The following is a 57,012-nucleotide window of genomic DNA, read 5'->3' on the forward strand; positions in this document are numbered from 1 at the left end:
TAAAGCCTTTTTTCCCATAAGATGAAGAGGTTTTACCCGGCAGACGGCCCGGAACCGGCACAGTCCCAGGACGTGGTTATCGTTGTGCTGATCCTGCTGGACAGATCGGCCCCGCCCGGTCCCCCCGGCGCTGGGGCAGGCTGCATTTGCGACACATGGGAAATCTGGACCATTCGTTCCTCATGCTCCATTCAGCACCTCACGGATCACCTGGGGATTGAGGCCGGATTTTGTAACAATACGCCTGACGCCCGCGGCACTGGCCTTGTCCCACATGAAAGGCGAAGGCCAGTCCGAAACAATGATGATCGGCATTTCGGCCAGGCTAGGCACCTTGGCCAATTCCAGGACGAAGTCGATACCCTTTCCATCCGGCAAGGAGTTGTCCATCAGGAGCAGGCTGATCGGTTCGCGACTGATGACCAACCTTGCTGCCTGCAAGCTGTCGACTGCCGTGATCACGGCATCGTTCATTGCAGCTTTGGCAGTGCGCAGCATCATCATGCGATCAAATTCGTCATCTTCGACGATCAGGCATTTTGGCCGCGAACCATTGGCTTGCGTACGGACCATATTCACTCATTCCATGTCTTCAAAGTTGAAAACTTCACTAAAGACGCTCCGAACACTCGGACATCCTCTGCAGTATCGCGCGACTTGGTGACTTAAGCCCTAACAAAACAGATTTAACGGGAAGGCTCGTGTGGCATCGCTCGCGCAATCATGACGAGCGTTCGGCTTGCCGCGGTGCAGGACGGGCCTGTTTCCCTGGTCAAAGTCGTGACCGGTGAACTAGGCAAAGCGATGTTTTGGGTCGCCTCCCCCTACCCTTTGGGAAAGACAAAACAGCGGTTGCGCGGCACGGTGAGCCAGAGGACGCGGCCCACTTCCGGAAGGAACACGTTCGGCACCGTCACCTTCAGGAGCGAGCCGTCGAAATCCATGCGGAACTCCACCAGGCTTTCGTGGCCAAGGAAACGCGCGCGTTCCACCACGCCGCGGGCCGGAACGCCATCGCTGGGGGTCGGCAGTGGCCCCTTGCCCGCACGATCGAAATCGATGCGCACGTGCTGGGGGCGAAAGACGATCTCTACGTCCGTACCATCGGGCACGCCGGGGGCGAGGAACTGGCCAAAGGGGGTCTTGGCCAGCGCGCCGTTGACCTGCGCGTTCAGCACGTTGACGTCGCTGAAGAACGCCACCGCCGCCTTGTCGACCGGGCGGGTATAGACGTTATAAGGCGCGCCCTGCTGCACGATCCGCCCGCCCCGCATCAGGGCAATTTCATCGGCCATGCGCATGGCTTCCTCGGGTTCATGGGTCACCAGCAGAACCGCCGTATCTTCTTCGCGCAAGAGCGTCAGGGTTTCGTCGCGGATGCCATCGCGCAGGCGGTTATCAAGTCCGGAGAACGGCTCATCCATCAGCATGATGCGCGGGCGCGGCGCCAGGGCGCGGGCCAGTGCGACGCGCTGCTGTTCGCCCCCTGACAGCTGATGCGGGAAATCGTCGATGTATTTGGACAGCGACACCTTGGCGAGCAGTTCCTCGACCCGCGCACGTTTCTGATCCCTGGAGCCCTTCAGGCCAAAGGCCACGTTGTCGGCAACGCTGAGATGCGGGAACAGGGCAAAGTCCTGGAACATCAGCCCGATCTCGCGCCGCTCGGGGGGCACGCGAAAGACCGTGTCGCAGATCAGCTTGCCATCCACGTAGATTTCGCCCTCGTCCTGCATCTCCACCCCTGCGATCATGCGCAGGGTGGTGGACTTGCCGCAGCCCGACGGCCCCAGAAGGCAGGTGACCTGCCCCGCCTGAATGGTGAGCGAGACATCGTCCACCACCGCGCGCCCGTCAAAGAACCGCCGGATGTTGCGGATTTCGAGCCGGGGAACCGGAAGGTTTGGCGGGGTGGATACGGCGGTCATGGGGCCTCTCACTGATGCCGATCAAAACAATCGGGATTGCCCGCAGATAGCAACCCCGAAAAGCGCACGCAAGGGCGCCGTCCCTGAACACTCAGCAGCAGGATGCAGCGGCTGTCCCCTCGTCGAAGGCATTGAAGGGCGAGGCACCGCCACAGCCTGCGAAGATCCCGTAGTGATTGGAGAAATCGCCGATGAAGTCGAAATGCGGCGCAAGGCGGGTGTCCTGCAGCATCATCCAGGTGTTGCCGCAGACCGGAAAGACCTTGCCGGTCTCGATCACGTGGTGATCGTCCAGCTTCAGCGCATGGGGGCTGTGGGGGATGGTGCCCTTGTAGATCACCGCCTGTCCGTAGTCCTCGCAATCGGGCTCCAGATCCGGCAGCTTGAACAGCCGGTAGGTGGCCGACAGGAACTTGAGCGGCGCGACGCGCGCCTCCAGCTTGGGGTTCTCGATGGTCAGGGGCCGCGCCGTTACCATGCGCGGGTCGTTGAACCCGGCCTCGCGGGCCAGGCGCAGGAAATCGTTCCAGTACAGCGCCCCGGACAGGCATTCGCCATACAGAACCTCGTCCTGCGCCATCGCCTCGGGCACGCGGCGGTCGGCGTAGACGTCCGAGAAATACATCTCACCGCCCTCCTTCAGCAGCCGATGCGCCCCGCGCAGCACCGCGCCCTTGTCGGTCGCAAGGTTGATCACGCAGTTGGAGACGATGACGTCAAAGGAGCCGGGTTCCAGATCCAGTTCGTCCAGTTTTTCGATATAGCCGTGATGGAATTCCACATTGCTGGCCCCATGACCAAAGGCCGCTGCGTGATAGTCGCGGTGGCGCTGTGCCACCTCCAGCTGGGCCGGGGTCATGTCAACGCCCACGACACGGCCCTTGTCCCCAACCATGGCCGAGAGCGCATAGACATCGCGCCCAGCGCCGCAGCCCAGATCCAGCACCGAAGCGCCTTCCAGCGCCTCGGGCGCGATCAGACCGCAGCCGTAATAGCGCGTCAGCACCTCGTCATGGATCCGGGACAGGATCTCTTTTACATGATCCGGCATGTCATCCGGCGTGCAGCAGGCATTGGTTTGCAGATCCTCGCTGCCCTGCAGGACCTCGCCATAGTAGTTCTGCACGCTTTCATGTTTCATCTCTGGTCCCTTCCCCGTGTTGGCGGCCCATGGGTATCGCGCCCCCCGGCCCCGGACAAGCGGCAGAGCGCCGCAGTGACGCAAGCGTGAAGGGCGCCCTACTGCATCAGCTCAAACGCTGCCTCGGCCCGCACGGATCCATTGACCATCACCTCGATCCGGTGCGCGCCGGGCACCAGCGTTAAGGTGGTGGCATCCCCCTTCATGCGGTGGCGTTTTGAAAGGGACAGCCGCCCGTTCTTCAGATGCGCCTGTTTCAGCTTGAACACCTTGGCGGAGGTCTTCCCGCCGGGGCGCTGGAACTGCAGGCGGTAGTCCACCAGAACCGGCTGGTCCACGGGGCCAGACAGATCGACAAAGAAGGACAGCGCATCCCCGATGGACACCGCTCCAGCATCAAGCGTGATCTCAGCCGAGACCGGGGCGTCCGGGTCATAGCCCAGAAGGCCCAGCGCCCCCGAATGGCCCGCCTTGACCAGCCCGCGGCAGGCGTGCCGGATGATCCAGTCCATTTCCTTTTGTGCCTGCTGTTGCCCATCGCGCCAGCGGTGCAGGGTTTCCACCACTAGATCCGGCTCTTTTCTGGCAATGTCATTCAGATGATTGGCAACCGAGCGCGTTACGAACCGCGCGCGGTCCCCATGCAGAAGGTCCAGAAGCGGCAAGGGCGCACGGATATCAAGGTCGATCCCCATTCCCCAGGGCAGGCGCGGCCGCGTACCCTCGCTGACCAGTCGGCGCACGTGATAGTGCTCATGCACCGCCCAGCCCTGCATCCGCTCCAATGTCAGATCCGGCCAGCGGTTCAGCATGGGCCGGATCGCATATTCCATGGAAAACCGCTGCGTGAGTGCCTCCAGCAGATCCAGCGTCAGATCGGGATCATCCTCCAGCCCCTTGGCGATGACGAATTCTCCCAAGGGGGCAAAGATGAAATCGCCGAAATCATCGTCGCTTTTGGCCGGATCCAGCGGCGGCGGCAGGGCGGCCTGCAGCACCGGCGCCAGCTGGGGCAAGGGGGCTGCATAGTGGCGCGCCAGCACCTCGGCGATCCAGTTGATGCGCTGTTTCAGTTCCAGTTCCGGCAGGCGCCCCATCACCTGCGCCTCGAACCTGCCCGCATCGAACCCCGGATCCACGGCAGCAAAAAGACCCGCCAGGTAGCGGGTCTTTTCCAGATTGAACAGCTGGTCCTTCAGGGAAAAACCGCTGGCCATTCCGTTACAGCGTCATGTTGGTGGCGCCGCCATCCAGCAGGATGTTCTGGCCGACGATGAAGCCGGCATGCTGCGAACACAGGAAGGCGCAGGCCGCGCCGAACTCCTGCCGCGTGCCATAGCGATGCGCCGGGATGGTCGCCTCGCGCTGCGCCTTTGCCTCTTCGATGGAAATGCCCTGCTGGCTGGCCACGCCGGTATCCAGCGAGACGGCGCGGTCGGTGGCATGGATGCCGGGCAGAAGGTTGTTGATGGTGACCCCCTTGCCCGCAACCTGCCGAGAGGTGCCGGCCACATAGCCGGTGAGGCCCGCGCGGGCCGAGTTGGACAGGCCCAGAACGGCAATGGGTGCCTTCACGGACTGCGAGGTGATGTTGACCACGCGGCCCCAGCCCTTGTCCATCATTCCGGGCAGCAGCGCCTTCATCAGCGCGATCGGTGCCAGCATGTTCGCATCCAGCGCCTTGATGAAATCGTCGCGCTCCCAGTCGGACCACATGCCGGGAGGCGGACCGCCAGCATTGGTCACCAGGATGTCGACACCGCCCGCAGCATCCAGCACCGCCTTCTGCCCCTCGGGCGTTGTGACATCGGCCGCCACGGTTTCAACCTCAACACCATAGGTGTCGCGGATGCCTTGAGCGGCGGCCAGCAGCGCCTCTTCGCCGCGGGCGTTCATCACCAGGTTCACACCTGCTTCGGCCAGCGCCTCGGCGCAGCCAAGACCCAAGCCCTTGCTGCTGGCACAGACCAATGCGCGCTTGCCTGCAATTCCAAGATCCATGTTCGTCCTCCATCGGGATTCTGCGTTTCCGGCCAGAGAGTGCACCTTCCGCGAGGGAATGACCAGACTCGGAAGAGTGGTCCGAATTTCTGCGCCTTCCGGCCCGTTTCATGCCATAATCGTCGGGTAGAACCTGTCCACTCAGCAGTGCGAAAGAACCATCACGTGACACAGGCGCGCTTCGCCACCAGATCCATTCCCGCCTTTCCGGCCGAAGCCTTCCGTGTGGACGTCGGTGCAAACATGGGCGACCCTTTGGGCGTGCTGGAGGATCTGGTTCTGGACGACATCTACAGTCTGGGCATAGGCACGCAATCCCGGCGCCTGTCGCTCAGCAGCGACAGCGATGGAACCTTCACCGTGGCACCGGATACCGAACTGGGCCATCCCGGCGCCATTCTGCACCTGGATTGCACTTTGACCCTGATGCCCGAGATCGGCACCAACGTGGATGCCCTGGTGCTGGTCGAGGTCGACGGCGAGGGGATGATCGCGGCCATCTACCTTGCCCCCCTTGCGCCGCTTATGCCGCAGGTCGGTTACACGCTGCTGAGCGCCGATCGCGATGGCGCCCGCGCCCGGCTGGCACAGATGGCCTCGGTCTCTTTCACGCGCGGCACACATATCACGCTTGGCAGTGGCGCCCAGAGGCCGATCGAGGATCTGCGTCCCGGAGACCGGATCCTGACCCGCGACGATGGCGTGCAGGAACTGCGCTGGATCGGCCAGACCACCAGCCGCGCCGTGGGCGCCATGGCCCCGATCCTGATCCGCAAGGGCACGCTCAACAATGCGCGCGACCTGCTGGTCAGCCCCGACCACCGGCTGATGGTCTATCAGCGCCACGATGCGCTGGGTGTCGGCACGCCCGAGCTGCTGATCCCCGCCCGCCACCTGGTGAACGGCGACAGCGTGGTGGTGCAGGACGGCGGATTCGTGGACTATTTCCAACTGCTGTTTGACCGCCATCACATCGTCTATGCCGAGGGGATCGCAGCCGAAAGCCTGTTCCTGGACCCTGTGACCGAACCCGCCCTGCCCCCCGAACTGCTGGAGCGCATTGCCGGGATCTCAAGCCCCCACCAGCGCCGCGACAGCCACGGGCTGGACGTGCCAAGGCCCCTTTTGGACCGCCCGGATCTGGTGGAACTGCTGAAACGGGCATCGCTGAGGTAGGTCTGTCAGGGGCGCAAGGCGCAAAAAAGCAAAGCAACCTGATGCCGCATTGCGAAGCAGAAGTTGAAACCTGTGCGGCCGCTCGGTCCGGGCGCGGCTTGACCCCATTTGCAGCAAAGTCAATCATCGCGGCGACTTATAGGAGGCGATGAAGCGTGAATGACATGGTGGTACAAGGCGGTCATATGCAAAGGCAAGCCGCAAGCAAGCGTATAGTTTCTGCGCAAGGGTCTGACTACCTTGGTTTCAACGTCTTCCCGGGCGGAACGATGCTTGTGACCTCGTCTATCGAGGTCGCTGAACCGACCGAGATCTGCTTTGCCCAGGATGAAAACGGCCAGCACATCTCTGCCCAGTATTTTCTGTCGGGCGAGGCCAGCATCATCATGGGGAATGGCCATGGGCAGCATTGGACGCAAGACGGAACATCCGTGATCCGCAGTGATACACCCGGTTTCCGGCTGATCGTGAAGCCGGGACAAGTCCTGCGCCATGTTTGCGTGGCGATGTATCGTCATGACCTGAAGGGCCGCCTGGATGAAACATCCTGCCCGCAGCTTGCGCGCTTGATGGCAGCTGATGAGACCGTCGACCTTGCTGTACCGGTTCCCACTGACATGCTGGTGCGCAGTACAGCGCAGCGGCTGTATCAGCTGCGCGCGGCGACCGGGCTCGGCAGCGTCAGGGCAGAAGGTCTGGCCATCAGCTTTCTGTCCGAGGTGTTGTTCGGCTATGGTCAATTGGCACTGGACGATGCAGACAGTAGCAGCGTTTTGCCGTGGCAGGCCCATAGGGTACGGCTGCTCAAGGCTGCCATCGATGCCGATCCGGGCCAGAGCTTTGCCGAAGGTGAAATGCTGGAGCGGTTCTCAATGGGCGATCAGATGGCGCGGCGGGTGTTTCAGGAGGTGTTCGGAACCACTCTTGCGGCATACACACGCACCGCGCGCCTGGCCAAAGCGCAGGCAGCACTGCGCGATGGCACCACTTCGGTCAAACAGATCGGCTTTGCCTGTGGCTATGCTCATATTGGCAACTTCACCCGGGCCTATAAGCAGCACTTTGGGGAAACCCCTTCGGACACGCGCGCACGCGCCGCGCAGGAGCGTTAGAAACCCAGGCCCTTGCGGTGGAAAGACTTATCATTTCAGGTAAAAATTTATCATAAAAGGCCAGAGCCCTAGCCAGAGCTTTGATCCGATTTCATAAACGCGGCGTCTGAGAACCCGGGGCGCGGGCCGTGCCCCCAAGATGCTGACATCAGGATGATCCGGGGGGGCACCCCTTCAGCGCAGACAACAGGCCGATTTGACACGACACCGGATGGGTCGTGGTTGGGTTGGTGTGGGTTCACGGGACTGATCCGGGCTGACATCGATGCGACCATGGCAGCTATCCGACAACGACGGATGAATTTGCGATGGCTGGATTTTTGATGCGGGCTCTCTTGACGGGTGGGCCTGATGGCGATGAGGCCAAAATGAATGCCAGCAAACGCAAAATCTATTTTGGCTACCTTGCCCTCATCTGTGCGCCCTTGTTGGCCTTTGTATCCCCCGCAGCGGCCCTTGATGCCCCATCGCGTATCGACCGGAGTTTAAACCTGAATTCCCAATGCCGGTTGTACGCCTTCGTCCAAAATCTGAATGGTGGGTTGGCGTCTGTACGCGTTGCATCGATTGGGAGTGGTTCTGTACCAACCCAAGCGGCAGGGGGGGCATCTTATTTCAATGGAGGTGTCAGCACCACTTTTTCGGCGATAACTGCTGCGAATCTGGAAACGTACTGCAGTCTTACGGATATCTCTAGCCTTGTTCAGCAAGGCGCTGCAGGAACCTATGCCGCACATGACTATATCGGGGTTTCCTTTGAAGCGACACATACCAGCGCCGGTGATCGCTATGCCTATCTCGCCGAAATCAGCGGGGTAACGGGAACAACCGTTACGGTCAGCCAGACCCTTGTCAATGCAGCACCAACGGTAACGCTCGGCAGCGCCAGCGGGCCAGACGGCAGCGGAAACTATACCGTGATCGCCACCTTGTCCGAAAGCAGCTCCGATTTCACAGCCTCCAGCCTGACGTTGACAAACGCCACCGCGACCGTGTCCGGCAGCGGCAGCAGTTACACCATCGTTTTAAGCCCCGTGGCGGATGGGGCAGTCACTGCGTCGGTCCCAAAAGGGGGCTTTTCCGACAGCGGAGGGCTTGAAAACTGGGTCGCCTCAAATGAAGTAGCATTCACAGCTGACAAAACGCCCCCCACCGTCAGCATCGGTGCATTCACCGGGCCGCTGAACGGAGCGCAGTCGGCCGCGATCACCCTGTCGGAGGCCAGCACGGACTTCACCCTCGGTGACCTCACCCTGACCAATGCCACCGCGACGCTCTCCGGCTCTGGCACCAGCTACACGGCGGTGCTAACGCCAGTGGCGGACGGGCCGGTGGCGCTGTCGGTGGCGGCGGGCACCTTCAGCGATGCGGCTGGAAATGTGAATGCGGTGGGGTCAAATGAGGTCAGCACCACATATGATGGCACGCCCCCCACCGTCAGCATCGGCGCCTTTTCCGGCCCGCTGAACGGAGCGCAGTCGGCAGAGATCACCCTGTCTGAGGCCAGCACCGATTTCACCCTCGCTGACCTCACCCTGACCAATGCCACCGCGACGCTCTCCGGCTCTGGCACCAGCTACACCGCAGAGCTGACGCCGGTGGCAGATGGACCGGTGGCGCTATCGGTGGCCGCAGGCACCTTCAGCGATGCGGCGGGAAATGTGAACGCGGTGGGGTCAAATGAGGTCACCACGACATACGATGGCACCGCGCCAGTAATACGCCCCATTGGCAATCTGACGTTGGAAGCGGACTCGACCGGAACCCGCCGCATTGGCTTCTCAACGATCGTCGATGACAATGTTGACAGCGGCATCAGCCCGGTCTTCACGCTCAGCGGCAGTGTAATCACCAGCCCATATGACTTTCCGATCGGGGCGAATCTGATCAAGATAAACGCGACGGACTCGGCTGGAAATCAGGCGATCGAGGAAGAGTTCACCCTCACCATTACGCCGGGCGTCGTGCCGATCAGCCCGGTCCTGACAGCGACCCTCATCAATGCGGACCGCTCCATGACGATTGAGGGAACGGCCGAGACAGACGGTACAGTGCGCGTTACATTTCCCGACGCAAGCGTGGAAACGGTCACAGCAACGGGCGGCACGTTTTCTGCAACGTCTGCCGCGAATATGACCGGTGGGACCGTTTCTGTCACCGTGGAAAACAGCCTGGGCCATGTGTCGGCGCCCTCAACGGTTGATCTGTTTCCGGATTATGATGCGCCCACGATCAGCATCGGCGCTTTCACCGGGCCGCTGAACGGAGCGCAGTCGGCCGCGATCACCCTGTCAGAGGCGAGCACGGACTTCACCCTCGCCGACCTCACCCTGACCAATGCCACCGCCACGCTCTCCGGCTCCGGCACCAGCTACACCGCCGTGCTGACGCCGGTTGCGGACGGGCCGGTTGCCCTGTCGGTGGCGGCGGGCACTTTCAGCGATGCGGCGGGGAACGTGAACGCCGCCGCATCGAACGAGGTCACCACCAGCCACGACGGCACCGCGCCCACGATCACCATCGGCGCTTTCACCGGGCCGCTGAACGGAGCGCAGTCGGCAGAGATCACGCTCTCCGAGGCCAGCACGGACTTCACCCTCGCCGACCTCACCCTGACCAATGCCACCGCCACGCTCTCCGGTTCCGGCACCAGCTACACCGCCGTGCTGACGCCAATCGCGGACGGGCCGGTTGCCCTGTCGGTGGCGGCGGGCACCTTCAGCGATGCGGCGGGGAACGTTAATGCGGCGGGATCGAATGAGGTCACCACCAGCCACGACGGCACCGCGCCCACGATCACCATCGGCGCGTTCACCGGGCCGCTGAACGGAGCGCAGTCGGCCGCGATCACCCTGTCTGAGGCCAGCACGGACTTCACCCTCGCCGACCTCACCCTGACCAATGCCACCGCCACGCTGTCCGGTTCCGGCACCAGCTACACCGCCGTGCTGACGCCGGTTGCGGACGGGCCGGTGGCGCTGTCGGTGGCGGCGGGCACCTTCAGCGATGCGGCCGGGAACGTGAACGCCGCCGCATCGAATGAGGTCACCACGACATATGACGCCACCGCGCCATCGGTCAGTATCTCATCATCCAGCACAACGGTTGCCGGAGCGGCTTCAATTGAGATTGCGATCACCTTTTCCGAAGATGTGATCGGTTTTGCCGCAAGCGACATTTCCATTGCCAATGGCACCGTCACGAATCTTTCAGGAAGCGGCGCGGACTATCACGCCACGGTCACGACAACCGGCAAAGGGGATACCGAGATATCGATTCCCGCTGCCATCGCAACTGATGCGGCAGGCAACGCCAACACGGCGTCGAACACCTTGTCCATTTCCAACGCTGTCGTTGAGGAAACGCAAAAGGTCATCGCGCAGTTCATTCAATCGCGGGCGACGCAGCTGATCGCCAGCCAGCCGAACCTCACCGGGTTTCTCTCCGGCAGCAACAGCGGTGCCCTGAACGTGGCCGTGACACGCAGCAGAGGTGATTTTGACTTCGCCAGCGCGCCTGACGCAGACAATGGCGTCTGGGCACGGTTGAACGGCTCCTGGACACAGGAGGGTTACAGAAAAACCCGCTATGCCTTCGGGGTCATCGGGAGCCACGTGGAATTGTCTCCCAATCTGCTGGTCGGCGGGATGATTGAATTCGACTTTCTGAGCCAGGAGGAAGGTGCCAGCCGCATCGACGGCCATGGCTGGCTGATCGGCCCTTATTTCGTGGCCCGCAGCCCGGCCCATCCTTTGTTCTTTGAAGGGATGCTGCTTTATGGACAGACGAAGAACGATATCTCGCCGTTCGGAACCTATTCTGACAGATTTGAGACGCAACGGCTGCTCGCACAGTTCAAGGTCACCGGAGAAATCGGCCAGGGTCGGACAACGTGGATGCCTTCTGTGCAGCTGTCCTACACAACCGACACTCAGAAGGCCTACATCGATGGGCTTGGCAACTTCATTCCAGAGCAGGGTTTTGAATTGCTCCAGGCCGAGCTTGGCCTCGATGTCCGCCACCAGGTCCGTCTGCCCAGAAGCAGCGGCGCATTGGAGTTGACCGGGGGCCTCGCTTTTGTCGGCTCATCTACCAAAGGGTCGGGGAACGCTTCTCTGGTTGTGCCGGAATATGAGGGGGGACGCGGCAAGGTAAAGGCCGGGGCAAACTACAGCCTGCCCAATGGAGCGGTTTTGACGGTGGACGCATATTATGACGGCATCGGCACGGCCGGTTATGAAAGCTTTGGGGTGCAGTTCGGGTTCAATCTGACGTTCTGAACGCCCCGTTTGCATGTGACGTCGGGACAAGGAAGACCCTAAGAATGCGTCCGCGCAGAACAGGGCCGCGGAGCGTCTCCATTTTGGGGAACGACAGACCGTGAATTCCCTCCTGCGCAGATGTCAGCATTGGGCTGCCCCCCCTCACTGCCCCCGCTCCTCCTCAAGCCTGCGCCTGGCATTCAGCGCGATGCGCAGAATGGTGTCGTCGTTCTCATGGGCCTGGATGTGGCCCGACAGCAGCGCCATCCAGTAGATGCGCAGGACCGCATTGATGCGGCGGCTGTAATTGGGGCCAAGCTTGCGGAACCAGCGGACCATGTCGGTATCCAGCCGGATCGTCACCCGCGTCTTGGGGCAGTCGAGGCGCTGCCAGCTGTCCATGCCGTGCCAGTCCTCGGGCAGGCTCTTGTCCAGCCAGTCACGGCGCAGGGCGGATTGCAGATCGTCCAGCTCCTGCTGCATTTCGACATCGTGGTATTGGCGGCTGGGCATGGGCTTGGGGCTGTCTGGCTTGGGGCTGTGCGCTGCATGGATCTGCGAGAGGGATCAGCATGGGGCATCTGTCTTAAAGACGGCTGATGCCCCCGAACGCCCCCGCTGCAACGCGCAGTGCATGCCCGGTGTACGGGCGGTGTACAGGGGGTGCACGCGGGCCGCCGCCTGTTTTTCTTGCCACGGGGCGCAATCCTGATATACGCGCGAACATGCTTGATACCCAGTCCAATCGCCCCGAATTGCCGCCCGAAATCGCGCGCCGCCGCACCTTTGCGATCATCTCGCACCCGGATGCGGGCAAGACCACTTTGACCGAAAAATTCCTCCTTTACGGGGGCGCCATCCAGATGGCCGGACAGGTGCGCGCCAAGGGCGAAGCGCGGCGCACGCGCTCGGACTTCATGCAGATGGAAAAGGACCGGGGGATCTCGGTCTCGGCCTCGGCCATGTCGTTCGATTTCAAGGAGTTCCGGTTCAACCTGGTGGACACCCCCGGCCACTCGGACTTTTCCGAGGACACCTACCGGACGCTGACGGCCGTGGATGCGGCGGTGATGGTGATCGACGGTGCCAAGGGTGTCGAAAGCCAGACTCAGAAGCTGTTCGAGGTCTGCCGGTTGCGCGATCTTCCGATCCTGACCTTCTGTAACAAGATGGACCGGGAAAGCCGCGATACCTTTGAGATCATTGATGAAATCCAGGAGATGCTGGCGATTGACGTGACGCCCGCCAGCTGGCCCATCGGGGTGGGACGGGATTTCATCGGCTGCTATGACCTGTTGCGCGACCGGCTGGAGCTGATGGACCGCGCCGACCGCAACAAGGTGGCCGAAAGCATCTCGATCGAAGGGCTGGATGATCCGAAACTGGCCGAACACGTGCCCGCGCACCTGCTCGAAAAGTTCCTCGAAGAGATTGAAATGGCAAAGGAACTTTTGCCATCTCTGGATCCGCAATCGGTACTGGAAGGGCACATGACTCCGATCTGGTTCGGCTCTGCGATCAACTCCTTCGGAGTGAAGGAACTGATGGACGGCATCGGCACCTATGGCCCGGAGCCGCAGCCCCAGCAGGCCAGCCCCCGGCAGATCTGCCCCGAGGAAAAGAAGGTCACCGGTTTCGTCTTCAAGGTGCAGGCCAACATGGACCCTAAGCACCGCGACCGCGTCGCCTTTGTGCGCCTTGCCTCGGGACATTTCAAACGCGGCATGAAGCTGACCCATGTGCGCACGAAGAAACCGATGGCCATCTCGAACCCGGTGCTGTTCCTGGCCGCGGACAGGGAGCTGGCCGAAGAGGCTTGGGCGGGCGATATCATCGGCATTCCGAACCACGGCCAGTTGCGCATCGGCGATACCCTCACCGAAGGCGAAGCCCTGCGGGCCACCGGCATCCCCTCCTTTGCGCCCGAGCTTTTGCAGACCGTCCGCGCAGGCGATCCGATGAAGGCCAAACATCTTGAGAAGGCGCTGATGCAGTTCGCCGAGGAAGGCGCGGCAAAGGTCTTCAAGCCCTCATTCGGCTCGGGCTTCATCGTCGGCGTGGTCGGCGCGCTGCAGTTCGAGGTGCTCGCCAGCCGGATCGAGATGGAATACGGCCTGCCGGTGCGGTTCGAACCCTCGCAGTTCACCTCGGCCCGCTGGGTCAACGGCGACAAGCCCGCGGTGGAGAAGTTCATCAACGCCAACAAGCAGCATATCGCCACCGACCACGATGGCGACACCGTCTACCTGACGCGCCTGCAATGGGACATCGACCGGGTGGAGCGGGACTATCCGGACTTGAAACTGACCGCGACCAAGGAAATGATGGTCTGAGGCGAAATTTCAGACCATCAAGGTTGGGCACGGGCGGGCATGGATATTGCCGAAGAGATTTATCCGGGGGGCTTTCATGCCCTCATGCGCCGCCTCGAAAAGAAGCGGCGCCCTTACGAGGGCAGCGCCGCGCTTTTGCAATCTCTGCCGAGCGATCTCGCCGCTTTGGAAGCGGCCAGTATTGCGCCGGAATCCCCAGAGGACGCACCCGGCGAAAAGCAGCATATCGAAACCAAGTGGTTCAAAATCCGACGTGATTTTGCCGGACACAGCGAGCTGGCGGCCGTACATGCGCTCTGCATTGCGATTCTGCGCCGGGACGATCCCCCCCAGCTTGCCCGGGACCTGTTTCTACGCATCTGGCAAGAGCGCGGTGGCAGCTTTGTTGATTGTCTCGACACGCGCTGGCTGATTTCGGCCGCATCCACATTTGGCGATCATGGCGAAACCGAAGCGCAGCGGCGCGGCGGCCAGGGGCTGTCGATGCTCTTTGACCTGATCAAGCTGCACGACAGCGAGCGCAGACTCTCAGGACGCCCGGGCAACTTTGCCTTTCCCAACCTCAAGCGGCGCAAGTCCGATCATCCGCTTGCATTCGACATGACCGCCTATTCCTTGCGCTCGGGCGATCTTGACATGAACATGCTTGCGCGACTCTGGCAGTGTGTCGAAGAAGATCCGGTGTTCCGCCCCCTGGGCGCCCGCATGTTGCGCATGGTGATGACCGATGATCGCAGCATTTTCGCACGGCTGCGTCACTACAAGCGCAAACCCGCCGCCACATGACCACAGACGTGGGCACCGATACCTGGGGCATCGTCGCCACGGTGAAGGCCCCCGCCTTGGATCTATTGAACTGGGCAGCCTATCATCTGGACGCAGGGGCCCACCGGATTTTCATTTATCTGGATGCCCCCTGCCCCGAAGCCCGAGACCTGCTGGCCCAGCATCCGAAAATTCGCGTCATTGACTGCGATGACGCCCATTGGGCGCAACGGCGCAAGGCCGGCAAGCCGAGCAAGCATCAGGTTCGACAGACGATCAATGCAACGCGAACCTATCGGCGCCAAAGCAGGGATCTGGATTGGCTGATCCACATGGATGTCGACGAATTTCTCTGGTCGGACACCCCGCTGTCTCAGATCTTGGCCCGCCTGCCCGGGACGAGCAGATGCGCGAGGGCCTTGCCCATTGAAGTCCTGGCCGGAGGAGATGGAACCGCCTTCAAAGGGCATATTCCAAGCGGACCCGACAGGCGGCGGCTTGCCGAAGCGCTCTATCCGACATTCGGGGCCCATTTGCTCGGCGGTTTTCTGAGCCATGTGCAAGGGAAGCTTTTTGTACGTCCGGGGCTGGAGCAGGCGCAACTGCGCATTCACAACGTGATTCTTCCTGATGGGGAGAACCCGGGCCAGACGATTTTGCCAGATGTTGATCTCTGTCATCTGCATGCCGAAGACTGGGACAGCTGGATCCATCATTTTCGTTACAGGCTGGAAAGGGGCTCCTACCGGCCGGAACTGAAACCCGCCCTGCCCCGCGCGCAAGGAGGGCTTACGGTGCACGAGTTGTTGTCGGCGATCGAAGCGGAAGACGGGGAACAGGGCCTCAGAACCTTCTTTCACGAGGTTTGCGCCGATACACCGGACCTGAGGGCCAGGCTGAAACAAAGAGGATTGTTGCGAATCCGGGACCTGAGGCTGAGCGAAAAGCGGACCCTCCACTTCCCTGCCTTCACCTGAATCTCCAATTCTGTACGAACACCCCTTCTCTTTCGTCGCAAAGGCTCGATGGATGGTCGTCAAAAAAGGCTTCAATTGACGATCGCCCCTTATTTTGGTAGACCGCGCCACACGCCGGCAGCTGCCAAACCGCATGACCTTGCGAGGCCTGGCCGATACACACACGCGCGGGCCTGGTCAGTGTCCGCAACAACGGACGCAAATGACAAAATTCTCCGATCTGAACTTGAACCCCAAGGTCCTCAAGGCAATTGAGGAAGCCGGGTATGAAACCCCCACCCCAATCCAAGCCGGTGCCATTCCGCCCGCTTTGGAGGGACGCGATGTTCTGGGCATCGCGCAAACCGGCACCGGGAAGACCGCTTCCTTTACTCTGCCGATGATCACCGCTTTGGCCCGGGGCCGCGCCCGCGCCCGCATGCCACGCAGTCTGGTCCTGTGCCCGACGCGCGAACTGGCGGCCCAGGTGGCGGAAAACTTCGACACCTACACCAAGCACCTGAAACTGACGAAAGCGCTGCTGATCGGCGGCGTCAGCTTCAAGGAGCAGGACCAGTTGATCGACAAGGGCGTCGATGTTCTGATCGCAACCCCTGGTCGTCTGCTGGACCATTTCGAACGCGGCAAGCTGATCCTTTCCGATGTGAAAGTCATGGTTGTGGATGAGGCAGACCGCATGCTGGACATGGGCTTCATCCCCGATATCGAGCGCATCTTCGGCCTGACACCCTTTACCCGCCAGACCCTGTTCTTCTCGGCCACCATGGCGCCAGAGATCGAGCGGATCACCAATACCTTCCTGTCGAACCCGGCACGGATCGAAATTGCCCGTCAGGCGACCACCTCGGAAACCATCGAGCAGGCGGTGGTGGAGTTCAAAGCCTCCCGCAAGGATCGAGAAGGCAGCGAAAAGCGCAAGGTGCTGCGTGCGCTGATCGATCAGGAAGGCGACAAGCTGACCAATGCGATCATCTTCTGCAACCGCAAGACGGATGTGGATATCGTGTCAAAGTCGCTCAAGAAATACGGTTATGACGCAGCCCCGATCCACGGCGATCTGGATCAGAGCCAGCGCACCAAGACCCTTGAGGGCTTCCGTGAAGGCAAGCTGCGCATCCTTGTTGCCTCCGATGTGGCCGCGCGTGGCCTCGACGTGCCGAGCGTCAGCCATGTGTTCAACTACGATGTGCCGGGCCATGCCGAGGACTATGTGCACCGTATCGGCCGCACCGGCCGCGCCGGTCGCGAGGGCAAGGCGATCACAATCTGCGTGCCCCGCGATGAGAAGGCGCTGGATGCAGTTGAAAGCCTCGTCCAGAAGCAGATTGCCCGGCTGGAAAACCCTGTGAAAAAGGCTCCACCACGCAAGGCCACCGCCACAGCCGGCGAAGATGGCGATGGCGCAGCTGAGGAGAGCAAGGCAAGGCCAAGCCGCAGCCGCTCGCGCGGCAAACCCTCTGCCAAGGCTGCCGATACAGCCCAGGAACAAATCCAGGAACAGGAAGTTCAGGCCTCGCCCCCTCAGGACGACGCCAAAACCGAACCGACCTCCGGCAGCAAGAAGTCGCGCGGCAGCCGAGGCGGCAGCAAAGACCGCCGCGATGATCGCAAGGTTGTTGGCATGGGCGACCATATGCCGAGTTTCATTGCGCTGTCCTTTGACGAGCGCCGCGCCAGCTAGTCTGAACGCATTTGAATTTTTGCGGCCGCGCCCCATCCAGGTGCGGCCGTTTTCTTTTGCAGCCAGTCGACCAGCGCGCCTCCCGCAAGGGTTGCTTTGCACCTGCAGCATGGCGGGAATGACGATATTGCCAGATGTCATCGGTCCGCATCGGGCCTAGATGAGGGTCAAGCAACAGACAACTCACGACATGATCGAGATACCCTCATGACTTCTTCTGATACGACAATCCTGACCGCCCAGGACATTCAAGCCATCGAACAGCGTGCCTACGCGATGCGCAGCGAGGCGATCGCGCAGATCTTTCGCGCTGCTGGCGCGGCACTGGTTAAGGCCATGCGCAAGGTGGCTGGCATTTTCCAGCGTCCCCACCACGCCTGAGACAGACTTTCTCACCATCACTCACACGAAAACGCCCCGGTCCATTTGGCCGGGGCGCTTTTTTTTGCTTTCAGCAGTCCAAACCGTTCAGCGCATGCGGCTTATGACAACCGTCACCTCGGGCTTTTTGCCAATCTCGTTGTTCGCCGTCTGACGCGCAATCCGGCGCAGTTCTCCCTCCAGCTTGTCGTCATCGCGCAGGGTCTTGGCCCCGGCGCGCATCAGAAACTGGTTGAGATCCTCTTCGATCACCTCGGCCAGGGCCGCGTCGGATGTGCCGGTCTCGGCAAGGCCCTTGATATCGCACCAAGGCTCGCCCAGCGGTTCATCCTCTTCATCAAGGATCACTGTGACGACCAGGTGGCCATTCAGTGCCATACGGATCCGGTCGCGCACGATGCCGTCAAGTGCGCCGATCTTGACCGTACCGTCCAGATAGACCCGGCCGGTTTCCACGTAGTCCACGATCCTCGGCCCATCGCCCGCAAGATCCAGCATCGTTCCGTTTACGGCAACCACACTGGCAATCCCGGCTTCTTCGCCGATACGCGCATGCTGCCGCAGATGCCGATGTTCACCGTGCATCGGCACAAGAATCCTCGGCTTCACCAGCGCGTGCAGTTGTTCGAGATCCGGCCGGTTGGCGTGGCCCGAAACGTGATAGAGGCCCGAGCTGTCATCGACTACATCGACGCCCCGCTCCGAGAACTGGTTCATGATGCGGATCACGCCCTTCTCGTTGCCGGGAATGGTCTTGGAGGAGAACAGGAACAGATCCCCCTCTTTCAGTTCAAGGCCCCGGTATTTGCCGCGTGCCATCTGCGCGGTTGCCGCACGACGCTCCCCCTGGCTGCCGGTGGTGATCAGCATCAGGTTCTCGCGCGGGATATCCTGCGCTTCGTCGGGCTGGATCACCTTCGGGAAATCGGTCAGCACACCGGTCTCCACGGCAGCCTCCACCATGCGCAGCATGGCGCGGCCCAGCAGAACGATGGACCGCCCTGCCCGTTCTCCAGCTTCGGCAAGGGTTTTCACCCGTGCCACGTTCGAAGCAAAGGTGGTTGCCGCAACCATTCCCCTGGCCTCACCGATCAGTTTTGTGATCTCGGGTGCGAGTTCCGCCTCCGAGCGGCCCGGATGCGCCGAGAAGACATTGGTGGAGTCGCAGATCATCGCCTGCACGCCATCCTTGGCAATCTCCTTCCACATTTCCGGATCGAAGGGTTCTCCCACAAGCGGGTTCGGATCCAGCTTGAAATCGCCCGTGTGCACCACGCGCCCGACGGGCGTGTCGATCACCAGCGCCCCGCTTTCGGGGATGGAGTGGGACATGGGCGCAACCCCAACGGTGAAGGGACCAAGCTTGGTCACCTCGGGCCAGGCAGAGACGGTCTGCACCATCAGGGGGTCGTGGCCGCGCTCTTCCATCTTGCGCCGTGCCAGATTGGCGGTAAAGGCGCGGGCATAGACCGGCACACGCAGGTCGCCGTAAAGATGGGAGACCGCACCGATATGGTCTTCGTGGCCGTGGGTGATGAACACCGCCTCCAGCTGGTCCACCCGCTCTTTCAGCCAGGTGATGTCGGGCATGATCAGATCCACGCCCGGGCTGGTGTCCATATCCGGGAAGGCAACGCCCAGATCCACCAGGATCAGCCGCTCCTTGCCCGGCTTGCCGTAGCCATAGACATAGGCGTTCATGCCAATTTCACCTGCCCCGCCGAGGGGCAGATAGATCAATCGTTCAGTGCTCATTCGGAGTACCGTTATCCTTGTTATATTTATGGATGACCTGGAGTCCATGCATGGTGAGATCATCCTCATATGCGTCGAACAGATCAGCAGTTTGCTGGAACAAAGGCGCCAGCCCGCCTGTTGATATGATTTTCATGGGCACGCCGCGCTCTTGCTTGATGCGGGTGCAGATTTCGCGGACGAGGCCCACGTAGCCCCAGAAGACGCCGGATTGCATGCAGGCCACGGTATTGGTGCCGATGACCTTCTGCGGTTTCGAGATGTCCACATGGGGCAAGGCCGCTGCTGCCTGGTGCAGGGCTTCAAGGCTCAGATTCACACCCGGTGCGATCACCCCGCCCACATAGGCGCCATCCTCGGCCACCACGTCGAATGTGGTCGCGGTGCCGAAATCCACCATCACCAAGTTGCCGCCGTAGTGATCGAACCCCGCAACCGTATTGACCAGCCGGTCCGGGCCAACGGCGGTACCTGCGTCTACGCGTACCTCGACCGGCAATAGGCAGTCGGGTTTCCCGACCACCAGGGGTCGGGTATTAAAGTAACGATCCCCCAGAACCCGCAGGTTGAAGACCACACGCGGCACGGTGGAGGAGATGATCATGTCGGTAATATCCGCCTCGATCCCCTGCAGCCGCATCAGTGTGTTGAGCCAGACGAAATACTGGTCCGCCGTGCGCCGCCAGTCGGTAGCCGTGCGCCAGGTTCCGACGAATTGCTCCCCATCCCAGATCGAGAACACGGTATTTGTGTTGCCACAGTCAACGGCCAGAAGCATCGTTGCGTCCTTCCTAGAAGTAGACATCCGCGGCCGGAATACAAGTGCGGCCCTTGGCGGTGTTTAGGACAAGGTTGCCCTGGGCGTCCACCGTCTCGAAGGTGCCTTCGGTTTCGGACGTTGCGGTGCGTGCGGTGATAACCTCGCCCAGTTTGGCCGCGCGCGCCAGCCAGGCGGTGCGGATCGGCTCGAACCCATAGGTAATGAACTGCTCCTCATAGCGGGCGTAGGCCTCGGCGAGCGCCTCAAGGAACTCCTCGGCAGACACCTGAATCCCGGTTTCAGAGAGCAGCGAGACCGGCCAGACGGCACCCGGTTCCAGCCACTCTTTCATCGGGGTTTCCATCAGGTTCACCCCGATCCCAATCGACAGATGGGTAACGCCACTGCCCTGACCGGTACTTTCCAGCAGGATACCGGCCAGTTTTCCGCCATTCAGCAGCACATCATTCGGCCACTTCAAAGCAAGGCCATCGGTGCGACCAGTCACTGCAACGCAGGCATCGAACAGCGCAAGGGAGGCCACGAAACTACGCAAAGCCACCTGATCTGCGGGACCTTCTGGACGCAGGACAAGCGTGGCGGCAAAGTTGCCCTTGGGATCCTTCCAATCCCGTCCACGGCGCGCGCGCCCCTTTGTCTGGCGCAGCGCAAGGATCCATTCGGGCCCTTTCAGATCACCCGCAATGCGGGCTGCCTCATCCAGAGTGCTATCCACCTCTGGCAGAACGCGTTTTCCATATCCCACAGGCCAGGTCATAGCCGACACACCTTATTCTTATGCGCAAAAGGCCCGGTCGCACGACCGGGCCCTTTCAACTTGTCTATAGCCTTGATCAATTGACAAGGGTTGCAGCCGCAGCCGCCGCAGCGCCGTCAATTCCGAACTGATAGACCACACCGATCAGCATCAGAGCCGCAGAGGCCATCAGCCCAAGGGTCAGAACGGGCGAACCCTTCGCTTCGACCTCTTCTTCAGCGCTGCCAAAGTACATGTAGAAAACAATCCGCAGGTAGTAGAAGGCACCGATAACGGACGCGATGGCCGAGGCGATGACCAGCCCCATGAGACCTGCCTCAACACCCGCCTGCCAGACGCCCAGCTTGGCAAAGAAGCCCAGCATCGGTGGCACACCCGCCAGCGAGAACATGAGGATCAGGACCGCCAGTGCCTTGCCAGGCTCGCGTGATGCGAACTGGTTCAGCGACATGATATCGGTGACCGGCTTGCCGTCCTTTTCCAGCATCAGGATAAAGGAGAAGGTACCGACATTCATGGTGACATAGATCGCCAGATAGACCAGCATGGCCGAAACGCCTGCCTCGGTGCCCGCCGCCAGACCGATCATCGCATAGCCCATGTGGGCGATCGAGGAAAACGCCATCAGGCGCTTGATATCGCGCTGGCCGATGGCCGCAATGGCGCCCAGGAACATGGACAGCACCGACAGAACCACAATCACCTGCTGCCAGTCGACGATGGCGCCGCCAAAGGCGTCGTGCAGCACGCGGGCGAACAGTCCCATCGCGGCCACTTTCGGCGCTGTGGCAAAGAAGGCCGTGACCGGCGTGGGGGAGCCTTCGTAGACATCCGGGGTCCACATGTGGAACGGCACGGCGGACACCTTGAAGGCCATGCCCGAGATCAGGAACACCAGGCCAAAGAGCATGCCAAGCGACATTTCACCATGTTCTGCCACCTGGATGATGCCAGCGAACTTGGTGGTTCCGGCAAAGCCGTAGACCAGCGATGCACCATAGAGCAGCAGACCCGAGGACAGCGCGCCGAGGACGAAGTACTTGAGCCCCGCTTCGGTGGATTTGACGCTGTCACGGCGCAGCGAGGCAACCACGTAAAGCGCCAGCGATTGCAGCTCAAGCCCCATGTACAGCGCCATCAGATCGCCTGCGGACACCATGACCATCATGCCGACCGCGCTCAGCGCGATCAGGATGGGGTACTCGAACGGCAGCATGCCGCGGCGGGACATGTATTCCTGCCCCATGATCATCACGGCAGCGGCGGCGACCAGGATCACAACCTTGGCAAAGCGTGAGAAGCCGTCGTCGACGAACATGCCAGCAAAGGCTTCGTTGGTGCCGCTACCGGCTGCGGCGATCCAGACCGCCAGGGCAACCATCAGACCAGCGGTGGCCCAGACCAGTGTCGTGGCCAGCTTGTTCTTGCCGGTATAGACGGCCACCAAGAGCGCCACCATTGCGTAAAGCGCCAGAACAATCTCTGGCAGGACGATGGAGAGATCAGCTTGGATCATCTGCCTTGGCTCCCTTAGTGCGAAGCAATCTGGGTCGCCGACGAGGTGTCAGCGGCGGCCAGAGATTGGTTGAAGTTCGAGATCAGCGCCTCGGTGGACGGACCGATGATATCGGTGACAAGCGACGGGTAGACGCCCAAAAGGATGGTCATCACCACCAGCGGCGCAAAGATGAACCGCTCGCGCGCATCCATGTCCTTGATGGTCTTGAGGCTTTCCTTGATCAGATCGCCAAAGACCACGCGGCGATAAAGCCACAGCGCATAGCCCGCCGAGAAGATCACGCCGGTTGCGGCAACGGCTGCCACCCAGGTGTTCTTCTGGAAGGTGCCCATCAGGGTCAGGAATTCTCCGACGAAACCGGATGTGCCCGGCAGGCCCACGTTGCCCATGGTGAAGAACATGAAGACGAGCGCATAGGCGGGCATGCGGATCACAAGGCCGCCATAGGCGTCGATGTCGCGGGTGTGCATACGATCATAGATGACGCCCACGCAAAGGAACAGCGCCGCCGATATGAAGCCGTGGCTCAGCATCTGAAAGATCGCGCCGTCGATGCCCTGCTGGTTGGCAGCAAAGATGCCCATGGTCACAAAGCCCATATGCGCAACCGAGGAATAAGCGATCAGCTTTTTCATGTCCTCTTGCACCATCGCCACCAGCGACGTGTAGACAACCGCGATGGCTGACATCCAGAGGATCAGATCCGTCATCACATCGGCGCCCACCGGGAACATCGGCAATGAGAAACGCAGGAAGCCATAGCCGCCCATCTTCAAAAGGATCGCCGCCAGCACGACCGAACCTGCCGTCGGCGCCTGAACGTGCGCATCCGGCAGCCAGGTGTGCACCGGCCACATCGGCATCTTCACCGCGAAGGAGGCAAAGAAGGCGAGGAACATCAGGGTCTGCATGCCGCCGACCACATGGATGCCAAGAACATCAAAGCTTGCCGCCGAGAAGCTGTGCGTCAGCAGGGTTTCGATGTCCGTGGTGCCCGCATCGGCATACATGGCGACCATGGCAACCAGCATCAGCACCGAGCCGAAGAAGGTATAGAGGAAGAACTTGAACGACGCGTAGATCCGCTCCTTGCCGCCCCAGATGCCGATGATCAGGAACATCGGTATCAGGCCCGCCTCGAAGAACAGGTAGAACAGCACTAGATCCAGCGCCATGAAGACGCCCAGCATCAGGGTCTCAAGCAGCAGGAAGGCCACCATGTATTCCTTGACGCGGGTGGTGACGTTCCAGCTGGCCAGAATGGTCAGCGGCATAACGAAGGTGGTGAGCATCACGAACAGCACCGAAATGCCGTCAACGCCCATCTTGTACTTCAGGCCAAAGATCCACTCGGCCTCTTCCACGAACTGAAAGCCCGTGTTTGAGGGGTCGAAATTCGCGTAAATCGACAACGACGCCAGGAAGGTGATCGAGGTCGCCAGGAGCGCGATCCATTTGGCGTTGCGTTGTCCCGCTGCGTCATCCCCCCGGAGCAGCAGGGCCATCAGGCCCGCCGCAAACGCCGGGATAAAGGTGACAATAGAAAGGATGTTGTCCATCAGTGCGCTCCTCCGCCGATCGACATCCAGGTGACAAGGGCGGCAATGCCCAGCACCATCCAGAAGGCATAGGTAAAGATGAAGCCGGACTGGGCCCGGCCAGCGAGACGGGTGAAGAAGGGCACAATGCCCATGGCCACACCGTTCAGGAAACCATCGATCGTCTTGCCGTCGCCCTTCTTCCAGAAGAAGCGGCCAATGGCCAGGGCGGGTTTGACAAAGATCGCATCGTACAGTTCGTCAAAGTACCACTTGTTCTTGAGGAACAGATACAAGGGGCGATGCGTCTCGGCGAGGCGCCCGGGTAGTGACGGGTTCCAGATGTAGAACCACAACGCCATGATCAGACCGCCCAGCATGGCGATGAAGGGCGAGACCTTGACCCATTTCGGAACCGCATGGGCATCGTCGAGCACGGTATTGTCCGGCGCGATGTAAAGCGCCCCCTCACCCGGCTTGCCGGTGAAGACATAGTGGTGCTCCCCCTTGGCGGCTTCGCCGTGATCGTCCGTGGCCGCACCATGTGAGTCTTCGCCATGGGCATCGCCGTGACCGTCAGCCGAAGCCTCCGCATAGGGAATGCCGTAGAACTTGCCGACGGTATCGGTGTGGCCAAAGAAGCTCTTGTACCAGATCATGCCAGAGAAGACCGCCCCCAGCGCCAGAACGCCAAGCGGGATCAGCATGACCATCGGGCTTTCATGCGCATGATCATGCGTATGCTTGTCGCCGCGCGGCTTGCCGTAGAAGGTCAGGAAGATCAGGCGCCAAGAGTAGAACGAAGTCATCGCAGCGGCTACGACAAGAAGCCAGAAGCCATATGATGACCCGCCCGCATAGGCGCTTTCGATGATCGCGTCCTTGGACAGGAAGCCGGCAAAGCCGATGTAGGTCAGCGGAATACCAACGCCAGTGATGGCCAGCGTGCCGATCATCATCGCGGCAAAGGTATAGGGGATCTTCTTGCGCAGACCACCATAGTTCATCATGTCCTGCTCATGGTGCATCGCGTGGATCACCGAGCCTGCACCAAGGAACAGCATCGCCTTGAAGAAGGCGTGGGTGAACAGGTGAAACATTGCCGCCGAGTACATGCCCACGCCAGCAGCCACGAACATGTAGCCAAGCTGCGAACAGGTGGAATAGGCGATGACGCGCTTGATGTCGGTCTGCACCAGGCCAACGGTCGCGGCAAAGAAGGCTGTCGTTGCACCAAGCACGGTGATGAACATGGTTGCCTCGGGCGCGAACTCCATCAGCGGCGACATGCGGCAGACGAGGAAGACACCGGCGGTCACCATGGTTGCGGCGTGGATCAGGGCCGAAACCGGGGTCGGGCCCTCCATCGCGTCCGGCAGCCAGGTGTGCAGGATCAGCTGCGCCGACTTGCCCATGGCGCCGATGAACAGCAGCACGGCAATCAGGTTGGCCGCGTTCCACTCACCCCAAAGGAAAGAAACCTGAGTCTCTGCGATCTCCGGCACGGCTGCGAAGATGTCGTTGAAGCTGATGCTGTCGGTCAGCAGGAACAGTCCAAAGATCCCCAGCGCAAAGCCGAAGTCGCCCACACGGTTGACGATAAAGGCCTTCATCGCCGCCGCATTGGCAGAAGGCTTGCGGTAGTAGAAGCCGATCAGCAGGTAGGAGGCCACGCCCACGCCCTCCCAGCCAAAGAACATTTGCACCAAGTTGTCCGCCGTAACCAGCATCAGCATCGCGAAGGTGAAGAAGGACAGGTAGGCAAAGAAGCGCGGCTTGTAGCTTTCGCCGTCCTTCCACTGCGGATCGTGATCCATGTAGCCGAAGGAGTAGAGGTGCACGAGGCTGGAGACCGTGGTGACAACGATCAGCATAATCGCGGTCAGGCGGTCCAGACGGATCCCCCAGGAGGTCGAGAGCGATCCGCTTTCGATCCAGCGCAGGATCTCGATGTTCTGGGTGGTGCCATCAAAGGTCAGGAAGACGGTCCAGGACAGCACGGCAGAGAGGAACAGCAGGCCCGTGGCCGTGATCATCGCGGCCTTTTCGCCGATGAACTTCCAGCCAAATCCGCAGATCAGCGCGCCCACGAGCGGGGCAAAGAGAAGGATGGTTTCCATTGTTCTTTAGCCCTTCATCACGTTGATGTCTTCGACGGCGATGGTGCCGCGGTTGCGGAAGAAGCAAACCAGGATCGCAAGGCCAATGGCGGCCTCGGCGGCGGCCACGGTCAGCACGAACAAGGTAAAGACCTGCCCCACCAGATCGCCAAGGAAGCTGGAAAAGGCCACAAGGTTGATGTTCACCGCCAGCAGCATCAATTCGATGCTCATCAAGAGGATGATCACGTTCTTGCGGTTGAGGAACAGGCCAAAGATCCCAATGACGAACAGCGTCGCCGCAACGGTGAGATAATGTTCAAGTCCTATCATGATTTCGCTCCCGGCGAGTTGGGGTAGAAGACTTTGCACCCGCACAGCAGATCAAAACGATCGCCCCGACCTACCTTGTGTGTCTCAGTAAAGTTAATTGAAAACTCGAAGAACTGAGTGTTGGGGTTCAGCTCACGAGCCCCAGCGGCAGCTGCCACTTCAACCAGTTCGTGAAGATCTTTTCCCGCGTTCAGAGAAAACGGCGCTTGGTCCCCAACAAGTGGCGCATAAACGGCTTGTGGTCCGCAGCTCGTTTCCCCAATGATCGTTTCCGGCCCCAGCAGAATTGTCACTTCTCGAGTCTTGCAATCGCCCAGCAGAACTTTCGCGGAGTTTTCGTTGATGACCTGAAAGAAGCGTCCGTCATCAAGCCGAACGGCCTCACCCAGCCTCTGATCGTCATAAGCTCCGCCATTGATCATCCGGCAGCGCCGATCAATGGCAACCGGTTTGCTGTCGGCCCGCACTTCACTGGCTGACCGCTCTTCCTCGGCATAGATGCACGCCAACGAAGGAACCGGCACAACCGCGATGGAAACGGCGACCAGGACATTAGATATGGACTTGCGTGTCTTCACAGCCCCTGCCCCGGTTTCACGTCCTTGAGTTCCATCGCCTTGGCCGGATCGCGCATCATCTGGGCGACAACGTCCTGGCGTTTGACGTCCTTGCGGTGGCGCAGGGTCAGCACGATGGCGCCGATCATGGCGACCAGCAGGATCAGACCCGCCAGCTGGAACAGAAGGAAATATTGGTCATAGATAATGAGGCCAAGCGCCTCGGTGTTATGCCGGTCCGCCGGGACGGGCTGCGCGACCAGCTCCGAGGCCAGCGGCGCGCTTTCCCAGGCGCCGTAGGCCATGACGAACTGCATAAGGATCACAAGTCCAATCAGCAGCGCCACCGGCATGTAGCGGGCCATCTCGGCCTTCAGCTCGGCAAAGTCCACATCCAGCATCATCACCACGAAGAGGAACAGAACCGCGACCGCCCCCACGTAGACGATGACCAGCAGCATGGCGACGAATTCCGCCCCCAGAAGCACGAACAGCCCGGCCGAGGAAATGAAGGCCAGGATCAGCCATAGCACCGAATGCACCGGCTGGCGGCTGATCACAGTGAACAGCCCGCCGGTGATGGCGCTGATGGCGAAGAGGTAGAAGGCAAAAACGCTCATGTCTCATCGTCCCTTTTGTCGTCCAGGACCTCCTGCGCCAGTTCAAGCGCGCGGGTCATGGCCGGAATGCCGGCAAAGACCGACATCTGTCCGATCGTTTCAACGATCTCTTGTTTCTTCGCGCCCGCCTCCAGGGCGTGGCGCACGGTCTGGCGCAGGGCGGTGTCCGCCTGTGCGCCTTGCATGGTCAGCCCCGCCAGCGTCAAAAGCAGGCGGGTCTTGGCATCCAGACCGTCCTTGTTGACGGTCTTGCCGAACATCAGTTCCATGGCCTCCTTGGGCATGGTCGGCCACAGCGCCTCGAACCCTTTCATGGCCTCGGCAGGCGAGAAATGCTCAAGCGCCGGATTGAACGCTTTGGCCATTTCATGGGCCTGGGCCATCATGGCCTCAAAGGGGTTCTTTGGCGTTTCGGTCATGGTCCTATCACCGGTAGGGTGCGTCGATTTCCAGGTTGCGGGCGATCTCGGCTTCCCAGCGTTCCCCGTTCGAGAGCAGCTTTTCCTTGTCGTAGAACAGCTCTTCACGGGTTTCGGTGGCGAATTCGAAATTCGGCCCCTCGACAATTGCATCCACCGGGCAGGCTTCCTGGCAGAAGCCGCAGTAGATGCATTTGGTCATGTCGATGTCATAGCGCGTGGTGCGCCGGCTACCATCCTCACGCGGTTCGGCATCGATGGTGATCGCCTGCGCGGGGCAGACAGCCTCGCACAACTTGCAGGCAATGCAGCGTTCCTCGCCATTGGGATAGCGACGCAGCGCGTGCTCACCCCGGAACCGCGGGCTCAGCGGGCCCTTTTCATGCGGGTAGTTCAGCGTTGCCTTTGGGGCGAAGAAATACTTCATCCCCAGTTTGAAGCCGACCCAGAAATCCTGCAGCAGGAAATACTTTGCGGCGCGGGTATAGTCGATCTGAGTCATGATCAGCCCCCTGTTGTCCAGCGTGCAAAGGCACCCCAGAACCAGTCGAATTTTGCAGCGAAGGCGACAAAGACCACCCAGACCAGCGAGAAGGGCAGGAAGACCTTCCAGCCAAGGCGCATCAACTGGTCATAGCGATAGCGCGGTGTGATCGCCTTCACCATTGCGAAGAGGAAGAAGAAGAAGGCCATCTTGCCGACCATCCACAGAACGCCGTCCGGAATGCCCGGGATCGGGGACAGCCAGCCGCCAAAGAACAGCAGCGTGGTCAGCGCGCACATCAGGAAGATGGCGATATATTCACCGGCCATGAACAGCAGGAAAGGCGTCGCCGAGTATTCCACCTGATAGCCGGCCACCAGTTCCGATTCCGCTTCGGGCAGATCGAACGGCGGACGGTTGGTTTCCGCCAGCGCCGAGATGAAGAACAGGAAAACCATCGGGAAATGGGGCAGCCAGTACCAGTTGAACAGGCCCGCATCGCCATCCTGCGCGCGCACGATGTCGCCAAAGTTCATCGAGCCGGTCGACAGGATCACACCGATGATGATCAGACCGATCGAGACCTCATAGGAAATCATCTGCGCCGCAGAGCGCAAGCTGCCGAGGAAGGGATACTTCGAGTTCGACGCCCAGCCGCCCATGATGACGCCGTAGACTTCAAGCGAGGAGACCGCGAAAACATAGAGGATCGCCACGTTGATATCCGACAGCACCCATCCATCGTTGAACGGGATCACCGCCCAGGCGATCATCGCAAGTACGAATGAGGTCAGCGGTGCCAGAATGAAGACTGTACGGTCAGCACCCGCCGGAATGACCACCTCTTTCACCACGTATTTCAGCGCGTCGGCCACCGATTGCAGAAGGCCGTAGACGCCCACCACGTTGGGGCCCCGGCGCATCTGCACCGCCGCCCAGATCTTGCGGTCCCCGTAAACGAGGAACAGAAGCGAAATCATGACAAAGGCAACAACTGCAAGCACTTGCGCCAGTATCAGAACGGCGATGCCGCCTGGGGTGTTAAAGAAGTCAGCCATAGGTCCTCACACCGTGGGTATTCCGTTTGCCTTGCAATCCGCCACCACGACCTCGGCGTCGATGGTGCGCAGACCGCGCGGGAGGGCAGGCGAGATGGTGTAGACAGCATCTGCCGTCTGAACGCCACCCTCTTGTTTCATTTTTGTGCGCACGTGGCGCGCAAACCCGTAACCCCGGATCAGCGCATATTGCGCGGCCGCACATTCGGCGTAGTCATCCAGGTCCGCGCTTGAGCGGGCACCGGACATTGCAACGTTGAACTGCACCAGATCGCCGTTCAGCAGACTGGTCTTCACCCCTTTGTACTGGGGCGCAGCCTCACCGGTACCGGGCGCCTGTGAACAGGCCCCCAGCAGCAGGGACGATATGAGTGCCGCGCGGATCACTCCGCCGCGATCTTGTCGGTCTTGCGGGCCTTCGCATTGGCCGAAAGTTCGGCCATCAGCTGCGATGCGCGCGCAATCGGGTTGGTCAGATAGAAGTCCTTCACCGCAGGCAGGAAGTCCGCCTTGCCCAGCGGTTCGCTTTCCAGCGCCACAACCTCATTTTCGGCCACCTCGTCGATCTTGGCGAGATGCGGCACCTCTGCGACCAGCGCGCTACGCAACTGTGCCAGCGAGTCATAAGGCAGCTTGGCATCCAGTTCCGCGCTCAGCGCGCGCAGAATGGCCCAGTTCTCCTTGGCCTCCCCAGGCGCGAACCCGGCCCGCATCGCCAGCTGAGGGCGACCTTCGGTGTTCACGAACAGACCGTTTTCCTCAGTGTAGGCGGCACCCGGCAGGATCACGTCGGCGCGGTGTGCGCCGCGGTCGCCATGGCTGCCCTGATAGATCACAAAGGCGCCCGGATCGATCTCGACCTCGTCTGCGCCGAGGTTGTAGATCACCTCCGCGCCCTCGATGGCCGCCGCCATGCCGCCTTCGGTCACGGCGCCGATGTCCATGGCGCCCACCCGGGCCGCTGCGCTGTGCAGCACCAGAACCTTGGCGCCGGATTTGGCAGCGAGGTCTTGCACCTTGGCCATGACGGCCAGTCCGTCCGCCTCGCGCAGGGCACCCTGGCCAACGATGATCACGGGTGCCTTGCCTGCGATATCATGAGCGTTCTTGGCAGCCGTTTCCAGCGCGGCCCGGTCGGTACCGAGGTGATCGTACTCATAGGTCAGGTCAACGGCCGCACCGATCAGGCCAACGGTCGCGCCGTTCAGCCAGGCCTTGCGGATGCGGGCGTTCAGAACCGGCGCCTCGTCGCGCGGGTTGGTGCCGACCAGCAGGATCGCCCCCGCCGCATCGATGTCCTCGATCGCCGCAGTGCCCACATAGGCGGAGCGGTTGCCGATGGCGAGGCGGGCATTGTCGGTACGGCACTCCACGGCGCCCCCCTGCCCTTCGATCAGCTGTTTCAGAGCGAATGCGGCCTCGACCGGAACCAGATCGCCAATGAGACCGGCAACCTTCTTACCCTTCATCGCGGCAGCGGTCGCGGCCAGAGCCTCGGGCCAGGTGGCGGGCTTCAGTTTGCCATCGACGCGCACGTAAGGACGATCCAAACGCTGGCGGCGCAGACCGTCCCATACGAAACGAGTCTTGTCCGAAATCCACTCTTCGTTCACGCCGTCGTGGTTGCGCGGCAGGATGCGCATCACTTCGCGGCCCTTGGTGTCCACCCGGATGTTGGAGCCAAGCGCATCCATCACGTCGATGGTTTCTGTCTTGGTCAGCTCCCAGGGGCGCGCGGTAAAGGCATAGGGCTTGGAGGTCAGCGCACCCACCGGGCAAAGATCAATGATGTTGCCCTGCAGGTTCGAATCCAGCGTCTCGTTGAGGTAGCTGGTGATCTCGGCGTCTTCGCCACGGCCGGTCTGGCCCATCTGGGTGATGCCGGCCACCTCGGTGGTGAAGCGGACGCATCGGGTGCAGCTGATGCAGCGGGTCATGGCGGTGCCCACCAGCGGGCCAAGATCCAGATCGTCCACCGCGCGCTTGGCTTCGCGGAAGCGGCTGAAATCAACGCCATAGGCCATGGCCTGATCCTGCAGATCGCACTCGCCGCCCTGGTCGCAGATTGGGCAATCCAGCGGGTGGTTGATCAGGAGAAACTCCATCACGCCCTCGCGGGCCTTTTTCACCATGGGCGAATTGGTCTTCACCACCGGTGCCTGACCTTCGGGACCAGGCCGCAGATCGCGCACCTGCATCGCGCAGGACGCCGCCGGTTTCGGCGGGCCGCCCACGACTTCGACCAGGCACATGCGGCAGTTGCCGGCGATGGACAGGCGCTCGTGATAGCAGAAGCGCGGGATTTCCACCCCGGCCACTTCACAGGCCTGGATCAGGGTCATCGCCCCGTCCACCTCGATCTCGGTTCCGTCAATGTTGATCTTGCGGAGGTCAGACATGGTCTATTTCGCCCTCAGTAACACGCCGATCGCGCTGTTTTTCTTGATTTCCGCGCGACCGAACGCACAGAATGTTTCCGGTTTGTCGTAAGAGACGCCGCGGCTCGAAAAAAGCGCCTCTCCCTTTGCCCGCATCCGGGCCTTTTCACTGTCCGAGTCGATGTAGGCGCGGATCTCGCTGTCCGAATAGCCAAGGTCATTGGCCCGCGCCCGCAGGCGGCGCAACTCACCAACGCCTTTCCAGAACCGGGCGGCCAGAGTGTCACAATGGTCGGCGACCTCTTTGGCAACGGCAACGGCGAACAAAGGCTCTTCAATCTCTGCAACGCTGCGCAGCGGTGGCTTTGCATGGCCCACCACAGGGGCCGCGGCCAACGCGGCGGCCGACATCAGGCACATGACCAGTCGTTTCATGGGGCTTTCCTTCCAATTGGAAGGCCCAGGACACACGGGATCCGGCTCGTTATTCAATAACGCAAGGCGGCCAAAGGCGCCGGGATATGCCAGCGCATCGCTCACGACTGGCACGTCCCGTGGAAGACTGCGGTATCGCCGTCCAGACGCAGTTCGGCATCGGGGTCGTAAGGATCCACGTCCCAAACGATCTCGGAAGTGCCGTAACCGGCATCAGTCAGGCAGTAAGTCACCCCGGCATGATGCGCCGCCAGACGCGCGCCCTTGTAGGACTGCGAAGCCTTGGAGACCTCGACGCGGAAATCAGCCCGAGAGACTTTCTTGTCAACCGGCTTTGCCTTGGCCTTGAACGCAATCCCGTCGTAAAGCGTGCGATCCTTGAAGGAGCTTCCGCAGCCCATCAAAAGTGCGCCTGCAGCGGCGAGTGCCAAAAGAGTGTTCACCGACATGGAAAAACCGCCGACTCCCGCAACGCGAACAGCAGCGCGGGCGTCTTTTGCCCGGCGGTATCGATCTGCATATCTGGGGAGTTTTGCCATGGTCGTTGGCCTTCCTTTGGTGTCCGTTACTCGGCCGCCATCGCGCCCATGCGGCCCGATTTCTGCGCCTTGATGCGGTCTTCGATTTCTTCGCGGAAGTTCTTGATCAGGCCCTGGATCGGCCAGGCGGCCGCATCGCCAAGGGCGCAGATGGTGTGGCCTTCGACCTGTTTGGTCACATCCCACAGCATGTCGATCTCTTCCAACTCGGCCTCGCCTTTGACCAGGCGGTCCATGACGCGCATCATCCAGCCGGTGCCTTCGCGGCATGGGGTACACTGGCCGCAGCTTTCGTGCTTGTAGAATTTCGAAAGACGCCAGATCGCCTTGATGATATCGGTCTGCTTGTCCATGACAATCACCGCCGCCGTGCCAAGGCCCGAGCCCAGCTCGCCGCGCAGGTAGTCGAAATCCATGATCGCATCGCGCATGTTCTCACCGCGCACGCAGGGCACCGAAGAGCCGCCCGGGATCACCGCCAGGAGGTTGTCCCAGCCGCCGCGAATGCCACCGCAGTGCTTTTCGATCAGCTCTTCAAAGGGGATCGACATCGCCTCTTCGACGACGCAGGGATTGTTCACATGACCGGAGATCGCAAAGAGCTTGGTGCCCGCGTTGTTGGGACGGCCAAAGCCTGCGAACCACTCGGCGCCGCGGCGCAGGATGGTGGGCACAACGGCGATGGATTCCACGTTGTTCACCGTAGTCGGGCAGCCATAAAGACCCGCGCCCGCCGGGAACGGCGGCTTCATGCGGGGCATGCCCTTCTTGCCTTCAAGGCTTTCGATCAGGGCGGTTTCCTCACCGCAGATATAGGCGCCGGCACCGTGGTGCAGGAAGACGTCGAAGTCCCAGCCCGACCCGGCAGCGTTCTTGCCCAGAAGACCCTTGTCATAGCATTCGTCGATGGCTGCCTGCAGCGCCTCACGCTCGCGAATGTACTCGCCGCGCAGGTAGATGTAGCAGGTGTGGGCGTTCATCGCGAAAGAGGCGATCAGCGCGCCTTCGATAAGCGTATGCGGATCATGACGCATGATTTCGCGGTCTTTGCAGGTGCCGGGCTCGGATTCATCCGCGTTGATCACCAGATAGGCCGGGCGACCGTCGCTTTCCTTGGGCATGAAGGACCACTTGAGGCCGGTGGGAAAGCCCGCACCACCCCGGCCGCGCAGGCCGGAGTCCTTCATGGTCTGGATGATCCAGTCCCGCCCCTTTTCGATCAGACCGGCGGTGCCATCCCAGTGGCCGCGCGCCTGAGCGCCTTTGAGCGTCCGCTCATGCATCCCGTACAGGTTGGTAAAGATCCGGTCCTGGTCCTTCAGCATGTCTGCCTACCTTTGGTTGTCCTGACGCATGCGCCAGAGTTGAACGATGTTGACCCCTGCATAGATCATCCCCGCCAGCGCGAGGAAATCGAACAAAAGAGCGTAGCGGCCCGGCAATCCGATGGCCGGACCGATGAACAGGGTCAAAGCAAGCCAGGCCAGCATGGTTCCGGCAATCACAAGGGAGATATGGCGTCCCTTGGCAGCAATCGCTTTGTCCTTGTCCGTGCTCATTGGGTCCCAATGTCTGCTCCCCCGCCCCGATGATCACTGGGGCGGAAGACGGGTTAATCTTCGTAGCGGCCGTCGTCTTTGGCCTTTTTGGCAAACTCGGTCTCTTCGCCCGATGCCAGTTGCGCCGCCTGGGCGATCCAGCCGTCGCGTTCGATGCGGCCCTTGAACTTCAGGCGGCTGTCGACCCATGCGACTTCGGCCTCGGTCCATTTGGCGATCTGGTCAAAGTGGAAGAAGCCCAGCTCGTTCAGGGTTTGCTCCAGTTTGGGGCCGACACCTTTCAAGAGCTTCAGATCGTCCGCCTTGCCACCGCGAGCCTCTGTCAGAGTCTCTGGCGCTGCTTCTTCCGTCGCTTTGGCGGCTGCCCCTTCTGGCGATGCTGGCTCTGGCTTGGCTGCCTTTTTCACCGGTGCCTTTTTCGGGGCGGGCTTTGCCTCGGCGGCCTGTTTGGCAGCGGGTTTTGCAGCCTCGGGCGCCTTGGGCGGCTGACCTTCGGCAGCGCGGCCTGCAACCACACCATCCTTGTCAATCCAGGGTGTCAGGATCGGCACCTCATCGCCCTGAATGCGCTTGACGCTGTCGCCCAGATCCACGGCCAGCTGCACCGACGCGTTATACTGCGTCTTGCCGCTGTCGTATTCGGTGAGCGAGGTCAGGCCCGATTTCGGCTCTGCCGCGTAGCGACCATTCTGCGGACCCGGCACAACCGGTTGGCCTGCCGACAGATCATCCAGGATCTTGGTGAAGCTTTCGGTGGTCAGGTCCTCGAAGTAATCCTTACCGATCTGCGCCATGGGCGCATTCGTGCAGGAGCCGAGGCACTCGACCTCTTCCCAGGTGAACTTGCCATCCGCAGACAGGGTAAAGGGCTTTGGCGCGATCTTTTCCTTGCAGACCGCGATCAGGTCTTCGGCGCCGCAGATCATGCAGGACGTGGTGCCACAGATCTGCACATGCGCCACCGAGCCCGTCGGCTGCAGCTGGAACATGAAGTAGAAAGAGGCCACCTCAAGCACGCGGATATAGGCCATGCCCAGCATGTCGGCGATATATTCGATCGCAGGCTTGCTGACCCAGCCTTCCTGCTCCTGCGCGCGCCACAGAAGCGGGATCACGGCAGAGGCCTGGCGCCCTTCGGGGTATTTGGTGATCTGCGCTTCGGCCCATTTCTGATTGTCGGGCGTAAAGGCAAAGCTATCGGGTTGTTCGGAATGCAGACGACGGAGCATTAGCGGTCAATCTCTCCAAATACGACGTCCATGGTGCCGATGATGGCAGCCACGTCGGCAAGTTGGTGACCCTTGGCCACATGGTCCATGGCTTGCAGGTGCAGATAGCCCGGCGCGCGCAGCTTTGCGCGGTAGGGCTTGTTGCTCCCGTCCGCCACAAGGTAGACGCCGAATTCGCCCTTGGGCGCCTCGACGGCGGCGTAGACTTCGCCCGAGGGCACGTGGAAGCCTTCGGTGTACAGCTTGAAGTGGTGGATCAGGCTTTCCATCGAGGTTTTCATGTCGCCGCGTTTCGGCGGGGTCAGCTTGCCACGGGCCAGCACGTCGCCGGTGGCTTCGCGCAGCTTGTGGATGGCCTGACGGATGATCGACAGCGACTGGCGCATCTCTTCCATACGGACGAGGTAGCGATCATAGCAGTCACCGTTCTTGCCGACCGGGATCTGGAATTCGAATTCGTCGTAGCACTCATAGGGCTGCGCGCGACGCAGATCCCAGGCGAGGCCCGATCCGCGCACCATGACGCCAGAGAAGCCGTAATCCTGAATTTCCTGCTCGTTCACCACGCCAATGTCGCAGTTACGCTGCTTGAAGATCCGGTTTTCGGTCAAAAGCCCGTCGATATCCGCCAGAACCTTGGGGAATTCGATCGCCCATTCCTCGATATCGTCGATCAGCTCATCGGGCAGATCCTGATGCACGCCGCCGGGGCGGAAGTAGGCCGCGTGAAGGCGGGCACCACAGGCGCGCTCGTAGAAGATCATCAGCTTCTCGCGCTCTTCGAACCCCCACAGCGGCGGGGTCAGCGCGCCGACGTCCATCGCCTGCGTGGTGACGTTCAAGAGGTGGTTCAGGATGCGGCCGATTTCCGAGTAAAGCACCCGGATCAGCGAGGCACGGCGGGGCACTTCGACACCGCAGAGCTTTTCAATCGCCAGACACCATGCATGTTCCTGGTTCATCGGCGCCACATAGTCGAGGCGGTCGAAGTAAGGCAGGTTCTGCAGATAGGTGCGGCTTTCCATCAGCTTTTCGGTGCCGCGATGAAGCAGGCCGATGTGCGGATCGCAGCGCTCGACGATCTCACCGTCGAGTTCCAGCACCAGACGCAGCACGCCGTGTGCGGCCGGGTGCTGCGGGCCGAAGTTGATGTTGAAGTTGCGGATCTTCTGCTCGCCCGTCAGGGCGTCATCGAAACCTTTGGAGCCGTCCATCATGCAAGACCTCCATCATTTACCGGTTTAGGGTCGCGCAAAGCCACCATCCAAATTGCCAGATAGGCAAAAAGGGGGAATGCGCAGAGAACCGCCGCGACGCGCGGTATCCCGTAGCGGGGAAGTATCCAGAAAAAGGGTAGCATCAATGCAAGACCCCACGCCAGCAGGGGGAGCAGCGTAAAAAGACCAGGCCCCATGGTCACGCCCCCTCTTTCTCATCGCCGGGCAGGATGTATTCGGCACCCTCCCACGGGGACATGAAGTCAAACTGGCGGTATTCCTGCACCAGGCTTACGGGTTCGTAGACCACGCGCTTTTGCGCCTCGTCATAACGGACCTCGGTATAGCCGGTGGTCGGGAAGTCCTTGCGCAGCGGGTGGCCGCGGAACCCATAGTCGGTCAGGATACGGCGCAGGTCCGGGTGGCCGGTGAAGAGGATCCCGAACATGTCGAAGACCTCGCGCTCGAACCAGTTGGCCGAGGGGTGCACATCCACGATCGAGGGCACCATCTCGTCCTCGCGCACAGACACCCGCAGGCGGATGCGCTGGTTCTGGTACATCGACAGGAAGTGATAGACCACGTCGAACCGCTTGGCCCGCTCGGGGTAGTCGACCGCGGTGATGTCCACCAGGGTGGAAAACTTGCAGGTCGCATCGGTGCGCAGAAACTCGACAAGGCCCGCGATGTTTGCGGGCGCCACGTCGACGTTCAGCTCATCATGGGTCACATCCCACGCGATAACGCAGTCGGGGCGCTTGGCCGCGATCTGGGATCCGAGTTCGTTCAGTGCTTCAGTCATCATAAATCTCCAACCAAAGCCGATCAGCGGACCAGGGTGCCGGTGCGGCGGATCTTGCGTTGCAGCTGCATCAGACCATAGAGCAGCGCCTCTGCGGTCGGCGGGCAGCCGGGCACGTAGACGTCGACGGGCACGATGCGGTCACAGCCGCGCACAACCGAATAGCTGTAGTGGTAGTAGCCACCGCCATTGGCGCAGGAACCCATCGAAATCACGTAACGCGGCTCGGGCATCTGGTCGTAGACCTTGCGCAAGGCCGGCGCCATCTTGTTGGTGAGCGTTCCCGCGACGATCATCACGTCCGACTGGCGCGGAGAGGCGCGCGGCGCGATCCCGAACCGTTCGGCGTCATAGCGGGGCATCGAGGTATGCATCATCTCAACCGCGCAGCACGCCAGACCAAAGGTCATCCAGTGCAGGGACCCGGTGCGGGCCCAGTTGATGATATCCTCGGCCGAGGTCAGCAGGAAGCCTTTGTCCTGCAGTTCGGCGTTCAGGGCCTGGGTGACGACTTCCTTGTCGACGCCTGCCGTGTTGGGTCCGGTCATCACTCCCATTCCAGGGCCCCCTTCTTCCATTCATAGGCAAAGCCGGCTGTCAGCACGCCCAGGAACACCATCATCGACCAGAAGGCCGTATCGCTCAGATCCGCAAAGCCGACGGCCCAAGGGAACAGGAAGGCGATTTCCAGATCGAAGATAATGAAAAGAATCGACACCAGATAGAAACGCACGTCGAATTTCATACGGGCGTCATCGAACGCGTTGAAACCACATTCGTAGGCACTTACTTTTTCAGGGTCGGGATTGCGCACGGCGAGCACGACAGCCGCCAGAATAAGGACAATTCCAAGGCCGATGGCGACGGCCAGAAACACCAGGATCGGGAGGTATTCCCGCAACATCTCTTCCACGAGTGGCTCCTTTCCGCGCGCGCGGGTTCTCGCGCGCCGTCAATTGGCGTGTTGACTTGGGCCGTGTCTACTCCCCTGCCCCCCCACCGTCAACACAGGCATTTGGTTTGGATAAACCTTCCTTTAACAGCGCGGCGCGGGCACATCACATCGCCCGTCAAACGTATCAACATATGCATATTTATACATATATTTCAAAAGATAAGCGCGCCCGAAATCCGGACGCGCCTGATAAAAACAGTTGGTCATACGATCGAGCGGAAGTCTTCCGCAAAGACCCCGCAAAAGAGGGGCAAAAGCGGCTTTGAAACCCGCGATCAAGCCTGCCAGCTGGGCTTGCGCTTGTCGAAAAACGCGGCAATCCCCTCGGAGGCCTCACCGCCTTCCCAGCGCTCCACCAAGGCCTGGATCGTGTGATCGATTGTAGCGTCATCGAGGCGCGGCCCGAGGTCGCGGGTCAGTTTTTTCGCCGCCGCAACTGCGCCGGGGGCGCAGGCCATGTAGGGGGTAACCTCGGCCTCGACCGCATCAGCCAGTTGATCGGCCGGAACGATTCTCGCCAGAAGACCCAGATCCACGGCCTCGGCCGCATCAAAGAGGCGGGCCGACATGAAGACGCGGCGCGCGCGTGCTTCGCCCATGCGGGCAATCACATATGGGCCGATGGTGGCCGGGATCAGGCCCAGTTTGGTCTCGGTCAGCCCCATCTTGAGGGTATCGACCCCAATCGCAACATCACAGACCGAGGCCATGCCAACGCCGCCACCGAATGCATTACCCTGGATCGCCCCGATCAGCGGCTTGGGCAGCGTATTCAGCAGCATCAGCATTTCCGCCAGAACGCGCGCCTCTTTCGCGCGGGTTTCGGCATCAGCGGTCATCTGCGCCTGCATCCAGCCCAGATCCCCACCCGCGCAAAAGCTTTTGCCTGCACCGGTCAGCACCACGACCCGCACGCTGTCATCAGCAGCCAGATCCTGCGCGGCCTGTTTCAGCTCGAGCAGCATCTCACCGGACATGGCGTTGTGTTTTTCAGGCCGGTTCAGGGTCAGCGTTGCGACGCCGCGCTCATCCGTTTCCAAAGTGATCGTATTGAACATCGTCTTGCTCTCTTTCCTGCTCCAGTCACACCGCCACGCCGCGCATGGCGCGGGCAAGTCCGGCGGCCTCATCCAGAACCCGTGCATCGAGCCCCGTGTCATATCCCAGCGCCGTCAGATGCGCATGCACCGTCTCTGTCGCCACATTGCCAGCCGCGCCCGGCGCATAGGGACAGCCGCCAAGCCCGCCTACGGCGGCATCGAACACCCGCACACCCTGCGCAAGCGAAGCGTCGATATTGGCAATCGCCCGTCCGGCGGTGTCGTGATAATGGCCGGCCAGTTTCTCAACCGGCACGCTGGCCTTAACCGCCTCAAGCATTTTGGTGATCGTTTCCGGCGTGCCCTGCCCGATGGTATCCCCCAGCGAGACCTCGTAGCAGCCCATTTCAAACAGGCGTTCGGCCACTTCCGCCACCTGTTCCGGCGGGGTCGCGCCATCATAGGGGCAGTCGGTCACACAGGAGACATAGCCGCGCACTGGAAGGCCGATCTGTTTCGCCGCCTCAAGGATCGGCAGGAAGCGCTCGATGCTTTCTTCGATCGTGGCGTTGATATTGGCCTTGGAAAACCCTTCGGACGCCGAGGCAAAGACGGCGATCTCATCCGCCTTTGCCGCCACTGCATCATCGTAACCGCGCATGTTCGGGGTCAGCGCGGCGTAAGAGACGCCCGGCGCGCGTTTGATGCCCGCCAGAACCTCACCACTGCCTGCCATCTGCGGCACCCATTTTGGAGAGACAAAACTGGCGACCTCGATCCGCCGGAACCCTGCCCGCGACAGGCAATCCACCAGGGCGATCTTTTCCGCAACGGGAATCGCCCGCTTTTCATTCTGAAGCCCGTCGCGCGGGCCCATCTCGAAGATTTCAACGCTTTGCGTCATGGCGCACCCTCCCTTGGCGATCCGGCACCTCACCTGCCTTGCGCTGGCGACAGCCTGCCGCCAACGCCCTGTCTTTTCTACTTCTGATCAGTCTTCCGCTGCGTCCAGACGCACCAGGGCAGCCCCGGCCTCGACCTGATCGCCTGCGGCGGCCAGAACCTCGGCCACGATGCCATCACGGGCAGCCAGCAGAGAATGCTCCATCTTCATCGCTTCGAGGATGGCGAGCCGGTCGCCTTCTTTCACCTCTTGCCCCGCCTCGGCAAAGACGGCCTTGACCAATCCCGGCATGGGGGCCTCAATCACATTCATGTCGCCCCCGGCAGCCGAGGCGCGATCCAGAGGGTCGATCACCTCAAACTGCAGCCCGTAGCCATCAAAAACGGTGATGGTATTCCCGGACTGCGCCATGGGCGGCAAGCGATCGCCACTCAGAACCCAGGACCCGGCGATCCGGCAGGCGCAGATCTGGTCCTCAGGGTGCCCCGGAAATTCCCAGATTTGATCATCCGGCCCCCCCACCTCGACCGTGGCCTCAAAGACCTCGCCCTGGTGGCTGAGATGAACCGAACGGCGCAGGTCGGACCAAAGGGTAAAGCCTGCATCCCAATCAAGGTCTATCAGGCCGAGCGCCTGCATGCCGGCAGCGGCCTTGTGCTCGAACTTGACTTTCCGCGCCTGCACCAGTTCATCGAGATCCCGTGCGATTAGCCCTGTGTCTACATCACCCGCAGCAAAGCCCTCATGAGCCGCCAGCGCGCCGAGGAAAGCAAGGTTCGTGACCGTGCCACCGACCTCGGTTTTCGCCAGCGCCTGCGACAGGCGAGACAGCGCAACAGCCCTAGTGGGGCCATGGACGATCACCTTTGAGATCATCGGATCATACCAGGGGCTGATGGTGTCCCCTGCCCGCACACCGCTGTCGGCGCGGCAGATCTCGGGGAACTCCAGGTGCGTCAGCGTGCCGGTTGCGGGCAGGAAGCCCTTTGGCACGTCCTCGGCATAAAGGCGCGCCTCGAAGGCATGGCCGGTGATGGTCAGTTCATCCTGCTGTTTCGGAAGGGACTCCCCCGCAGCCACGCGCAGCTGCCACTCCACCAGGTCAACGCCGGTGATCAGTTCGGTGACGGGATGTTCCACCTGCAGGCGTGTGTTCATCTCCATGAACCAGAACCCATCCGCGCGCAGCCCGTTGGAGCCATCCACGATGAATTCCACCGTGCCGGCGCCTTTATAACCAATCGCCTCGGCGGCGCGGACGCCGGCACGGCCCATGGCCTCGCGCATTTCTTCGGTCATACCGGGCGCGGGGGCCTCTTCGATGACCTTCTGGTGACGGCGCTGTAGCGAACAGTCCCGCTCGAACAGGTGCACCGCGTGGGTGCCATCGCCAAAGACCTGCACTTCGATATGGCGCGGTTGCTGGATGTATTTCTCGATCAGAACATCCGGGTTGCCAAAGGCCGTGGTGGCTTCGCCCTGTGCGCTTTTCAGCGCCTCGGCAAAGTCTTCGGCCCGCTCCACCAGACGCATACCCTTGCCGCCGCCGCCGGCAACCGCCTTGATCAGTACAGGATAGCCAATGGTGTCGGCGGCGCCCGACAGGTGCTCGGGATCCTGGTTCTTGCCATGATAGCCGGGCACGACCGGCACGCCCGCCTCTTCCATCAGTGCCTTGGCCGCATCTTTCAGGCCCATCTTGCGGATCGCATCCGCCGATGGACCGATGAAGACAAGGCCAGCCGCCTCGACCGCGTCCACGAACTCGGGGTTTTCCGACAGGAAGCCATAGCCCGGGTGGATCGCCTGGGCGCCGGTTGCCTTGGCCATAGCGATAATCTCATCGCCCAGAAGGTAGCTGTCGGCGGGCGCAGGACCATAGCCGATATGGCAGGCCTCATCCGCCATGGCCACATGTTTCGCCTCGCGGTCCGCATCCGAATAGACGGCCACGGTTTTCACGCCCATGGCGCGGGCGGTTTCCATCACACGGCAGGCGATTTCGCCCCGGTTTGCGATCAGAATTTTGTCAAACATGGCTCGTCCTCACATCCGGAACACGCCAAAGCGCGTGTCTTCAATCGGGGCATTCAAAGCAGCGCTCAGCGACAGGGCCAGCACTTCGCGGGATTTGCGCGGATCGATGATGCCATCGTCCCAAAGCCGCGCCGAGGCATAAAGCGGGTGGCTCTGTTCCTCGAACATCTCGATGGTGGGGCGCTTGAACTCGGCCTCTTCCTCGGCGCTCCAGCTGCCGCCCTGGCGTTCGATGGCATCGCGTTTCACGGTGGCCAGCACTCCCGCCGCCTGTTCGCCGCCCATCACGGAAATGCGGCTGTTCGGCCAGGTCCACAGAAAGCGCGGCTGATAAGCGCGGCCCGACATGCCGTAGTTGCCTGCACCAAAGGAACCGCCGACCAGCATGGTCACCTTGGGCACATTGGTCGTCGCCACCGCCGTCACCATCTTGGCGCCGTGGCGGGCGATGCCTTCGTTCTCATACTTGCGGCCCACCATGAAGCCGGTGATGTTCTGCAGGAAGACCAGCGGGATCTTGCGCTGGGAGCAAAGCTCCACGAAATGCGCGCCCTTCTGGGCGGCTTCGGAAAACAGCACGCCGTTGTTGGCGATGATGCCGACCGGGCAGCCTTTGACATGAGCAAAGCCGGTGACGAGCGTTTCGCCAAAGCGCGGTTTGAATTCGTCAAAGCGAGAGCCGTCGACCAGACGCGCGATCACCTCGCGGATGTCATAGGGGGTGCGCAGATCGCCGGGGACCACGCCCAGGATTTCCTCTGGGTCATAGGCGGGCTCCTCCGGACTGGCCCAGTTCACCGTCAGGGGCTTGGTGATATTGAGCGACTGCACCGCGCGGCGTGCCAGCGCCAGCGCGTGGGTGTCATCCTCGGCCAGATAGTCGGCCACGCCGGAAAGGCGCGTGTGCACATCGCCGCCGCCGAGGTCTTCGGCGCTGACCACCTCACCGGTGGCAGCCTTCACCAAGGGCGGGCCGGCCAGAAAGATGGTGCCCTGTTCCTTGACGATGATGGTCACATCCGACATCGCGGGCACATAGGCGCCACCCGCCGTGCAGGAGCCCATCACCACGGCGATCTGCGGAATGCCCTTGGCCGACATACGGGCCTGATTGTAAAAGATGCGGCCAAAGTGGTCGCGGTCCGGGAAAACCTCGTCCTGATTGGGCAGGTTGGCCCCGCCAGAGTCCACCAGATAGATGCACGGCAGGCGGTTCTCCTCGGCGATCTCCTGCGCGCGCAGGTGTTTCTTCACGGTCATCGGATAGTAGGTGCCGCCCTTCACGGTGGCATCGTTGCAGACCACCATGACCTCTTGCCCATGGACCCTGCCGATGCCCGCGATCACGCCTGCGGCAGGGGCCGCGCCATCATACATGTTGTGGGCCGCCGTCGCGCCGATTTCGAGGAAGGGAGAGCCCGGATCCAAGAGGTTCGCCACCCGGCGGCGCGGCAGCATCTTGCCCCGGCTTTGGTGGCGGGCGCGGGATTTCTCACCGCCCCCCAGACGCGCCGCCTCCGCCGCATCGTCGATCTGCGCCAGCGCCTCAAGATGCGCCGCGCGGTTCTGTTTGAAGCCTTCGGAGGAAGGCATTGCCTTGGATTGAAGTTTCATGTCGTTTCCTTTTCCAAAGGGAGGCGGTGGGCAAAAACCAAAGCCGGTAACAGCATGGCGGGAACGAAGAACGGGAAGGCAACGCCACGCAGTTTTATTAGGCCACCCTCAGTCGTATACGTGATTTCTGGGATGAGGTACTCAAGCGCGCCCGCCATCGCAAACACACTCAACAGTGAGAGAGGTACCGCACGTGTCATAAACCGAAAGAAATATGCCACGCGCGTGAGAGCAATCTTCCAGCGCGTACCGCAATCCTCACATGCAGCCACTGGAGGCCATACACGCCCGCGTGCCCGGCCATTGAGTTGCGACAGCGGGATATTGCCTCCGCATTCCGCGCAACGTCGGTTGAGCATAGACCGGAACCATACCGCTTGCCGGTCGCTGAGGCTTTTTCTCGTTTCCGTCACGCTTCCCCCTCCGCCGCAGCTCGCGCCTTCAACTCTTTGCGGATCACCTTGCCGGTCACGGTCATCGGCAGGCCGTCCAGAAAGGCGATTTCGCGGGGGTAGGAATAATGGGCTAGGCGCTCCTTGACGTAGTCCTGCAGCTCTTTCTCGGTAGCCGCGGCGCCCTCTTTCAGCACCACATAGGCCTTGACGATCTCGGTGCGCATCGGGTCGGGCTTGCCCACAACGCCGACCGTGGCGACACTTGGATGGGTCAGCAGGCAATCCTCGATCTCGGCCGGGCCGATGCGATAGCCGGAAGAGGTGATGACGTCATCTTCGCGGCCAACAAAGCGCAGATAGTCGCCCTCCCAGATGCCGCGATCACCTGTGATCAGCCAGTCACCTTGGAATTTCTCGGCCGTCTCCTTGGGCCGGTTCCAGTATTCCAGCATCATCGAGGCAGAGCCGCGCCGCACCGCAACATCGCCCTCATGGTCGGTGGGATTGCCCTCGGCATCGATCACGGCGACCTCATGCCCCCGCACGGCCTTGCCGATGCAGCCCGGACGCGGCGGGAAATCCACCCCACAGGAGGAGGCAACCATATTGCATTCGGTCTGCCCGTAGAATTCGTTGATGGTAAGGCCGAATGCCTCCTGCCCCCAGGCGAGCATCTCTGCCCCCAAAGGCTCACCGCCCGAAGCAACCGAGCGCAGACCGGGCACGGCCTTGCCTGCGGCCTTCAGCATCCTGAGCGCGGTCGGCGGGAAGAAGACATTGCGCACGTCGGCCCGCTCAATCAGATCCAGGCAGGCCTCGGGCGTGAACTTGTCGAGCCGCGCGGCAACAACAGGCACACCCAGCGCAAGACCGGGCATCAGCACGTCGAACAGCCCCCCGATCCAGGCCCAGTCCGCAGGGGTCCAGAGGCAATCGCCCGGCTGACCCAGATGATCGTGGCTGATGGCAACGCCCGGCAGGTGCCCGGTCAGCACCCGGTGCGCATGAAGCGCCCCCTTGGGGCTGCCGGTGGTGCCGGAGGTATAAATAAGGACTGCTGGGGTTTCCGAGCTGGTTTCGGCAAAAGGGACCGGGCTGCCCTCGATGCCCGCATCCTGCACCATCACCGCCTCGGCCAGATCACCAAGCAGCATCGCGCCTTCGGGATCTGTGAGCACAAACCGTACGCCCGCATCCCCTGCCCGCGACGCCAGCGCATCGCGCTGAAACAGCTTGAACAGAGGCACCGAGATCGCCCCAACCTTCCAGATCGCAAGGTGCGCGGCGGCGCACCATGGCGACTGGCTGAGCAGCACGCCCACGCGATCGCCCGGCTGGATCCGTGACAGAAGATATCGCGCCAACCCGTCGACCATCGACGCCAGTTCGCCGTGTGAAATGTCACGCCGCTCTGGCCCGGTCAGATCAATGAGCGCACAGGCATCCGGCGCATGCGCCATGGCCTGCGCCGCCATGTTCAGTGCCCGGGGCACATCCCATGCCCCGTCACGTTTTAAACCCGGAATATGGCGCGGCTCTGACATGATCAGCCCTTCCCGAAACGCATAGCTGCTATGCGCGATTTTCTTTTTATTTCAGAGGCAAAGCCCATGCGGCCTTGATCCAGATCAGAGACCGTTTTCGTTCCATGGCACAGAATGGAACGGTAAAAGACAGAAAAGGGATTTCCCTCATGAAACGCATGGTTTCCGCTCTCGCCATCTCTGCGGCGCTTGTTGCCGGAGCGGCCCCGGCTGTTGCCCAGTCGCAGGGCGACTGGACCTTCGGCGCAGGTATCGCCAACGTGAACCCCAAGTCGAACAACGGCACGCTTGCGGGCGGCGCGGCGACGATCAACGACGACACCCAACTGTCGCTGACGGTTGAATACTTCATCCGCGACAATCTGGGTATCGAGCTTCTGGCCGCGACCCCGTTTGAGCATGACATCTCGATCAATGGCGGCTATGCGGGCACCACCAAGCAGCTGCCCCCGACCCTGTCGCTGAACTACCACTTCCCGACCAAGGGCAAGGTCAAACCCTTTCTGGGGGTTGGCGTGAACTACACCACCTTCTTTGAGGAAAGCTCGCCCCTCGGGACGCTCAGCCTTGACGACAGCTGGGGTCTGGCGATCAACGCCGGTGCAGACTGGCAGGTCTCGGACAACGGCGCGCTGCGCTTCAACGTGCGCTACATGGATATCGACAGCGAAGCCTTCCTGAACGGCGCCTCGATCGGCACCGCAGAGATTGATCCGGTCGTGATTGGTGTCGCCTACGTGCACCGCTTCTGATCCCGTGTTGCAGTTGGGCAGGTGCTTCCCTCGTCCCTGCCTGCTGTTCCAGTTGTTAAAGGCGTCGCCCCGTGCGGCGCCTTTTTCTCTTTCACATGCCGGGTCGGCTCTTGCTTGCACACCCGCATATGAACCTTGCCCGCCATCAGGCTTCTGGTTGGGGCAGCCCCGCAGTGTCTGGCCCTGAAAAGCCGATCAACCCGCCCAGAACATTGACTTCGTAGCGATATATCTCCCCAGCGCCGCCCCCTTTCGGGCGGCATGTGACCACCAGCCAGCTCCACGCTCCGCTTCCGGGGTGCGCAAAACAATCCGTCACCTGCGCTGCAGCTGGCCGACCGGACCCCGCATGGTCAGCCAGATACCGCTGTGCATAAAGGGTGATCACGTCGGTTTCCGTGAGCCCCTGCCGCTGGATGCCGTACCGAAGCCCGATCACCGCCAACAAGAGCGTCAGCAGAATGACCGGGATCCAGTAGGCAATCCGCATCAGCCCATATGCGCCATCAGCTCGCGGCCAATCAGCATGCGGCGGATTTCCGATGTGCCCGCGCCGATCTCCATCAGCTTGGCATCGCGGAAGATGCGGCCCACCGGGTTGTCGCTGAGATAGCCGGCGCCACCAAAGGCCTGCACCGCCTGATGCGCCTGCACCATCGCCTGTTCAGAGGCATAAAGACAGCAGGCCGCCGCATCCTGGCGCGTGACCGTGCCGCTGTCGCAGGCCTTGGCCACCTCGTAGACATAGGCGCGGGCCGAGTTCATCGCCGTGAACATGTCGGCGATCTTGCCCTGCATCAGCTGAAAGTTCCCGATCGGCTGACCGAACTGCTTGCGCTCTTTCATGTAGGGCATCATCTCGTCCATGCAGGCCGCCATGATCCCGGTGCCGATGCCCGCAAGAACAACGCGCTCATAATCGAGGCCGGACATCAGCACCTTGACGCCCTTGCCCTCTTCGCCCAGCACGTTCTCGAAGGGCACTTCGCAGTCTTCAAAGATCAGCTCGGCCGTGTTCGAACCGCGCATGCCCAGCTTGTCGAAATGGACCGAGGTCGAGAACCCCTTGAACTCTTTTTCGATGAGGAAGGCGGTGATGCCCTTGGAACCTGCCTCTGGGTCGGTTTTGGCATAGACCACCAGCGTGTCGGCGTCGGGGCCGTTGGTGATCCAGTATTTGTTGCCATTGAGGCGATAGTGATCGTTGCGCTTTTCAGCGCGCAAGCTCATCGAGACCACATCAGAACCTGCGCCTGCCTCGGACATGGCCAGGGCCCCCACATGCTCGCCCGAAATCAGGCGCGGCAGGTATTTCTGCTTCTGCTCCTCATTGGCGTTCAGCTTGATCTGGTTGACGCAGAGGTTGGAATGCGCGCCATAGGACAGCGAGACCGACGCGCTTGCGCGGGCGATTTCCTCGACCGCGACCGTGTGGGCGAGGTAGGACATGCCAGCCCCGCCGAACTCTTCGGGGACCGTGATGCCAAGCAGACCGAGATCACCCATCTCTTTCCAGAGTTCAGCCGGGAACTCATTCTTCTGATCGATTCCCTGCGCCATGGGTTTGACGCGCTCCTGCGCCCAGCGATGCACCATATCGCGCAGCGCATTCACATCCTCACCCAGATCAAAGGTCATGCTTGCGTTGAACATCCCGCGTCTCCTCCCGAGTCATCGCGAATTATTTGAACATGCGTTCATTTATCACCATCAAACCCGCGCCCGTCAAGCACCACATTACCCGATCAGCCATTTCTGGCGGACCGGCTCTGCCACCCGCACGCGTGACGTTGCACAGAAGACAGGCCTTATCCCGCCGCGCACCATGCTGCGGCCACAGATGGACAGACGCCCGCCCCGCTTCTATCCTCGAGCACGACGCGCTCTGACCGCACAAGAAACCCATCATCCCCAATGACCAAGATCGTCCTTCATCTCAAAGCGAGTGACCTGCAGAGCGGATTTTCTGGCTGGCATCTTGAGTTCTACCAAGTTCTGGGCGCGCTGATGGAAGCCCATGGCATTCGGGTGGAAAGCCGCCAGCGCGACGGCGATATTCGCATCGACACGCGCACCATTCGCGACAGCCGTTTTGACGATGGAAATCTGCACATCATCGACGACCGGTCGGTCAGGGCGCCCAACGTGCTTAATGCAGGGGTGGCGTATTTCTGGCGCTTCTGGCAGCTGGACCCACGAGGCGTGAAGGCCTTCAGCTCAACCGGCGACACCCCCTATGAGCCTGACCAGATGCCGCGGCGTCGGGCACAGAGCTTTTTTGACAACATGCACAAACGCTATGTGCGGTCCCGCAAATCGAAATACGACCAGCCCGAGACCTCGCAACAGTTTCCCGAAGGGGCGATCTCGGTCTTCTTTCAGGGCGACTATCCGGTCACCTCCGGCGCAACATCGACCACGGACATCGAGATGCTGAGGGCGGTGCAGTCCGGTGCGGGGGATCGGCGCATCATCGTCAAGCCACACCCGCTGACGAGCAACGTCTCCGACATTGCGGAAACCCTGGCCCTGGCCGAGGCGGACAACCGGATCATCGTGACCGACGCCAATGTTCACGACATCCTCAGTGCCAGCTGTGCCACGGTTTCCATCAACTCGACCGTCGCCCTGGAAGGTTTCCTGCATCGCAAGCCTGCGATCCTCTTTGGCCGTTCGGACTTTCACCATCTGGCAGGTCAGGTTCACGACCCGCAGGAGTTTTCCAGGGTCCTAGCCGATGAGCTGGACCGCGACGAAGGTTACGAGCAGTTCCTCGCCTGGTATTTCCTGAAGATGTGCCTGCCGCTCAGCAGTGCCCGCCTCGAAGAGCGGATCTGGCAGATCTTCACCCAAGCCGGATTTCCGCGCGCCCGTTTTATGTAGCAGCCTCGCCCTGGAACACGGCGCCCACTTCGGCGCGAATGATGCGGGCGATCTGGGCGCAATCCTCAAGGGAAAAGGTCAGCGGCACCCGCATATCCACGATCCCGGCAAGAATGCGGTCGCTGTTTGGCAGTCGCGGCGTTTCCGCGTAGCGCCAGCTGTCATAGCGCGAGGTAAAGGCGACAGGCTCTGCCCCGCCGAACCATTTCAGTTCCACACCGCGCGCGGCGCAGCGGCGCAAGACCTCCTGAACCCGTTCAGCCGCCCAGTCGAGCAGCAGGAACTGGAAGGAAGAGCCGACATAGGTTTCCCGCGCGGGGCGCTCGACCACGGTCAGTCCGGGGGTGCCGCGCAGCCCGTTCTCAAGCGTGCGGTAACGTTCGTTCCAGCGCGCGACCTGTGCATCCAGATATCGCATTTGCGGTCGCAGGATGGCAGCCCGCAGATTGTCCATCCGGCCAGAGATATTGGGGGTCTCAAATTTGATCTGCTCGAACACCTCGGGGTCGGGCCCCGCCAGATGGCGCCCGTACAGCATGTAGGACCCGGACAGCATGATCGCGCGCGCCGCGATCTCGGCATCATCGGAGACCAGCAGCCCCCCCTCGCCCGAATTCACATGCTTGTAGGTCTGGCAGGAATAGCAGCCAATCGCCCCATGACGCCCGGAACGCACCCCGTTCCAAGCCGCTCCCATGGTGTGGGCGCAATCCTCGATCACGATGATCCCGGCGGCGTTGCAGATCTCCATCAGCCGGTCCATGTCACAAAGATGCCCGCGCATGTGGCTGAGCATCAGGACACGCGCCTGATCCGCCTTGGCCGCAAGATCCTCCAGATCGATGGTCAGATCCTCGGTCACATCCACGTAGACAGGCTTTGCGCCCACCGCCGCGATGGAACCGGGCACCGGCGCCAGGGTGAAGGCGTTGGTCAAAACCCGATCGCCGTGACCCACTCCGACGGCTCTCAGAGCGGTCGCAAGCGCATAGCCCCCGGAAGCTACGGCGAGGCAGTATTTCGCCCCGACCTGATCCGCGAACTCACGCTCAAGAAGCGCGGTCTCTCCAACCTCACCCTCCGCGACGTTGTAACGGTGCAGGCGCCCGTGGCGCATGACCTCGACGGCGGCTTCAATCGCCTCTTCGGGGATAGGTTCCTGCTGGGTGAAACTGCCGGTGAATATCTCGCTCATGATGCGTTTGTGGGGCCGCCCAGCCCGCTGGTCAAGGGGGAAGACGCACTCGGCCAGCCCGCTCAGGGCAGCAGTTGATCGACCAAATCGGGCAGGTCCTCGTAGCGGTGCAGCAGCGCGTCGGGCTTCAGCGCCGCCATATCCTCGCCGGAGGGGCCAAAGGTCACCAGCACCGAAGGCACGCCAGCCGCCGACGAAGTATTGCGGTCGGTGTCGCTGTCGCCGATCAGAACCGTTCGGGCAGGATCCCCGCCTGCCCGGCGGGCCGCCTCAAAGAGCGGCGCAGGATCGGGTTTGCGCACCGGCAACGTGTCTGCGCCGACAAGCGAGGCAAAGACATCGCGCACGCCAAGTGAGCGCATCAGCTGTTCGGCCAGCACCTCCGGCTTGTTGGTGCAGATGCCAACGCCGTAGCCACGCACCTTCAGCGCCTCGACCGCCTCCATCGCACCGGGATAAAGGAACGTATGCAGGTCAATCGCCTCGCGATAGGCGTCCAGCAAGACGGGGTAATAGTCCTCGACCGTGGCCTCGCGGTATGCGCCGACACGTTTCAACCCTTCGGTCAGCATGCGTTTGCCGCCGCGCAGAGCAATCCCGGCATCATTCGGATGGGTCAGCACATCTCCATGTCCCATCTGGCGAAAACAGGCATTGGCAGCCGCCAGCAGATCGCCCGACGTATCCGCCAGAGTTCCGTCGAGATCGAAGATCACAGTCCGCATATCGCTCCCCTTCGGCGCATTTCCGCCGCCTGATGTTGCAAGACGCAACCTAGTTTGATGGCTGAACGCCTTGCGCGCCCATTGTTAGCGGATAAAACGGGGGCGCTGAAAAGACAAAGAGAAACATAACATGAGCACAGCCCTCGTCATCCTGGCCGCAGGCAAAGGCACGCGGATGAATTCGGACCTGCCCAAGGTTCTGCACCCCATCGCGCAGGCGCCGATGCTGGAACATGCCATGGCGGCGGGCCGCGCGCTGGAGCCGGAGCGCATCGTGGTCGTCGCAGGTCATGGCGCCGAGGCCGTACGTGCCGCAGTTGCGGAAATCGACGAGAGCGCCGAAGTGGTGCTGCAGGAGGAACAGCTTGGCACCGCTCATGCGGTGGATCAGGCGCGCGATGCGCTTGCCGGTTTCACCGGCGATGTGGTGGTTCTTTATGGCGACACACCTTTCATCAGCGGCGAGACGATCACCCGCATGATCGAGGCACGCGCCAATGCCGATCTGGTAGTTCTGGGGTTTGAGGCTGCGGATCCAGGCCGCTACGGACGGCTGGTGATGGAAGGGGACAGCCTGGAGCGCATCGTGGAGTTCAAGGACGCCAGCGAAGCGGAGCGGGAAATCACCTTCTGCAACTCGGGCCTGATGGCCTGCGCTGCGCCCGCTATGTTCGACCTGATTGCTGAAGTGGGCAACGACAACGCGTCGGGCGAGTATTACCTCACGGACCTTGTGGCGCTGGCCCGCGGCAAGGGGCTACGCGTCACCGCCGTGGCCTGCGATGAAGCCGAGACGCTGGGCATCAACTCCCGCGCGGAACTCGCCCGCGCCGATGCGCTGTTCCAGACCCGCACCCGAACCGAGGCGCTGGAGAACGGCGTGACCCTGATGGCGCCCGACACCGTCTATTTCGCCTATGATACGGTTGTAGGCCGCGACACGGTCATCGAACCCAACGTGGTTTTCGGCCCCGGCGTCACGGTGGAAAGCGGCGCCCTGATCCGCGCCTTCTCGCACCTGGAAGGCTGCCATGTCAGCCGCGGCGCCAAGGTCGGCCCCTATGCCCGCCTGCGCCCCGGCGCGGAGCTGGCGGAGGACACCCATATCGGCAACTTCGTTGAAATCAAGAACGCCGAGATCAAAGCGGGTGCCAAGGTCAACCATCTGTCTTACGTGGGCGATGCCTCGGTCGGGGAAGCGACCAACATCGGCGCCGGCACCATCACCTGCAACTATGACGGCGTGATGAAGCATCGAACCGAGATTGGCGCACGGGCCTTCATCGGGTCGAACACCCTTCTGGTGGCCCCGGTGCGCGTCGGAAACGAGGCGATGACCGCCAGCGGCACCGTCGTAACAAAGAGTGTCGCGGATGGAGATCTCGCGATCGCGCGCAGCCCGCAAGAAAACAAGCCGGGGCGTGCGCGCAAATTGATGGACATGCTGCGCGCCAAGAAGGCCCGCAAGACAAAAGGAGCCAAGTGATGTGTGGTATCGTCGGAGTTCTTGGCAATCATGAGGCCGCGCCCCTGCTGGTGGAGGCGCTGAAGCGGCTGGAATACCGCGGCTATGACAGCGCCGGGATCGCCACCGTCAACGAAGGCAAGCTGGATCGCCGCCGCGCCGTGGGCAAGCTGGTGAACCTCAGCGATCTTCTTGTTCACGATCCCCTGCCGGGAAAATCGGGCATCGGTCACACCCGCTGGGCCACACACGGCGCGCCCTCTGTCGGGAATGCCCATCCCCATCGCGCGGGTGCCGTCGCCGTGGTGCACAACGGGATCATCGAGAATTACCGCGATCTGCGGGCCGAACTGGCCGAGGTGGGGATCAAGTTTCAGACCGAAACGGATACCGAAACCGTGGCCCTGATGACCGAGCACTACATGCAGAGCGGAATGGGTCCGGTAGAGGCAGCCCGCAAGACCCTGTCGCGACTGGACGGCGCCTTTGCGCTGGCTTTCCTGTTCGACGGCGAAGAGGATCTGATCGTTGCCGCCCGCAAGGGGTCCCCGCTGGCGATCGGTCACGGCGAGGGAGAGATGTTCGTGGGCAGTGATGCCATCGCGCTGGCGCCACTCACCGACCGGATCACCTATCTGGAAGAAGGCGATTGCGCCGTGCTGACCCGCACCAGCCTCGAGATCCGCGACGCAAACGGAGATTTGGCCAATCGCTCGGTCAGGACCATCCAGATGGATGCGGCCCAGGTGGATAAAGGCGGTCATAAGCATTTCATGGCCAAGGAAATTGCCGAACAGCCCACGGTGATTGCCGAAGCCATCCGCCACTATCTGCCGGTGGGCGAAGACGCTGTGCACCTGCCGGGCGAGGGAATCGACTTCACCAGAATTGACCGGCTGACACTGGTGGCCTGCGGCACGGCCTTTTATGCCTGTCTGACCGCAAAATACTGGTTCGAAAAACTGGCCCGCATTCCCGTCGAGGTCGATATCGCGTCCGAATTTCGCTACCGCGAGCCCCCGATCCCAGCGCGCACAGCGGCCCTGTTTGTCTCACAATCCGGGGAAACGGCCGATACATTGGCGGCGCTTCGCTATTGTCAGGGGAAGGCGGACCGGATCCTGTCGGTGGTCAACGTGCCAGAAAGCTCCATCGCGCGCGAAAGCGATCTGGCGCTGCCGATCCACGCAGGTGTTGAAATTGGCGTCGCCTCGACCAAGGCGTTCACCTGCCAGCTGAGCGTGCTTTTGATGCTTGCACTGAAGGCCGCGACCGACCGTGGCGAGATCAGCGACGAGGATCTTCAGGCGCATGTTTCCGCCCTGCGCGGGCTGCCCAATGTCCTGTCTGCGGCGCTGGAGCAGAACGAGACGATCCGCCAGACCTCTCTCAAGCTGAGCGAAGCGCGCGATGTGCTTTTCCTAGGGCGCGGGTTGATGTTTCCGCTGGCCCTTGAGGGCGCGCTGAAGCTGAAAGAGATCAGCTACATCCATGCCGAGGCCTATGCCTCGGGCGAATTGAAACACGGGCCCATCGCGCTGATTGACGCCAACATGCCGGTGGTGGTGATGGCGCCCCGCGATGAGCTGTTCGACAAATCCGTGTCCAACATGCAGGAAGTGATGGCGCGCAAGGGCAAGGTCATGCTGGTCTCCGACGCCGAGGGGCTGGCCGAGGCGGGCGATGAGGTCTGGCAGGCCATCCGGATGCCGCAGATCCACGACAGCCTGACGCCGATCCTCTATGCCCTTCCCGCGCAGATGCTGGCCTATCACACCGCCGTGGCCAAGGGCACCGATGTGGACCAGCCGCGCAATCTCGCCAAATCCGTGACGGTGGAATAGGCCATGACACTGGAGGAGGCGCTGGAGCAGCTGAATGCGCTGGTCGAGCCGGGGCGCGCCGAGCAGATGGCCGCCTATCACAAGCAGACGCGCAAGGTGCTGGGCGTCCCGAATCCTGCGGTCAATGATCTGACCAAGAGCTGGCGCCAGGCGATGTCGACAGAGGACCGCGTCGCACTTGCCGGTGCACTGTGGGAAACGGATATCTTTGAAGCCCGCATCGCGGCAGCCAAGCTGCTCACACAGGCCCGCATCAAGAGTGACGAAGCTGTCTGGTCGCTGGTGTCTTCGTGGCTGGCCGATTTCGACAGCTGGGCGATCGCCGATCACGCCTGCATGGCGGCGCAGAAACGGCTGGTGGCCGATCCCGCGCGACTGGATGAGGTAGAAACCTGGACACACTCCGATCACATGTGGACCCGCCGCGCCGCCCTTGTGGCCACCCTGCCCTGGGCCAAGCTGAACAATATCAAACCCGAAGATGAGGCGCGTCGGAGCCGTATCCTGGGCTGGGCGGCTGCTTATGTGCCCGACCGGGACTGGTTCATCCAGAAAGCTGTCGCCTGGTGGCTGCGCGATCTCAGTAAACATGATGCCGAGGCCACGCGCGCGTTTCTGGCCGAGCATGGTGCTGCGATGAAACCCTTCGCCCGCAAGGAAGCCGGGAAACACCTCAAGGGCGAGGCGCCGGACGCAGACTAACTCGCCGGGCGCACCTGCAGTTCCACCAGTTCGGTCAGCGGCACGCCGAGGGCGCGCATGGCCGCGATCGACACCCGCGCGCTGCCCCCCGTCGGGGAGGGTTTCAGTGTCACGACCACTTCGGACCCGTTGGCACTGCGCAGCCGCGCCTTTTGCGGACTGCTGACCAGAGAGGTTTCCATCCAAAGTCCGGGCACCGCCGGATCACCCAGCGAGGCGATAACCTGTTCTGTCCCGGTAAAGACCGTCTCGGGCGCGACCTCCTCTTCCGCGGGCACCTCAACAGTCTGCTCGGGCACATCGAGGGCACCGCCCGTCGCATCCAAAGGCACCTGCGGGCCGGTCTGTTCTGGCAGCGGTGCAGGCTCTTCCTTCTTGAGACTGGGAAGCTTTGGCATTTCAAAGTCGCCGCAGCCGCCAAGCAGCAGAAGCGAAAGGGCGGAGGATGTAAGGGTCAACAGTCGCATGATCCGAACCTACGGTCCGTCCGGGCGTCTGACCAGATGAAAATCGGACCTTGTTTCATGAAAATGCACTCCCCTCTTGCCGCAGGGCCAAGCGCGCTTTACCTATTCTGCCATGACTGCTCCGCTGATAGATCCCTTCGCCCGCGCCATCACCTACCTGCGCGTTTCGGTCACCGACCGTTGTGATTTCCGCTGCGTCTACTGCATGTCGGAAAACATGACCTTTCTGCCCAAAAAGGAACTGCTGACGCTGGAAGAGCTGGACCGGCTCTGCTCCACCTTTGTCGGCATGGGGGTCGAGAAACTGCGCATTACTGGCGGTGAGCCTCTGGTGCGGCGCGATATCATGACATTCTTCCGCGCCATGTCCCGGCATCTGGACAGCGGCGCCCTGAAAGAGCTGACGCTCACAACAAATGGCTCGCAGCTGGAGAAGTACGCTCAGGACCTGTTTGATGCGGGGGTGCGGCGCGTCAATGTCTCGCTTGATACGCTGGACGAGCAGAAATTCGCGGATGTGACCCGCTGGGGCCGCCTGCCCCAGGTGCTGCGCGGCATTGATGCGGCGCAGAAGGCAGGCCTTCGGATCAAGATCAATGCGGTGGCCCTCAAAGGCTTCAACGAGCCGGAGCTGCCTCAGATCACTCGCTGGTG

Annotated in this window: 53 protein-coding genes (1 of these 53 only partly in view); 14 read left to right on the plus strand and 39 right to left on the minus strand. The window is 61.6% G+C overall.

The genetic code is table 11. The features are described from left to right. Window positions 1–180: 180 nt before the first annotated feature. The 5 genes from AADA15_RS02695 to AADA15_RS02715 form a co-directional block, all read right to left on the minus strand. Entirely contained in the window at window positions 181–573 is a 393-nt protein-coding gene (locus tag AADA15_RS02695; RefSeq protein ID WP_341640072.1) for a response regulator, read from the minus strand. 251 nt (window positions 574–824) lie between these two features. Beyond that, the gene (locus AADA15_RS02700) at window positions 825–1,928 is read right to left on the minus strand and encodes an ABC transporter ATP-binding protein (protein ID WP_341639992.1); all 1,104 of its coding nucleotides are present in this window, start codon (window positions 1,926–1,928) and stop codon (window positions 825–827) included. A 91-nt stretch (window positions 1,929–2,019) separates the two neighbouring features. Next, a complete protein-coding gene (locus AADA15_RS02705) occupies window positions 2,020–3,069 on the minus strand; it encodes a methyltransferase domain-containing protein (protein ID WP_341639993.1) in 1,050 nt (349 codons plus the stop codon). Window positions 3,070–3,167: 98 nt separating this feature from the next. Next, the gene (locus AADA15_RS02710) at window positions 3,168–4,286 is read right to left on the minus strand and encodes a YhaZ family DNA alkylation repair protein (RefSeq protein WP_341639994.1); all 1,119 of its coding nucleotides are present in this window, start codon (window positions 4,284–4,286) and stop codon (window positions 3,168–3,170) included. 4 nt (window positions 4,287–4,290) lie between these two features. Then, window positions 4,291–5,070: an SDR family oxidoreductase gene (locus tag AADA15_RS02715; RefSeq protein ID WP_341639995.1), complete on the minus strand. Its 780-nt coding sequence runs from the start codon at window positions 5,068–5,070 to the stop codon at window positions 4,291–4,293. Between the two features lie 165 nt (window positions 5,071–5,235). Between AADA15_RS02715 and AADA15_RS02720 the strand changes: the two genes are divergently transcribed. The 3 genes from AADA15_RS02720 to AADA15_RS02730 all read left to right on the plus strand — a co-directional run bounded on the left by AADA15_RS02720 (window position 5,236) and on the right by AADA15_RS02730 (window position 11,638). Next, window positions 5,236–6,246: a Hint domain-containing protein gene (locus AADA15_RS02720; protein ID WP_341639996.1), complete on the plus strand. Its 1,011-nt coding sequence runs from the start codon at window positions 5,236–5,238 to the stop codon at window positions 6,244–6,246. A gap of 275 nt (window positions 6,247–6,521) precedes the next feature. Further along, window positions 6,522–7,358 (plus strand): helix-turn-helix transcriptional regulator, encoded by an 837-nt coding sequence (locus AADA15_RS02725; protein WP_341639997.1) that lies wholly within the window; start codon window positions 6,522–6,524, stop codon window positions 7,356–7,358. 917 nt (window positions 7,359–8,275) lie between these two features. Continuing rightward, complete coding sequence (locus AADA15_RS02730) at window positions 8,276–11,638, plus strand: Ig-like domain-containing protein (protein WP_341639998.1); 3,363 nt, start codon at window positions 8,276–8,278, stop codon at window positions 11,636–11,638. Between the two features lie 144 nt (window positions 11,639–11,782). Here the strand turns inward: AADA15_RS02730 and AADA15_RS02735 are convergent, their stop codons facing one another. Continuing rightward, the gene (locus tag AADA15_RS02735) at window positions 11,783–12,133 is read right to left on the minus strand and encodes a BrnA antitoxin family protein (protein WP_341639999.1); all 351 of its coding nucleotides are present in this window, start codon (window positions 12,131–12,133) and stop codon (window positions 11,783–11,785) included. Between the two features lie 212 nt (window positions 12,134–12,345). Here AADA15_RS02735 and AADA15_RS02740 point away from each other — a divergent pair, with 212 nt between their 5' ends. From AADA15_RS02740 to AADA15_RS02760, 5 genes are all read left to right on the plus strand, one after another. Beyond that, window positions 12,346–13,953, plus strand: a complete 1,608-nt coding sequence (locus AADA15_RS02740; protein WP_341640000.1) for a peptide chain release factor 3 — start codon at window positions 12,346–12,348, stop codon at window positions 13,951–13,953. 39 nt (window positions 13,954–13,992) lie between these two features. Then, window positions 13,993–14,739, plus strand: coding sequence for a hypothetical protein (locus AADA15_RS02745; protein ID WP_341640001.1), 747 nt, complete (start codon window positions 13,993–13,995; stop codon window positions 14,737–14,739). Beyond that, a complete protein-coding gene (locus AADA15_RS02750; RefSeq protein WP_341640002.1) occupies window positions 14,736–15,695 on the plus strand; it encodes a glycosyltransferase family 2 protein in 960 nt (319 codons plus the stop codon). Before AADA15_RS02745 ends, AADA15_RS02750 begins: the two co-directional genes overlap by 4 nt. 202 nt (window positions 15,696–15,897) lie before the next feature. Further along, window positions 15,898–17,376 (plus strand): DEAD/DEAH box helicase, encoded by a 1,479-nt coding sequence (locus tag AADA15_RS02755; protein WP_341640003.1) that lies wholly within the window; start codon window positions 15,898–15,900, stop codon window positions 17,374–17,376. Window positions 17,377–17,583: 207 nt separating this feature from the next. Further along, window positions 17,584–17,757, plus strand: a complete 174-nt coding sequence (locus tag AADA15_RS02760; RefSeq protein WP_341640004.1) for an RSP_7527 family protein — start codon at window positions 17,584–17,586, stop codon at window positions 17,755–17,757. Between the two features lie 87 nt (window positions 17,758–17,844). Here AADA15_RS02760 and AADA15_RS02765 read toward each other — a convergent pair whose 3' ends face one another. The 28 genes from AADA15_RS02765 to AADA15_RS02900 form a co-directional block, all read right to left on the minus strand. Further along, window positions 17,845–19,512, minus strand: coding sequence for a ribonuclease J (locus AADA15_RS02765; protein WP_341640005.1), 1,668 nt, complete (start codon window positions 19,510–19,512; stop codon window positions 17,845–17,847). Next, a complete protein-coding gene (locus tag AADA15_RS02770) occupies window positions 19,502–20,290 on the minus strand; it encodes a type III pantothenate kinase (protein ID WP_341640006.1) in 789 nt (262 codons plus the stop codon). Before AADA15_RS02770 ends, AADA15_RS02765 begins: the two co-directional genes overlap by 11 nt. A 13-nt stretch (window positions 20,291–20,303) precedes the next feature. Further along, window positions 20,304–21,050, minus strand: a complete 747-nt coding sequence (locus AADA15_RS02775; RefSeq protein ID WP_341640007.1) for a biotin--[acetyl-CoA-carboxylase] ligase — start codon at window positions 21,048–21,050, stop codon at window positions 20,304–20,306. Between the two features lie 76 nt (window positions 21,051–21,126). Continuing rightward, the gene (gene nuoN, locus AADA15_RS02780) at window positions 21,127–22,566 is read right to left on the minus strand and encodes an NADH-quinone oxidoreductase subunit NuoN (RefSeq protein ID WP_341640008.1); all 1,440 of its coding nucleotides are present in this window, start codon (window positions 22,564–22,566) and stop codon (window positions 21,127–21,129) included. 14 nt (window positions 22,567–22,580) lie between these two features. Further along, a complete protein-coding gene (locus tag AADA15_RS02785; RefSeq protein WP_341640009.1) occupies window positions 22,581–24,128 on the minus strand; it encodes an NADH-quinone oxidoreductase subunit M in 1,548 nt (515 codons plus the stop codon). After that, window positions 24,128–26,227, minus strand: coding sequence for an NADH-quinone oxidoreductase subunit L (gene nuoL / locus AADA15_RS02790; RefSeq protein ID WP_341640010.1), 2,100 nt, complete (start codon window positions 26,225–26,227; stop codon window positions 24,128–24,130). The genes AADA15_RS02785 and nuoL overlap by 1 nt, the downstream gene beginning before the upstream one ends. Window positions 26,228–26,233: 6 nt before the next feature. Continuing rightward, window positions 26,234–26,539, minus strand: coding sequence for an NADH-quinone oxidoreductase subunit NuoK (gene nuoK / locus AADA15_RS02795; RefSeq protein ID WP_005624625.1), 306 nt, complete (start codon window positions 26,537–26,539; stop codon window positions 26,234–26,236). Beyond that, window positions 26,536–27,117, minus strand: a complete 582-nt coding sequence (locus AADA15_RS02800) for a hypothetical protein (RefSeq protein WP_341640011.1) — start codon at window positions 27,115–27,117, stop codon at window positions 26,536–26,538. The genes nuoK and AADA15_RS02800 overlap by 4 nt, the downstream gene beginning before the upstream one ends. Further along, entirely contained in the window at window positions 27,114–27,716 is a 603-nt protein-coding gene (locus AADA15_RS02805; protein WP_341640012.1) for an NADH-quinone oxidoreductase subunit J, read from the minus strand. Before AADA15_RS02805 ends, AADA15_RS02800 begins: the two co-directional genes overlap by 4 nt. After that, the gene (locus AADA15_RS02810; protein ID WP_274848194.1) at window positions 27,713–28,135 is read right to left on the minus strand and encodes a carboxymuconolactone decarboxylase family protein; all 423 of its coding nucleotides are present in this window, start codon (window positions 28,133–28,135) and stop codon (window positions 27,713–27,715) included. The genes AADA15_RS02805 and AADA15_RS02810 overlap by 4 nt, the downstream gene beginning before the upstream one ends. Window positions 28,136–28,142: 7 nt before the next feature. Continuing rightward, complete coding sequence (gene nuoI, locus AADA15_RS02815; protein ID WP_341640013.1) at window positions 28,143–28,637, minus strand: NADH-quinone oxidoreductase subunit NuoI; 495 nt, start codon at window positions 28,635–28,637, stop codon at window positions 28,143–28,145. A 2-nt stretch (window positions 28,638–28,639) separates the two neighbouring features. Then, complete coding sequence (nuoH, locus tag AADA15_RS02820) at window positions 28,640–29,677, minus strand: NADH-quinone oxidoreductase subunit NuoH (RefSeq protein ID WP_341640014.1); 1,038 nt, start codon at window positions 29,675–29,677, stop codon at window positions 28,640–28,642. A 6-nt stretch (window positions 29,678–29,683) separates the two neighbouring features. Next, entirely contained in the window at window positions 29,684–30,064 is a 381-nt protein-coding gene (locus AADA15_RS02825) for a YNQ4 family lipoprotein (RefSeq protein ID WP_341640015.1), read from the minus strand. Further along, window positions 30,061–32,076 carry an NADH-quinone oxidoreductase subunit NuoG gene (gene nuoG / locus AADA15_RS02830; protein ID WP_341640016.1) on the minus strand — a complete coding sequence of 672 codons (2,016 nt, stop codon included), beginning with the start codon at window positions 32,074–32,076 and terminating at the stop codon, window positions 30,061–30,063. The genes AADA15_RS02825 and nuoG overlap by 4 nt, the downstream gene beginning before the upstream one ends. Before the next feature lie 3 nt (window positions 32,077–32,079). Further along, complete coding sequence (locus AADA15_RS02835) at window positions 32,080–32,490, minus strand: DUF5333 domain-containing protein (RefSeq protein WP_437343163.1); 411 nt, start codon at window positions 32,488–32,490, stop codon at window positions 32,080–32,082. A gap of 101 nt (window positions 32,491–32,591) precedes the next feature. Next, window positions 32,592–33,029: a hypothetical protein gene (locus tag AADA15_RS02840; RefSeq protein WP_341640017.1), complete on the minus strand. Its 438-nt coding sequence runs from the start codon at window positions 33,027–33,029 to the stop codon at window positions 32,592–32,594. A gap of 26 nt (window positions 33,030–33,055) precedes the next feature. After that, a complete protein-coding gene (gene nuoF / locus AADA15_RS02845) occupies window positions 33,056–34,354 on the minus strand; it encodes an NADH-quinone oxidoreductase subunit NuoF (RefSeq protein WP_341640018.1) in 1,299 nt (432 codons plus the stop codon). A gap of 6 nt (window positions 34,355–34,360) precedes the next feature. Continuing rightward, window positions 34,361–34,588 carry a DUF5337 domain-containing protein gene (locus AADA15_RS02850; protein ID WP_192967081.1) on the minus strand — a complete coding sequence of 76 codons (228 nt, stop codon included), beginning with the start codon at window positions 34,586–34,588 and terminating at the stop codon, window positions 34,361–34,363. 53 nt (window positions 34,589–34,641) lie between these two features. After that, a complete protein-coding gene (locus AADA15_RS02855) occupies window positions 34,642–35,817 on the minus strand; it encodes an NADH-quinone oxidoreductase subunit E (protein WP_341640019.1) in 1,176 nt (391 codons plus the stop codon). After that, complete coding sequence (locus tag AADA15_RS02860) at window positions 35,817–37,031, minus strand: NADH-quinone oxidoreductase subunit D (RefSeq protein WP_341640074.1); 1,215 nt, start codon at window positions 37,029–37,031, stop codon at window positions 35,817–35,819. The genes AADA15_RS02855 and AADA15_RS02860 overlap by 1 nt, the downstream gene beginning before the upstream one ends. A 202-nt stretch (window positions 37,032–37,233) precedes the next feature. Next, a complete protein-coding gene (locus tag AADA15_RS02865) occupies window positions 37,234–37,836 on the minus strand; it encodes an NADH-quinone oxidoreductase subunit C (RefSeq protein ID WP_341640020.1) in 603 nt (200 codons plus the stop codon). 23 nt (window positions 37,837–37,859) lie between these two features. Next, a complete protein-coding gene (locus tag AADA15_RS02870) occupies window positions 37,860–38,393 on the minus strand; it encodes a NuoB/complex I 20 kDa subunit family protein (protein ID WP_341640021.1) in 534 nt (177 codons plus the stop codon). After that, entirely contained in the window at window positions 38,384–38,749 is a 366-nt protein-coding gene (locus AADA15_RS02875) for an NADH-quinone oxidoreductase subunit A (protein WP_192967085.1), read from the minus strand. The genes AADA15_RS02870 and AADA15_RS02875 overlap by 10 nt, the downstream gene beginning before the upstream one ends. A gap of 317 nt (window positions 38,750–39,066) precedes the next feature. Continuing rightward, window positions 39,067–39,849: a crotonase/enoyl-CoA hydratase family protein gene (locus tag AADA15_RS02880; protein WP_341640022.1), complete on the minus strand. Its 783-nt coding sequence runs from the start codon at window positions 39,847–39,849 to the stop codon at window positions 39,067–39,069. Window positions 39,850–39,874: 25 nt separating this feature from the next. Next, a complete protein-coding gene (locus tag AADA15_RS02885) occupies window positions 39,875–40,735 on the minus strand; it encodes a hydroxymethylglutaryl-CoA lyase (RefSeq protein ID WP_341640023.1) in 861 nt (286 codons plus the stop codon). Between the two features lie 87 nt (window positions 40,736–40,822). Continuing rightward, on the minus strand, window positions 40,823–42,772 hold the full coding sequence (locus AADA15_RS02890; RefSeq protein ID WP_341640024.1) for an acetyl/propionyl/methylcrotonyl-CoA carboxylase subunit alpha: 1,950 nt from the start codon (window positions 42,770–42,772) through the stop codon (window positions 40,823–40,825). Window positions 42,773–42,781: 9 nt separating this feature from the next. Continuing rightward, on the minus strand, window positions 42,782–44,386 hold the full coding sequence (locus AADA15_RS02895; protein WP_341640025.1) for a carboxyl transferase domain-containing protein: 1,605 nt from the start codon (window positions 44,384–44,386) through the stop codon (window positions 42,782–42,784). 409 nt (window positions 44,387–44,795) lie between these two features. After that, on the minus strand, window positions 44,796–46,325 hold the full coding sequence (locus AADA15_RS02900; RefSeq protein WP_341640026.1) for an AMP-binding protein: 1,530 nt from the start codon (window positions 46,323–46,325) through the stop codon (window positions 44,796–44,798). A 149-nt stretch (window positions 46,326–46,474) separates the two neighbouring features. On the opposite strand from AADA15_RS02900, the gene AADA15_RS02905 reads away from it, so the two are divergent. Continuing rightward, window positions 46,475–47,077 carry an OmpW/AlkL family protein gene (locus tag AADA15_RS02905; RefSeq protein ID WP_341640027.1) on the plus strand — a complete coding sequence of 201 codons (603 nt, stop codon included), beginning with the start codon at window positions 46,475–46,477 and terminating at the stop codon, window positions 47,075–47,077. Window positions 47,078–47,222: 145 nt separating this feature from the next. Here the strand turns inward: AADA15_RS02905 and AADA15_RS02910 are convergent, their stop codons facing one another. Together AADA15_RS02910 and AADA15_RS02915 are read right to left on the minus strand one after the other, a co-directional pair. Further along, window positions 47,223–47,567, minus strand: coding sequence for a hypothetical protein (locus tag AADA15_RS02910; protein ID WP_341640028.1), 345 nt, complete (start codon window positions 47,565–47,567; stop codon window positions 47,223–47,225). Next, window positions 47,567–48,730, minus strand: a complete 1,164-nt coding sequence (locus AADA15_RS02915) for an isovaleryl-CoA dehydrogenase (protein ID WP_341640029.1) — start codon at window positions 48,728–48,730, stop codon at window positions 47,567–47,569. The genes AADA15_RS02910 and AADA15_RS02915 overlap by 1 nt, the downstream gene beginning before the upstream one ends. A 261-nt stretch (window positions 48,731–48,991) precedes the next feature. On the opposite strand from AADA15_RS02915, the gene AADA15_RS02920 reads away from it, so the two are divergent. After that, the gene (locus AADA15_RS02920; RefSeq protein ID WP_341640030.1) at window positions 48,992–49,960 is read left to right on the plus strand and encodes a capsular polysaccharide export protein, LipB/KpsS family; all 969 of its coding nucleotides are present in this window, start codon (window positions 48,992–48,994) and stop codon (window positions 49,958–49,960) included. Here AADA15_RS02920 and AADA15_RS02925 read toward each other — a convergent pair. Together AADA15_RS02925 and AADA15_RS02930 are read right to left on the minus strand one after the other, a co-directional pair. Continuing rightward, complete coding sequence (locus tag AADA15_RS02925; RefSeq protein ID WP_341640031.1) at window positions 49,953–51,155, minus strand: DegT/DnrJ/EryC1/StrS family aminotransferase; 1,203 nt, start codon at window positions 51,153–51,155, stop codon at window positions 49,953–49,955. The two genes, AADA15_RS02920 and AADA15_RS02925, sit on opposite strands and share 8 nt — an antisense overlap. Window positions 51,156–51,217: 62 nt before the next feature. Next, window positions 51,218–51,880 (minus strand): HAD-IA family hydrolase, encoded by a 663-nt coding sequence (locus AADA15_RS02930; RefSeq protein ID WP_341640032.1) that lies wholly within the window; start codon window positions 51,878–51,880, stop codon window positions 51,218–51,220. Window positions 51,881–52,010: 130 nt separating this feature from the next. Here AADA15_RS02930 and glmU point away from each other — a divergent pair, with 130 nt between their 5' ends. From glmU to AADA15_RS02945, 3 genes are read left to right on the plus strand one after another with little or no spacing between them, the layout of a single operon-like run. Continuing rightward, window positions 52,011–53,366 carry a bifunctional UDP-N-acetylglucosamine diphosphorylase/glucosamine-1-phosphate N-acetyltransferase GlmU gene (glmU, locus tag AADA15_RS02935; RefSeq protein WP_341640033.1) on the plus strand — a complete coding sequence of 452 codons (1,356 nt, stop codon included), beginning with the start codon at window positions 52,011–52,013 and terminating at the stop codon, window positions 53,364–53,366. Next, window positions 53,366–55,189, plus strand: coding sequence for a glutamine--fructose-6-phosphate transaminase (isomerizing) (gene glmS, locus AADA15_RS02940; protein WP_341640034.1), 1,824 nt, complete (start codon window positions 53,366–53,368; stop codon window positions 55,187–55,189). The genes glmU and glmS overlap by 1 nt, the downstream gene beginning before the upstream one ends. A gap of 3 nt (window positions 55,190–55,192) precedes the next feature. Beyond that, window positions 55,193–55,891: a DNA alkylation repair protein gene (locus tag AADA15_RS02945; RefSeq protein WP_341640035.1), complete on the plus strand. Its 699-nt coding sequence runs from the start codon at window positions 55,193–55,195 to the stop codon at window positions 55,889–55,891. Here the strand turns inward: AADA15_RS02945 and AADA15_RS02950 are convergent. Next, window positions 55,888–56,358: a hypothetical protein gene (locus AADA15_RS02950; RefSeq protein ID WP_341640036.1), complete on the minus strand. Its 471-nt coding sequence runs from the start codon at window positions 56,356–56,358 to the stop codon at window positions 55,888–55,890. The two genes, AADA15_RS02945 and AADA15_RS02950, sit on opposite strands and share 4 nt — an antisense overlap. Before the next feature lie 112 nt (window positions 56,359–56,470). Between AADA15_RS02950 and moaA the strand changes: the two genes are divergently transcribed. Then, window positions 56,471–57,012, plus strand: partial view of a GTP 3',8-cyclase MoaA gene (gene moaA / locus AADA15_RS02955; RefSeq protein ID WP_341640075.1) — the 5' portion only. Its footprint extends 466 nt past the window's final position; only the first 542 of its 1,008 coding nucleotides appear in the window; it begins with the start codon at window positions 56,471–56,473; its stop codon lies beyond the right edge, outside the window.

It is taken from the genome of Phycobacter sedimenti, assembly GCF_038148855.1.
Taxonomy (GTDB): domain Bacteria; phylum Pseudomonadota; class Alphaproteobacteria; order Rhodobacterales; family Rhodobacteraceae; genus Phycobacter; species Phycobacter sedimenti.

What these genes read in the sequence shown, in the direction of transcription:
- AADA15_RS02930 (WP_341640032.1), bottom strand. Translation starts at nt 51,880, where the DNA reads ATGCGGACTGTGATCTTCGATCTCGACGGAACTCTGGCGGATACGTCG.
- AADA15_RS02920 (WP_341640030.1), top strand. Translation starts at nt 48,992, where the DNA reads ATGACCAAGATCGTCCTTCATCTCAAAGCGAGTGACCTGCAGAGCGGA.
- AADA15_RS02785 (WP_341640009.1), bottom strand. Translation starts at nt 24,128, where the DNA reads ATGGACAACATCCTTTCTATTGTCACCTTTATCCCGGCGTTTGCGGCG.
- AADA15_RS02835 (WP_437343163.1), bottom strand. Translation starts at nt 32,490, where the DNA reads ATGAAACGACTGGTCATGTGCCTGATGTCGGCCGCCGCGTTGGCCGCG.
- AADA15_RS02700 (WP_341639992.1), bottom strand. Translation starts at nt 1,928, where the DNA reads ATGACCGCCGTATCCACCCCGCCAAACCTTCCGGTTCCCCGGCTCGAA.
- AADA15_RS02915 (WP_341640029.1), bottom strand. Translation starts at nt 48,730, where the DNA reads ATGTTCAACGCAAGCATGACCTTTGATCTGGGTGAGGATGTGAATGCG.
- AADA15_RS02805 (WP_341640012.1), bottom strand. Translation starts at nt 27,716, where the DNA reads ATGAGCGTTTTTGCCTTCTACCTCTTCGCCATCAGCGCCATCACCGGC.
- AADA15_RS02755 (WP_341640003.1), top strand. Translation starts at nt 15,898, where the DNA reads ATGACAAAATTCTCCGATCTGAACTTGAACCCCAAGGTCCTCAAGGCA.
- AADA15_RS02695 (WP_341640072.1), bottom strand. Translation starts at nt 573, where the DNA reads ATGGTCCGTACGCAAGCCAATGGTTCGCGGCCAAAATGCCTGATCGTC.
- AADA15_RS02950 (WP_341640036.1), bottom strand. Translation starts at nt 56,358, where the DNA reads ATGCGACTGTTGACCCTTACATCCTCCGCCCTTTCGCTTCTGCTGCTT.
- AADA15_RS02860 (WP_341640074.1), bottom strand. Translation starts at nt 37,031, where the DNA reads ATGGACGGCTCCAAAGGTTTCGATGACGCCCTGACGGGCGAGCAGAAG.
- AADA15_RS02745 (WP_341640001.1), top strand. Translation starts at nt 13,993, where the DNA reads ATGGATATTGCCGAAGAGATTTATCCGGGGGGCTTTCATGCCCTCATG.
- nuoI (WP_341640013.1), bottom strand. Translation starts at nt 28,637, where the DNA reads ATGACTCAGATCGACTATACCCGCGCCGCAAAGTATTTCCTGCTGCAG.
- AADA15_RS02855 (WP_341640019.1), bottom strand. Translation starts at nt 35,817, where the DNA reads ATGCTCCGTCGTCTGCATTCCGAACAACCCGATAGCTTTGCCTTTACG.
- AADA15_RS02890 (WP_341640024.1), bottom strand. Translation starts at nt 42,772, where the DNA reads ATGTTTGACAAAATTCTGATCGCAAACCGGGGCGAAATCGCCTGCCGT.
- AADA15_RS02765 (WP_341640005.1), bottom strand. Translation starts at nt 19,512, where the DNA reads ATGAGCACTGAACGATTGATCTATCTGCCCCTCGGCGGGGCAGGTGAA.
- nuoK (WP_005624625.1), bottom strand. Translation starts at nt 26,539, where the DNA reads ATGATAGGACTTGAACATTATCTCACCGTTGCGGCGACGCTGTTCGTC.
- AADA15_RS02885 (WP_341640023.1), bottom strand. Translation starts at nt 40,735, where the DNA reads ATGACGCAAAGCGTTGAAATCTTCGAGATGGGCCCGCGCGACGGGCTT.
- AADA15_RS02715 (WP_341639995.1), bottom strand. Translation starts at nt 5,070, where the DNA reads ATGGATCTTGGAATTGCAGGCAAGCGCGCATTGGTCTGTGCCAGCAGC.
- nuoH (WP_341640014.1), bottom strand. Translation starts at nt 29,677, where the DNA reads ATGGCTGACTTCTTTAACACCCCAGGCGGCATCGCCGTTCTGATACTG.
- AADA15_RS02840 (WP_341640017.1), bottom strand. Translation starts at nt 33,029, where the DNA reads ATGGCAAAACTCCCCAGATATGCAGATCGATACCGCCGGGCAAAAGAC.
- AADA15_RS02750 (WP_341640002.1), top strand. Translation starts at nt 14,736, where the DNA reads ATGACCACAGACGTGGGCACCGATACCTGGGGCATCGTCGCCACGGTG.
- AADA15_RS02775 (WP_341640007.1), bottom strand. Translation starts at nt 21,050, where the DNA reads ATGACCTGGCCTGTGGGATATGGAAAACGCGTTCTGCCAGAGGTGGAT.
- AADA15_RS02740 (WP_341640000.1), top strand. Translation starts at nt 12,346, where the DNA reads ATGCTTGATACCCAGTCCAATCGCCCCGAATTGCCGCCCGAAATCGCG.
- AADA15_RS02760 (WP_341640004.1), top strand. Translation starts at nt 17,584, where the DNA reads ATGACTTCTTCTGATACGACAATCCTGACCGCCCAGGACATTCAAGCC.
- nuoL (WP_341640010.1), bottom strand. Translation starts at nt 26,227, where the DNA reads ATGGAAACCATCCTTCTCTTTGCCCCGCTCGTGGGCGCGCTGATCTGC.
- AADA15_RS02870 (WP_341640021.1), bottom strand. Translation starts at nt 38,393, where the DNA reads ATGGGAGTGATGACCGGACCCAACACGGCAGGCGTCGACAAGGAAGTC.
- AADA15_RS02910 (WP_341640028.1), bottom strand. Translation starts at nt 47,567, where the DNA reads ATGCGGATTGCCTACTGGATCCCGGTCATTCTGCTGACGCTCTTGTTG.
- AADA15_RS02810 (WP_274848194.1), bottom strand. Translation starts at nt 28,135, where the DNA reads ATGACCGAAACGCCAAAGAACCCCTTTGAGGCCATGATGGCCCAGGCC.
- AADA15_RS02945 (WP_341640035.1), top strand. Translation starts at nt 55,193, where the DNA reads ATGACACTGGAGGAGGCGCTGGAGCAGCTGAATGCGCTGGTCGAGCCG.
- nuoF (WP_341640018.1), bottom strand. Translation starts at nt 34,354, where the DNA reads ATGCTGAAGGACCAGGACCGGATCTTTACCAACCTGTACGGGATGCAT.
- AADA15_RS02900 (WP_341640026.1), bottom strand. Translation starts at nt 46,325, where the DNA reads ATGTCAGAGCCGCGCCATATTCCGGGTTTAAAACGTGACGGGGCATGG.
- AADA15_RS02905 (WP_341640027.1), top strand. Translation starts at nt 46,475, where the DNA reads ATGAAACGCATGGTTTCCGCTCTCGCCATCTCTGCGGCGCTTGTTGCC.
- AADA15_RS02925 (WP_341640031.1), bottom strand. Translation starts at nt 51,155, where the DNA reads ATGAGCGAGATATTCACCGGCAGTTTCACCCAGCAGGAACCTATCCCC.
- AADA15_RS02865 (WP_341640020.1), bottom strand. Translation starts at nt 37,836, where the DNA reads ATGACTGAAGCACTGAACGAACTCGGATCCCAGATCGCGGCCAAGCGC.
- AADA15_RS02705 (WP_341639993.1), bottom strand. Translation starts at nt 3,069, where the DNA reads ATGAAACATGAAAGCGTGCAGAACTACTATGGCGAGGTCCTGCAGGGC.
- AADA15_RS02710 (WP_341639994.1), bottom strand. Translation starts at nt 4,286, where the DNA reads ATGGCCAGCGGTTTTTCCCTGAAGGACCAGCTGTTCAATCTGGAAAAG.
- AADA15_RS02770 (WP_341640006.1), bottom strand. Translation starts at nt 20,290, where the DNA reads ATGCTTCTGGCCGTTGACTGTGGCAACACAAATACCGTGTTCTCGATC.
- glmS (WP_341640034.1), top strand. Translation starts at nt 53,366, where the DNA reads ATGTGTGGTATCGTCGGAGTTCTTGGCAATCATGAGGCCGCGCCCCTG.
- AADA15_RS02850 (WP_192967081.1), bottom strand. Translation starts at nt 34,588, where the DNA reads ATGAGCACGGACAAGGACAAAGCGATTGCTGCCAAGGGACGCCATATC.
- nuoG (WP_341640016.1), bottom strand. Translation starts at nt 32,076, where the DNA reads ATGTCTGACCTCCGCAAGATCAACATTGACGGAACCGAGATCGAGGTG.
- nuoN (WP_341640008.1), bottom strand. Translation starts at nt 22,566, where the DNA reads ATGATCCAAGCTGATCTCTCCATCGTCCTGCCAGAGATTGTTCTGGCG.
- glmU (WP_341640033.1), top strand. Translation starts at nt 52,011, where the DNA reads ATGAGCACAGCCCTCGTCATCCTGGCCGCAGGCAAAGGCACGCGGATG.
- AADA15_RS02880 (WP_341640022.1), bottom strand. Translation starts at nt 39,849, where the DNA reads ATGTTCAATACGATCACTTTGGAAACGGATGAGCGCGGCGTCGCAACG.
- AADA15_RS02735 (WP_341639999.1), bottom strand. Translation starts at nt 12,133, where the DNA reads ATGCCCAGCCGCCAATACCACGATGTCGAAATGCAGCAGGAGCTGGAC.
- AADA15_RS02895 (WP_341640025.1), bottom strand. Translation starts at nt 44,386, where the DNA reads ATGAAACTTCAATCCAAGGCAATGCCTTCCTCCGAAGGCTTCAAACAG.